At 63.5% G+C, this 57,671-nt stretch carries 46 protein-coding genes and 1 riboswitch (1 of these 47 running past the window's edge); of the genes, 30 read left to right on the top strand and 16 right to left on the bottom strand.

Annotated elements, in window-relative coordinates:
- From RR51_RS12045 to RR51_RS12035, 3 genes are all read left to right on the top strand, one after another.
- A protein-coding gene (locus RR51_RS12045) for a glycosyltransferase family 2 protein (protein ID WP_039613630.1) crosses the window boundary here: on the top strand, positions 1-712 show its 3' portion. The gene continues 476 nt to the left of window position 1, outside the view; only the last 712 of its 1,188 coding nucleotides appear in the window; its start codon lies off the left edge, out of view; the stop codon is at positions 710-712.
- Positions 712-1,488 carry a WecB/TagA/CpsF family glycosyltransferase gene (locus tag RR51_RS12040; RefSeq protein ID WP_039613629.1) on the top strand — a complete coding sequence of 259 codons (777 nt, stop codon included), beginning with the start codon at positions 712-714 and terminating at the stop codon, positions 1,486-1,488. The genes RR51_RS12045 and RR51_RS12040 overlap by 1 nt, the downstream gene beginning before the upstream one ends.
- Positions 1,489-1,637: 149 nt before the next feature.
- The gene (locus RR51_RS12035; RefSeq protein ID WP_039613628.1) at positions 1,638-3,059 is read left to right on the top strand and encodes an undecaprenyl-phosphate glucose phosphotransferase; all 1,422 of its coding nucleotides are present in this window, start codon (positions 1,638-1,640) and stop codon (positions 3,057-3,059) included.
- 170 nt (positions 3,060-3,229) lie between these two features.
- Here the strand turns inward: RR51_RS12035 and RR51_RS12030 are convergent, their stop codons facing one another.
- Positions 3,230-4,171 (bottom strand): LysR substrate-binding domain-containing protein, encoded by a 942-nt coding sequence (locus RR51_RS12030; RefSeq protein ID WP_013972698.1) that lies wholly within the window; start codon positions 4,169-4,171, stop codon positions 3,230-3,232.
- A 146-nt stretch (positions 4,172-4,317) separates the two neighbouring features.
- Here RR51_RS12030 and RR51_RS12025 point away from each other — a divergent pair, with 146 nt between their 5' ends.
- Positions 4,318-5,694: an L-serine ammonia-lyase gene (locus tag RR51_RS12025; RefSeq protein ID WP_039613627.1), complete on the top strand. Its 1,377-nt coding sequence runs from the start codon at positions 4,318-4,320 to the stop codon at positions 5,692-5,694.
- Between the two features lie 140 nt (positions 5,695-5,834).
- Here RR51_RS12025 and RR51_RS12020 read toward each other — a convergent pair whose 3' ends face one another.
- From RR51_RS12020 to RR51_RS12005, 4 genes are all read right to left on the bottom strand, one after another.
- Positions 5,835-6,512: a DUF3313 domain-containing protein gene (locus RR51_RS12020; RefSeq protein WP_039613626.1), complete on the bottom strand. Its 678-nt coding sequence runs from the start codon at positions 6,510-6,512 to the stop codon at positions 5,835-5,837.
- A gap of 204 nt (positions 6,513-6,716) precedes the next feature.
- The gene (locus RR51_RS12015; RefSeq protein WP_039613625.1) at positions 6,717-8,012 is read right to left on the bottom strand and encodes an NAD(P)/FAD-dependent oxidoreductase; all 1,296 of its coding nucleotides are present in this window, start codon (positions 8,010-8,012) and stop codon (positions 6,717-6,719) included.
- A 13-nt stretch (positions 8,013-8,025) separates the two neighbouring features.
- Positions 8,026-9,114 (bottom strand): polyamine ABC transporter substrate-binding protein, encoded by a 1,089-nt coding sequence (locus tag RR51_RS12010; protein ID WP_039613624.1) that lies wholly within the window; start codon positions 9,112-9,114, stop codon positions 8,026-8,028.
- A gap of 139 nt (positions 9,115-9,253) precedes the next feature.
- Positions 9,254-10,612, bottom strand: coding sequence for a glutamine synthetase family protein (locus RR51_RS12005; RefSeq protein WP_013972693.1), 1,359 nt, complete (start codon positions 10,610-10,612; stop codon positions 9,254-9,256).
- Positions 10,613-10,795: 183 nt separating this feature from the next.
- Here RR51_RS12005 and RR51_RS12000 point away from each other — a divergent pair, with 183 nt between their 5' ends.
- On the top strand, positions 10,796-11,695 hold the full coding sequence (locus RR51_RS12000) for a helix-turn-helix domain-containing protein (protein ID WP_013972692.1): 900 nt from the start codon (positions 10,796-10,798) through the stop codon (positions 11,693-11,695).
- 175 nt (positions 11,696-11,870) lie between these two features.
- Positions 11,871-13,781: an AAA family ATPase gene (locus RR51_RS11995; protein ID WP_039613623.1), complete on the top strand. Its 1,911-nt coding sequence runs from the start codon at positions 11,871-11,873 to the stop codon at positions 13,779-13,781.
- Between the two features lie 344 nt (positions 13,782-14,125).
- On the opposite strand, the gene RR51_RS11990 is transcribed toward RR51_RS11995, so the two are convergent.
- Positions 14,126-15,511: an aldehyde dehydrogenase family protein gene (locus RR51_RS11990; protein WP_039613622.1), complete on the bottom strand. Its 1,386-nt coding sequence runs from the start codon at positions 15,509-15,511 to the stop codon at positions 14,126-14,128.
- 107 nt (positions 15,512-15,618) lie between these two features.
- Here RR51_RS11990 and ptrR point away from each other — a divergent pair, with 107 nt between their 5' ends.
- From ptrR to RR51_RS11970, 4 genes are all read left to right on the top strand, one after another.
- The gene (ptrR, locus tag RR51_RS11985) at positions 15,619-16,485 is read left to right on the top strand and encodes a putrescine utilization regulator PtrR (protein ID WP_013972688.1); all 867 of its coding nucleotides are present in this window, start codon (positions 15,619-15,621) and stop codon (positions 16,483-16,485) included.
- A gap of 125 nt (positions 16,486-16,610) precedes the next feature.
- Positions 16,611-17,054: a hypothetical protein gene (locus tag RR51_RS11980; RefSeq protein ID WP_039613621.1), complete on the top strand. Its 444-nt coding sequence runs from the start codon at positions 16,611-16,613 to the stop codon at positions 17,052-17,054.
- Between the two features lie 54 nt (positions 17,055-17,108).
- Entirely contained in the window at positions 17,109-17,855 is a 747-nt protein-coding gene (locus RR51_RS11975) for a phytanoyl-CoA dioxygenase family protein (RefSeq protein WP_039613620.1), read from the top strand.
- A 279-nt stretch (positions 17,856-18,134) separates the two neighbouring features.
- Positions 18,135-18,656 (top strand): acyloxyacyl hydrolase, encoded by a 522-nt coding sequence (locus RR51_RS11970; protein WP_015270391.1) that lies wholly within the window; start codon positions 18,135-18,137, stop codon positions 18,654-18,656.
- 118 nt (positions 18,657-18,774) lie between these two features.
- Here the strand turns inward: RR51_RS11970 and RR51_RS11965 are convergent, their stop codons facing one another.
- Together RR51_RS11965 and RR51_RS11960 are read right to left on the bottom strand one after the other, a co-directional pair.
- Positions 18,775-20,910: a TonB-dependent siderophore receptor gene (locus RR51_RS11965; RefSeq protein WP_039613619.1), complete on the bottom strand. Its 2,136-nt coding sequence runs from the start codon at positions 20,908-20,910 to the stop codon at positions 18,775-18,777.
- Between the two features lie 242 nt (positions 20,911-21,152).
- Entirely contained in the window at positions 21,153-22,043 is an 891-nt protein-coding gene (locus RR51_RS11960; protein ID WP_013972683.1) for a universal stress protein, read from the bottom strand.
- A gap of 147 nt (positions 22,044-22,190) precedes the next feature.
- On the opposite strand from RR51_RS11960, the gene hisN reads away from it, so the two are divergent.
- Positions 22,191-22,982, top strand: a complete 792-nt coding sequence (gene hisN / locus RR51_RS11955; protein WP_039613618.1) for a histidinol-phosphatase — start codon at positions 22,191-22,193, stop codon at positions 22,980-22,982.
- 71 nt (positions 22,983-23,053) lie between these two features.
- On the opposite strand, the gene RR51_RS28515 is transcribed toward hisN, so the two are convergent.
- Positions 23,054-24,688 (bottom strand): S8 family serine peptidase, encoded by a 1,635-nt coding sequence (locus RR51_RS28515; protein ID WP_052261056.1) that lies wholly within the window; start codon positions 24,686-24,688, stop codon positions 23,054-23,056.
- A gap of 372 nt (positions 24,689-25,060) precedes the next feature.
- Between RR51_RS28515 and RR51_RS11945 the strand changes: the two genes are divergently transcribed.
- The 14 genes from RR51_RS11945 (at position 25,061) to RR51_RS11880 (ending at position 40,077) form a co-directional block, all read left to right on the top strand.
- Positions 25,061-25,792, top strand: a complete 732-nt coding sequence (locus RR51_RS11945; RefSeq protein ID WP_039613707.1) for a hypothetical protein — start codon at positions 25,061-25,063, stop codon at positions 25,790-25,792.
- Between the two features lie 258 nt (positions 25,793-26,050).
- Positions 26,051-27,055, top strand: coding sequence for a benABC operon transcriptional activator BenR (gene benR, locus RR51_RS11940; protein WP_052261055.1), 1,005 nt, complete (start codon positions 26,051-26,053; stop codon positions 27,053-27,055).
- A gap of 83 nt (positions 27,056-27,138) precedes the next feature.
- On the top strand, positions 27,139-28,497 hold the full coding sequence (gene benA, locus RR51_RS11935; RefSeq protein ID WP_039613617.1) for a benzoate 1,2-dioxygenase large subunit: 1,359 nt from the start codon (positions 27,139-27,141) through the stop codon (positions 28,495-28,497).
- Positions 28,494-28,979 carry a benzoate 1,2-dioxygenase small subunit gene (benB, locus tag RR51_RS11930; protein WP_013972678.1) on the top strand — a complete coding sequence of 162 codons (486 nt, stop codon included), beginning with the start codon at positions 28,494-28,496 and terminating at the stop codon, positions 28,977-28,979. The genes benA and benB overlap by 4 nt, the downstream gene beginning before the upstream one ends.
- Positions 28,980-29,051: 72 nt before the next feature.
- Positions 29,052-30,062 (top strand): benzoate 1,2-dioxygenase electron transfer component BenC, encoded by a 1,011-nt coding sequence (gene benC, locus RR51_RS11925; RefSeq protein WP_039613616.1) that lies wholly within the window; start codon positions 29,052-29,054, stop codon positions 30,060-30,062.
- Between the two features lie 144 nt (positions 30,063-30,206).
- Positions 30,207-30,968 (top strand): 1,6-dihydroxycyclohexa-2,4-diene-1-carboxylate dehydrogenase, encoded by a 762-nt coding sequence (locus RR51_RS11920; protein WP_013972676.1) that lies wholly within the window; start codon positions 30,207-30,209, stop codon positions 30,966-30,968.
- Between the two features lie 57 nt (positions 30,969-31,025).
- Positions 31,026-32,354: an MFS transporter gene (locus RR51_RS11915; RefSeq protein WP_039613615.1), complete on the top strand. Its 1,329-nt coding sequence runs from the start codon at positions 31,026-31,028 to the stop codon at positions 32,352-32,354.
- 30 nt (positions 32,355-32,384) lie between these two features.
- Positions 32,385-33,299, top strand: coding sequence for a catechol 1,2-dioxygenase (catA, locus tag RR51_RS11910; protein WP_039613614.1), 915 nt, complete (start codon positions 32,385-32,387; stop codon positions 33,297-33,299).
- Between the two features lie 161 nt (positions 33,300-33,460).
- Positions 33,461-34,660, top strand: a complete 1,200-nt coding sequence (locus RR51_RS11905; RefSeq protein ID WP_039613613.1) for a benzoate/H(+) symporter BenE family transporter — start codon at positions 33,461-33,463, stop codon at positions 34,658-34,660.
- A gap of 54 nt (positions 34,661-34,714) precedes the next feature.
- Complete coding sequence (locus tag RR51_RS11900; protein ID WP_039613612.1) at positions 34,715-35,965, top strand: OprD family porin; 1,251 nt, start codon at positions 34,715-34,717, stop codon at positions 35,963-35,965.
- Positions 35,966-36,234: 269 nt separating this feature from the next.
- The gene (locus tag RR51_RS11895; RefSeq protein WP_039613611.1) at positions 36,235-37,311 is read left to right on the top strand and encodes a metal-dependent hydrolase; all 1,077 of its coding nucleotides are present in this window, start codon (positions 36,235-36,237) and stop codon (positions 37,309-37,311) included.
- 3 nt (positions 37,312-37,314) lie between these two features.
- Positions 37,315-38,007 carry a TraX family protein gene (locus RR51_RS11890; RefSeq protein ID WP_039613610.1) on the top strand — a complete coding sequence of 231 codons (693 nt, stop codon included), beginning with the start codon at positions 37,315-37,317 and terminating at the stop codon, positions 38,005-38,007.
- Positions 38,008-38,084: 77 nt separating this feature from the next.
- On the top strand, positions 38,085-38,996 hold the full coding sequence (locus tag RR51_RS11885) for a LysR family transcriptional regulator (RefSeq protein WP_039613609.1): 912 nt from the start codon (positions 38,085-38,087) through the stop codon (positions 38,994-38,996).
- A gap of 100 nt (positions 38,997-39,096) precedes the next feature.
- The gene (locus tag RR51_RS11880; RefSeq protein ID WP_039613608.1) at positions 39,097-40,077 is read left to right on the top strand and encodes an LLM class flavin-dependent oxidoreductase; all 981 of its coding nucleotides are present in this window, start codon (positions 39,097-39,099) and stop codon (positions 40,075-40,077) included.
- Between the two features lie 116 nt (positions 40,078-40,193).
- Here RR51_RS11880 and RR51_RS11875 read toward each other — a convergent pair whose 3' ends face one another.
- The 3 genes from RR51_RS11875 to RR51_RS11865 form a co-directional block, all read right to left on the bottom strand.
- The gene (locus RR51_RS11875) at positions 40,194-41,204 is read right to left on the bottom strand and encodes an aldo/keto reductase (protein WP_039613607.1); all 1,011 of its coding nucleotides are present in this window, start codon (positions 41,202-41,204) and stop codon (positions 40,194-40,196) included.
- 71 nt (positions 41,205-41,275) lie between these two features.
- Positions 41,276-42,796, bottom strand: a complete 1,521-nt coding sequence (locus RR51_RS11870; protein ID WP_039613606.1) for an FAD-dependent oxidoreductase — start codon at positions 42,794-42,796, stop codon at positions 41,276-41,278.
- 197 nt (positions 42,797-42,993) lie between these two features.
- Positions 42,994-44,322, bottom strand: a complete 1,329-nt coding sequence (locus RR51_RS11865; RefSeq protein ID WP_039613605.1) for an MFS transporter — start codon at positions 44,320-44,322, stop codon at positions 42,994-42,996.
- A 163-nt stretch (positions 44,323-44,485) separates the two neighbouring features.
- Here RR51_RS11865 and RR51_RS11860 point away from each other — a divergent pair, with 163 nt between their 5' ends.
- The 3 genes from RR51_RS11860 to RR51_RS11850 all read left to right on the top strand — a co-directional run bounded on the left by RR51_RS11860 (position 44,486) and on the right by RR51_RS11850 (position 47,926).
- Entirely contained in the window at positions 44,486-45,583 is a 1,098-nt protein-coding gene (locus RR51_RS11860; protein ID WP_039613604.1) for a sugar diacid recognition domain-containing protein, read from the top strand.
- Between the two features lie 120 nt (positions 45,584-45,703).
- On the top strand, positions 45,704-46,843 hold the full coding sequence (locus tag RR51_RS11855; RefSeq protein ID WP_039613603.1) for a glycerate kinase: 1,140 nt from the start codon (positions 45,704-45,706) through the stop codon (positions 46,841-46,843).
- A 165-nt stretch (positions 46,844-47,008) separates the two neighbouring features.
- Positions 47,009-47,926, top strand: a complete 918-nt coding sequence (locus RR51_RS11850; RefSeq protein WP_232109093.1) for an SMP-30/gluconolactonase/LRE family protein — start codon at positions 47,009-47,011, stop codon at positions 47,924-47,926.
- Here the strand turns inward: RR51_RS11850 and RR51_RS11845 are convergent.
- From RR51_RS11845 to RR51_RS11830, 4 genes are all read right to left on the bottom strand, one after another.
- On the bottom strand, positions 47,916-48,866 hold the full coding sequence (locus RR51_RS11845) for a site-specific integrase (RefSeq protein WP_003259950.1): 951 nt from the start codon (positions 48,864-48,866) through the stop codon (positions 47,916-47,918). The two genes, RR51_RS11850 and RR51_RS11845, sit on opposite strands and share 11 nt — an antisense overlap.
- 65 nt (positions 48,867-48,931) lie before the next feature.
- Positions 48,932-51,253, bottom strand: coding sequence for a putative bifunctional diguanylate cyclase/phosphodiesterase (locus tag RR51_RS11840; RefSeq protein WP_039613601.1), 2,322 nt, complete (start codon positions 51,251-51,253; stop codon positions 48,932-48,934).
- A gap of 81 nt (positions 51,254-51,334) precedes the next feature.
- A complete protein-coding gene (locus RR51_RS11835) occupies positions 51,335-52,318 on the bottom strand; it encodes an SCO family protein (RefSeq protein ID WP_039613600.1) in 984 nt (327 codons plus the stop codon).
- A 182-nt stretch (positions 52,319-52,500) separates the two neighbouring features.
- Positions 52,501-55,893 carry an Ig-like domain-containing protein gene (locus RR51_RS11830; protein ID WP_039613599.1) on the bottom strand — a complete coding sequence of 1,131 codons (3,393 nt, stop codon included), beginning with the start codon at positions 55,891-55,893 and terminating at the stop codon, positions 52,501-52,503.
- Positions 55,894-56,118: 225 nt separating this feature from the next.
- Positions 56,119-56,233: riboswitch (TPP riboswitch) on the top strand.
- A 79-nt stretch (positions 56,234-56,312) separates the two neighbouring features.
- On the opposite strand from RR51_RS11830, the gene RR51_RS11825 reads away from it, so the two are divergent.
- Both RR51_RS11825 and tenA read left to right on the top strand, forming a co-directional pair.
- Positions 56,313-56,960 (top strand): TenA family protein, encoded by a 648-nt coding sequence (locus RR51_RS11825; protein WP_039613705.1) that lies wholly within the window; start codon positions 56,313-56,315, stop codon positions 56,958-56,960.
- The gene (tenA, locus tag RR51_RS11820) at positions 56,957-57,619 is read left to right on the top strand and encodes a thiaminase II (protein WP_039613598.1); all 663 of its coding nucleotides are present in this window, start codon (positions 56,957-56,959) and stop codon (positions 57,617-57,619) included. The genes RR51_RS11825 and tenA overlap by 4 nt, the downstream gene beginning before the upstream one ends.
- Positions 57,620-57,671 lie beyond the last annotated feature (52 nt).

The following is a 57,671-nucleotide window of genomic DNA, read 5'->3' as shown; positions in this document are numbered from 1 at the left end:
GCTGTACCTGATGTACGCACCGGCAGGGGCTGGGTTGACAGTGCAGGTTGCCGAGTTCGCCTGGCGGGTCAAGAACCTGGTGCGCCCGCGTGGTTGGGCGCGGCTGGGCCTGCCATGCCAGCTGATGGGCGCCGGCATGGCATTCGGCTGGCGTGACCTGGCCTTGATCGACCTGGCCAACGGGCACCTGGTGGAGGATGTGAAGCTGGGCCTGGACCTGTGCCAGCAGGGCAAGCCGCCAGTGTTCTGCCCCGAGGCCGTGGTCAGCAGCCGTTTCCCTGCCAGCCAGCAAGGCCTGGGCAGCCAGCGCACCCGCTGGGAACATGGGCACCTGAGCCTGATGCTGGCCGATGCGCCCAAGCGTGCGCTGGCGGCAATCACCCAGCGTAACGGCAGCTTGCTGGCCATGACCCTGGACCTGCTGGTGCCGCCGCTGGCGTTGCTGGTGCTGGCTTTGCTCGGCCTAAACCTGGTGGCCTGGCTGGCGTACCTGCTGTTCGGCCTGGCGGCACCTGCGTGGATCGCCCTTTGCGCGCTGGCCTTGCTCGGCCTTGCCGTCGCAGTGGCCTGGGCGCGTTTCTGTCGCGAACTGATCCCGTTCTCCGTGCTGCTGTACGCGCCGTTCTACGCTGCAAGGAAGCTCCCCTTGTATTTGCGGTTCCTGATCAAGCGACAGGTTGAATGGGTACGTTCGAAACGGGATGAAGACTGATGGCTCATTGGCAAGAACGCTGGAACACCCTTGTCGGCAAGCTCGAAGTGGTGCCGGATGCCACTGCCGCGCAGCGCCTGCTGGACAGGCTCAGCGCCCCGGAAGCCACGACCGTGCTGGGTTTCGTCAATGCCCATGCAATGAACCTGGTGGTTCGTGATGGCGCCTGCTACCAGGCATTGTCGGCGGCCGGCGTGCTGCTGCGCGACGGTTCCGGCCTCGCGATCCTGTATCGTCGGCTGGGGCTTGAGCCAGGGCTCAACATGAATGGCACCGACTTCATTCCTCGGCTTCTGGCTGCCTACCGCGGGCGGCGGGTTGCGTTCTGGGGCACCCGACCGCCTTACCTGGACCAGGCCGTGCAGCGCAGCACAGCCACGTTCGGGGTGGTGCCGGTGTCGGTCCACGATGGCTTTGCCAGCGTCGATACCTACCTGCAACTGGCCAGGGAGTCGCAACCTGAGCTGATCGTGCTGGGCATGGGAATGCCCAGGCAGGAGGTTGTGGCGGCAAGGCTGGCGGCCGCTGGGGGGCCGTGCCTGATCGTGTGCGGTGGCGCGATCCTGGATTTTCTCGGCGGCAAGGTCAGCCGGGCGCCCGAGTGGTTGCGGCGGTTGGGTGGGGAGTGGCTGTATCGGCTGTTGCGCGAGCCGAAGCGTTTGTTCATTCGCTATGTCGTGGGCAACCCGTTGTTCCTCGTGCGTACCCTGCTGTTCCGCCGCGACGGCGGACGGCCAGGCACACCGTATGAGCGCCAGAATCCGCACGAACGGTGATTCCGGGCACGCTGATGGCGGATGGCTGCTACAGTTTGATCAATGGCTTGCGGCTGCAGGATTTTGCTCCACGGGCTTTGCATGAGCCGTTGTCAAGGCTTGCTTGTTGGTGGAAGGCATTTGCTGCGCGCAGATTGATGAGGTCTGAAATGGTCTTAGAGCCCAGAAGCAGTCGTTCCTTACTGCAGAGAAGAAGCAGCGTAAGTAACGCCATTCAGGCCGGCCTCGATGGAATTGCAGTCACCGGTATTGCGTGGTACCTGATCTACGACCAGTTCGGCTACATCACTTCCGATTACGTGATCATGCTGCTGTTGCTGGTTGGCGCACTGGCAGTCATCTACGATCACTATGCGATCTACCGTACCAACGTCGGGCTTTCCATCAAGGCTTTCCGGCTGTTCAAGGCCTGGTCGGCAACCTTTTGCTTCCTGGTGGTCATGGCCTTCCTGGCCAAACAGAGCGAAACCTATTCGCGACTGCTGGTCGTGCAGTTGTTCATCATTGGCTACATCGCCCAGTTGTTCCTGCACTTTGCCGTGCGCGAATTGCAAAAGCGCTTTACCGCCCATGCACGCCTGGACAACGCCCTGATCATTGGCGCCGGTGACTTGGCCAACTTCCTGTATCAGAAAATCAGCAACAACCCCTGGTTCGGCGAACGCGTGCTGGGTTGCGTGCTGATCGACAATGCCGATGAGCCGGGGCGCGAAAGTGCCGAAGGAAAGCAGCGCATGCCGGTGCTCGGGCTTATTGCCGACCTCGACGATATCGTGGCCCGCCATGGCATTCGCACGGTGTACCTGGTGACCCCGCTGGGCGGTTCCGAGGTCATCAACGATGTGTATCTCAAGTTGCTCGACAAATGCATTGCGGTGAACTGGGTACCGGATATCTTCTCGTTGCGCCTGATCAATCACAGCGTGCGGGAAATTGCCGGCATACCTGTGCTGACCTTGTCGGAAACACCGTTGACGGGCATGAGCCTGTTCTTGAAGAACCTCGAGGACAGGGTGTTGGCGGCGCTGATCCTGTTGCTGGCATCGCCGGTGTTGCTGGCCGTTGCGCTGGCCATCAAGCTCGATAGCCGAGGCCCGGTTTTCTTCCGTCAGGAGCGCACCGGCTGGACGGGGGAGGCGTTCCGTATCTGGAAGTTCAGGAGCATGCATGTCCACCAGCCGGAAGATGGCGTGGTGAAGCAGGCGCAGAGGGATGACCCACGGCTGACCCGGGTCGGCGCCTTTATCCGCCGCACCAGCCTCGATGAACTGCCGCAGTTGTTCAATGTGCTGACCGGGGAGATGTCGCTGGTAGGGCCGCGGCCGCATGCGTTGCAGCATGACACGCTGTATTCGCAGGACATCGTCGACTACTTCGCTCGCCACAATATCAAGCCTGGCATGACCGGCCTGGCGCAGGTGCGTGGGTTCAGGGGCGAAACCAGGGATATCGAACAGATGATCCAGCGGGTGGACTCGGACATCGAGTACATCAATAACTGGTCGCTGTGGCTGGATTTCGTCATCCTGGTGCGCACGTTGAATGCGTTTACCGGCAAGCAGGCCTACTGAAGCACAAATCTCGCAAGCGCTCTGCGCACCCTGTGGGAGCGGGTTTACCCGCGAAGAATCCAACGCGGTGCATGGCGCCGGCTGCGCCGGTGTTCGCGGCTAAAGCCGCTCCCACAGGGTCCTTGCCAATTCAATGAGTCATTTGCAGCGTGCAAGCGCAATTGGCTGGCCTAGTCTTTGTTCAGCGGGTGCAACTCCCTGAACCCCCGCGCTTCCTCCACCAGCCAGTCATGCACCGCCCGCGCCCCCGGCTGGTTAAGCCCGCCCGGTGGGTAATGCACTACATAGCGCTTGTGATTGGCGATAGGCACCCCGAACGGCACGATCAGTGCGCCGCGCTCCAGTTCGTCGTTGAGCAGCGTGCGCCGGGCAATCGCCACGCCAATGCCGGCAATCGCCGCCTCGATGGTCAGGTGGTTGCGGTTGAAGGTATGCCCGCGCCGCACATCCAGGCCGGCGGCGCCGATGCCCTCCAGGTAGAACTCCCATTCGGCATATTCCGAACTGCCGCGCCAGGCCGTTATGTCGTGCAGCAGCGGGTAGTGCACAAGGTCCGCCGGCCCGTGCAGCGGCGGGCGCCCGCGCAGCAAGGTGGGGGAGCACACGGGGAAGATCTGCTCGTCCAGCAGTGGTGTCGAGAGCATGCCGGGGTAGCTGCCATCGTTCAGGTCGATGGCCAGGTCGAAATCGCCCGGGGTCAACGCCTGGGCACTGTCTTCGGCCACCAGACGCAGCTCGATGTCCGGGTAGCGTTGTTGAAAGCGCGGAAGGCGAGGCGTGAGCCATTTGGCCAGGAACGACGGGATCGAGCGCAGGCGCAAGGTGCCGCGGATTTCACCCGCGTCCAGGCGCAGCAGTTCGGCTTCGATGCTGCCGTAGGCTTCGGTCACCGTCTGTGCCAGGCGTTGCCCTTCGGCGCTCAGTTCCACACCACGTGCCCGACGCAGGAACAGCTGGTAGCCCAGGCGTTCCTCCAGCTGGCGCATCTGTTGGCTGACGGCACCCGGGGTAATGTGCAGCTCTTCGGCACAGCGGGTGAAGGACAAGTGCCGGGCCGCACAGGCGAACACGTGTAGCCAGACGAACGTCTGGCCATTGAGTTGTCGTCGCATCGTTTAGTACCACTAAAGCCTTGCTTAGGAAGTTTCGTTGGTCATCCGTGAGCCAGCGCGGCAGTATCGCGCAAAATCGCAATATCGCTCAATTTCTCCAGATAACCGTCCTGCGGTTTCATACCCGGGCACGGTCAGGCATTAGCATGGCTATCAGTGTTTTCGACCTTTTCAAAATCGGCATCGGGCCGTCCAGTTCCCACACCGTCGGCCCGATGCGGGCGGCGGCTACCTTTGCCCAGGCCCTGCGCGAACAGGGGCTGCTGGCCCGGGCAAGCCGTGTCGAGGTGCGGTTGTACGGGTCGCTGTCGGCCACCGGGGTTGGCCATGCCACCGATCGCGCCTGCCTGCTCGGCCTGATGGGCCAGTGGCCGGACCGCATCGACCCGGCCACCATCGAGTCGCGCATTGGCCAGGTGATGCAGGAGCACTGCCTGATGCTCGATGGCAGCCACCCGCTGGCGTTCGAGTACAGCCGCGACATGCTGCTGCTCGACGAGAACCTGCCGTACCACCCCAATGCCATGAGCCTGGAAGCCATGGACGGGCAGGGCAGCCTGTTGCGCCAGACCTACTATTCGGTGGGCGGTGGCTTTATCGTCGAGCAAGCCGAGATCGATGCGCCAGCGGTCGAAGCGAACGCGGTGGTGCTGCCGTACGAGTTCGACAGCGCTGCGCAATTGCTGGCCTTGTGCAAGGGCCATGGCTTGAGTGTGGCGCAGCTGATGATGGCCAACGAATGCGCCTGGCGCCCGGAGGCCGAGGTACGCGAGGGCCTGCTGCGGATCTGGGGTGCCATGTGTGAATGCGTCGACAATGGCCTGCGCAATGAAGGCATCCTGCCGGGCGGGTTGCACGTCAAGCGCCGTGCGGCGCGGCTGCATCGCAGCCTGCAGGAGCTGGGCAAGCCCAACGTGATCGGTTCCACCCTCAGCGCCATGGAATGGGTCAACCTGTTCGCCCTTGCGGTGAATGAAGAGAATGCCGCCGGCGGGCGCATGGTCACAGCGCCTACCAATGGTGCGGCCGGCATCATTCCGGCGGTGCTGCATTACTACACGAAGTTCAACCCGGGGGCGTGCGACGCGGACGTGGTGGACTTCCTGCTGGCGGCAGCGGCGGTCGGTATCCTGTGCAAGAAGAATGCGTCGATTTCCGGGGCCGAGGTTGGTTGCCAGGGCGAGGTAGGTTCGGCCTGTTCGATGGCCGCTGCCGGCCTTGCCCAGGTGCTGGGCGCTACGCCGCCGCAGCTGGAAAATGCCGCCGAGATTGCCCTGGAGCATAACCTTGGGCTGACCTGCGACCCTGTCGGCGGCCTGGTGCAGGTGCCGTGCATCGAGCGCAACGCGATTGCTGCGGTGAAAGCGATCAACGCCGTGCAGATGGCGTTGCGGGGGGATGGCGAGCACTTCATCTCGCTCGACCGGGTGATCCGCACCATGCGTGATACCGGGGCGGACATGCATGCAAACTACAAGGAGACTTCGCGCGGCGGCCTGGCCGTTGCCTTCGTCGAATGCTGACGCGGTCAACTGTAGGAGCGGCCTTGTGTCGCGAAAGGGCTGCGAAGCAGCCCCAGCGATTTCAGCTTGAATACGTGGATCTGGGGCCGCTCCGCGCCCCATCGCGACACAAGGCCGCTCCTACATGGACCAGTGAGGCTTTAGCGGGCTTTCTGCTTCGCTTCCAGGAAACTCGCGCGCATGTCCTTGGCCCAGCCATCCAGCACCGGCTTGACGTCATTCAGGGTCAGTTGCGTGGTCTTGTTCTCCAGATCCTGCCCCGTGCCCTTGCGCACGACCTGGGCCAGCACTTTCTGACTGGCACCATCGAGGAACGCAGCTTCCACGCCGACATCCACCTCCTGGTCACGGCCGCCCATGGCGGTGTTCACACCGGCTGAAATCAGCGCGATAGGGATGACCTCATAAGGCTTGAGACCCTCGTTGCTGGTGGACACCGCAGTGATGGCCGGGCGCACCACGATCACGCCCGGGCCGGGGCCCTTGGCCAGCGGTACCACGCTGCCCATTTCACGGCGCAGCGCTTCGTTGAAGTAGCGGGTGATTTCCTGCAGCGTCTGCGCCGAGATGACCGGCGTCGGCTGCGGCTTGGGGTAGAACTGGCTGGGCTCGATGAACACCTGGCTGTACTGGTTGACGTTGACCTTGGGGTCGATCCAGCGCATCACCGGGTCACCCGACGGGCTCTTGGTTTCCTGCAGCCGGCTGTAATCCTTGAGGAAGCCGGAGTAGTCCTTTGGGTCCACGCGATTGCTGGAGCAGGCGGCCATGGTAAGCAGTGCGGCGCACAACAGGGTAATGCGGGGCAATGATTTCATGATGAAGATGCATCCATGATAGGTCGGCCAGAACAACGCTAGCAGGTGCGGGGCAGTTGGCCAGTGGGTAGGTTCAATCGATTGTGAAATGGTAGAAAGTTGGAGGGGTTGGAAGGGTTTGTCTTGAGTTTTTCTGCGCCTGTGAGACCGAGCGCCGCCCGCGCGGCGCTCGGTCTCACAGGCGCCGCAAAGCTCGTGGCGAACTCAACCCAGCACCTCCCGCAATCGATACCACAACATCCCCAGCGCCAGCAGCGGCGAGCGTAGTGCCTTGCCGCCGGGGAAGGTCAGGTGTGGCACGGCGCTGAACACGTCCAGCCCCTGGCTGTGGCCGAGCGCGATGCTTTCGGCCAGCAGTTTCGCTGTCCAGTGCGTCACGTTCAGCCCATGCCCGGAATAGCCCTGGGCGTAGTAAACATTGGGGTGCTGGCTGAGGCGCCCGACTTGGGGGAAGCGGTTGGCGGTGATGCCGATCATGCCTCCCCACTGGTATTCGATACGCACGTTGGCCAGTTGCGGAAACACCTTCAGCACCTTGGGCCGCATGTAGGCGGCGATGTCCTTGGGGTCGCGACCGGAATAGTGGCAGGCGCCGCCGAACAGCAAGCGCCGGTCTGCCGTGAGGCGGTAGTAGTCCAGGCCGACTTTCTGGTCGCACAGCGCCATGTTCTGCGGGATCAGGCTGCTGGCCAGTGACTCGGGCAATGGCTCGGTAGCCACCACGTAGCTGCCGGCCGGCAGCACCTTGCCGCTCAGGCGTGGCTCCAGTTCATCGAGGTGTGCGTTGCAGCCCAACACCAGGCTGCCTGCCCGCACCCTGCCACGAGCCGTGTGCAGGGTCACGCGGGGGCCATGCTCGATGCGCAACACCGGGCTTTGCTCGAAGATGCGTACGCCCAGGCCATGGGCGGCGCGGGCTTCGCCCTGGACCAGATCAAGCGGGTGTAGGTGGCCCGAGCCCATGTCTACCAGGCCGCCGGCGTATTGGTCGCTGGCAACGATTTCATGCAGCCGGTCGGCACTGACCAGGCGGGTTTCAGGGCGATAGCCGAGTGCGACGAGATCGTCCTGTTCGCCCTTGAAGGCGGCGAACTGCGCAGGGGTGTTGGCCAGTTCGCAGAAGCCCCAGCGCAGGTCGCAGGCAATGCCGTACCGGGCGATGCGGCTGGCCACCAGCGCTACCGAATCGATGCCGGCCTGTTTCAGGTATTGCACGCCGTCCTGGCCGACATGCCGGGCAAAGCCGCTGACGTCATGGCCGATGCCGCGAATCAGCTGGCCGCCATTGCGGCCGCTGGCACCCCAGCCGATGCGTCGGCCCTCCAGCAGCACCACCGAGAGGCCGCGCTCGGCCAGTTCCAGGGCGGTATTGACCCCGGTCAGCCCGCCGCCGACCACGCACACATCGGCGCTCAGCTCGCCGTCCAGGCTGGGGTAGGGCGCCGCATCGCGTGCCGTGGCGGCATAGTACGAAGCGGTGTGTTGGGTAGTGAAAGACATGGGCGTTCTCGGCTCAGCGGTTGGACTTGATCTTGCTCCAGGAGCGAGTCATGACACGCATGATCTTCGGGCTCGGCGTGCTGGAGATGTACAGCTTGTCCAGCACGTCCTGGGGTGGGTAGATCTCAGGGTTGTTTACCAGCGATGCGTCCATGTAGGCCTGGGCATCGGGGTTTGCATTGGCATATCCGACCGTGGCGCTGACCTTGGCGATCACCTTGGGGTCGAGCAGGTAGTTGATGAACGCCAGGGCCTGTTCGGGGTTGTTGGCGTCCTTGGGGATGGCCAGCAGGTCGAACCACAGGTTGCTGCCTTCCTTGGGAATGCTGTAGGCGATCTTTACCCCGCTCTTCGCTTCCACGGCGCGGTTGGCGGCCTGGAACACGTCGCCGGAGTAGCCGAAGGCCACGCAGACATCGCCATTGGCCAGGTCGGAAACGTACTTGGAGGAGTGGAAGTAGGTGATATAGGGGCGCAGTTCGAGCAGGCGGGCTTCCGCCTTGGCGTAGTCGGCCGGTTTTTCGCTGCGCGGGTTCATGCCCAGGTAGTTGAGCACGGCCGGGAACAGTTCGTCGGGCGAGTCCATGAACGCCACGCCGCATTGCTTGAGCTTTTTCAGGTTCTCGGGCTCGAACAGCACCGCCCATGAATCGATATGGTCGACGCCCAGGGCCGCCTTGACCTTGTCGATGTTGTAGCCGATGCCGTTGGTACCCCACAGGTAGGGTACGGCGTACTGGTTGCCCGGGTCGTTCTGTTCAAGTTGCTTGAGCAGCTTGGGGTCCAGATGCTGCCAGTTCGGCAGCTTGCTGCGGTCCAGCGGCAGGAAGGCACCCGCCTGTGCCTGGCGTGCGAGGAAGTGGTTGGATGGCACCACTACGTCATAGCCGGTGCGCCCGGCCAGCAGCTTGCCTTCCAGTGTTTCGTTGGAGTCGAACACGTCATAGACCACCTTGATCCCGCTGCTGGCCTGGAAGTCGGCCACGGTGGTGTCACCGATGTAGTCGGTCCAGTTGTACACGCTGACCGAGGGAGTGGCCTGGGTAGTGGTGGCGAACAGCAGGGTGAATGCGGCGGGGATCAGGGCTTGCAGATGACGCATGGGGACACCTCGTTGGTATTGTTCTTCGAGTTCGGTGCAGGGGCTCGTGCCCTGTGGGAGCGGGTTTACCCGCGAATACGTCGTTGAATGCACCACAGCATTCGCGGGTAAACCCGCTCCCACAGGTACCGCGAAAAGGTCAGACGCTCAGCATCAGGAATTCACGCTCCCACGAACTGATAACCCGCTTGTAGTTCTCGTGCTCGGCACGCTTGACCGCCACGTAACCCTGGACGAATTGCTTGCCCAGGTACTGCTGCACGGTCTCGCAGTCTTCCATGTGCTGCAGCGCGTCCTCGATGGTGATCGGCAGGCGCAGGTTGCGCCGCTCGTAGGCACGGCCCTGCACAGGTGCGCTGGGCTCGATGCGCTCGACCATGCCCAGGTAGCCGCACAGAAGGCTGGCGGCGATTGCCAGGTACGGGTTGGCGTCGGCGCCCGGCAGGCGGTTTTCCACGCGCATTGCCTCGGGGCTTGACGTGGGTACGCGCAGCCCGGCGGTACGGTTTTCCTCACCCCACTCGACGTTCACCGGTGCCGAGGTGTCCGGCAGGAAGCGGCGGAACGAGTTGACGTTGGGCGCGAACATCGGCAGCAGCTTGGGGATGTACTTCTGCAAACCGCCGATGTGGTACAGGAACAGCTGGCTCATGCTGCCGTCTTCATTGGCGAAGATCGGCTTGCCGGTGGCGATGTCGACCACGCTCTGGTGCAGGTGCATGGCACTGCCGGGCTCATCGGTGATCGGCTTGGCCATGAAGGTGGCGGCCACGTTGTGCTTGAGCGCGGCTTCACGCATGGTGCGCTTGAACACGGTGATCTGGTCGGCCAGGTCCAGGGCGTCGCCATGGCGGAAGTTGATCTCCATCTGCGCCGGGCCGTCTTCATGGATCAGTGTGTCCAGGTCCAGGCCCTGGATCTCGCACCAGTCGTAGACGTCTTCGAACAGCGGATCGAACTCGTTGGCGGCATCGATCGAGAACGACTGGCGGCCGCTTTCGGCACGGCCGGAACGCCCCAGCGGCACTTGCAGCGGCAAGTCCGGGTCTTCGCAGCGCTGGGTCAGGTAGAACTCCATCTCCGGTGCCACGATTGGCTGCCAGCCTTTGTCTGCATAAAGCTTGAGCACTTTCTTCAGCACGTTGCGCGGTGACAGTTCGATGGGGTTGCCTTGCTTGTCGAAGGTGTCGTGGATAACGATCGCGGTCGGCTCGATCGCCCACGGGATCTGGTACACGGCGCTCGGGTCTGGGCGGCAGACCATGTCGATGTCGGCGGCATCGAGCAGGTTGTAGTAGATGTCATCGTCGACATAGTCGCCGGTGACCGTTTGCAGCAGCACGCTCTCGGGCAGGCGCATGCCACGCTCGTGGAGAAACTTGGCGGTGGGTGCGATCTTGCCGCGGGCGATGCCGGTCAGGTCGCTGATCACGCATTCGACTTCGGTGATCCGGTGTTCTTTCAGCCAGGCGGACAGCTGATCGAAGGGGGCGTTCATACAGACCTCTTGGTTGGGTTTTGGTGTGGGAGCAAGCGTGCCAGCGTAAACCGTTCCAGGGTTTCGAAGGCGTCCCGCTTCCCAGGTGACGCGCTGGAGACTATCTTGGTCGCAGCCCGCAAGGCTGATCTATCCACTTTCTCCGGCAATGAATGCACCAAAAGAGTGCAACTAGGACCGAGCGTGACAACCGCCAATGCCCTGCAAGTCCAGGCTTACCACACCACCGACGTAACCGAACAAGTACGTGCCACCCCTGGCTGGCAGCAGCAGTACCGGCAGATGTCGCCCGGGCATTTCAGCGGTGAGCTGCGTTGCCTGGGGCTGGACGGGGTGGAGGTGTACGAGGAGCGGCTGAACACCCGGGTGGAGCAGTTTTTCCGCGCGCCGAGCGGTTCGCTGGCGTTCTGCTTCGACCGCAGCGAGAACAGCCTGTACCTGCTGAACGAACAGAGCCGGAACATCTGGATCACGCCAGAAAACTACCAGGAAGTGGCGGTCGTGTTCGACCAGGCCTTCCTGGCCCGCCATGGGCTTGACCCGCAGCGCCTGGAAGGGTTGTTCATGGTGCCGCTGGGCAGCGGGCAGAATGCGCTGTTCGGCAGTTGGCTGAGTGCGACACTGACCCGCCTGGGCCAGGCGGATTGCCCGCTGCAGGGGCAGGCCCTGGCGGAGCAGCTGCTGGAGGACTGCCTGTTCATCCTCGACAACGCCTGCCAGCGCCTGCAGGGCGTGGCATTGGGCCGGCGTGACGAGGAGCGTGCAATCATGCGCCGGGTAAGCGAATGGGCGGCCGACTGCCCGGAGGAGACGCTGAACCTGGTGGAGCTGGCGGATGCTGCCGGGGTTTCTTTGCGTCAGTTGCAACAGGCCTTCAAAGCGTTTACCGGAATGCCGCCGGCGCACTGGTTGCGCCTGCGCCGGCTGAACGGTGCGCGGCGCGATCTGTTGCGTGGCGATGGCGTGACCGTGGCCGAGGTGGCGATGCGTTGGTCGTTCTGGCATTTGGGAAGGTTTTCAGAGAGTTACCGGCAGTTGTTCAAGGAGTTTCCCAGCGAGACCTTGAAGCGGGGCAGGGGCTGAATTTGGTGGTGTAGCTTGGTGGTATAGCTGCTCTTACAGGATTACCTCAGTGCCAGGCATGTGAGGTCCCTGTGGGAGCGGGTTCACCCGCGAAGAGGCCGGCCCAGGCATACACAACCCAGCATTCCACAGCAAAAATTGCTATCGTGCCGCCCTGATTCCACCCGAGGTGCCGATGTTCTACCTGCCTTTGCCCAGCGACCAGGCCGACCGCCTCGCCAGCGAGCCCACCACCGACTTCTTCAGCACCGCCAGCGTGCTCGCCGCCGCCGCCGTGCTGTTCGTGCAGAACCTGCCGCGCCAGCCCGCCACCGCCTCGGCGGATGCGCAGGAACGCCGCTTTGCCGAAATCGTGCGCATTGCCAACGAGGTCGAAAGCGCCGCACCGGGGCGCTTTCAGGGGCAGGTAGCGCAGCACTTCGATCGCGAAGCCTTCGCCATGGGCCTGGGCATGCTAGGCGAAAACGGGATCGCACTGCTGTCGACCGAGGTGGAGTACCAGGCCGACGAGCTGCTGGACGCCGAGGGCCAGTGGAACTTCCAGTTTGCCGACAGCTACCGCCAGCGGGCAACCCCGCTGCACCCGGTGTACCTGCCTTCCCTGGCCAGCGACCTGATGCTCAGCGACCAACAGAACCGCCTGCTGCGCGAATTCCTCAGTGGTATCGATGAGTCGGTGGCGGTGCAGGGCTTTGCCGGCACCGGCAAGACCTTCCTGATTCACCAGTTCGCCCGCCTGCTCGAGCCCCAGCGCACGCTGTTGCTGGCCTTGACCGAAGGCCAGTTGCGCGCCCTGCAGGCGCGGGTCAAGGATGCCGCCGCCTACACCGCACTGACCTTCGGCCAGTTGGCCGACGAACTGCTCAACCGCGACCTCACCAGCAATGGCTGGCGCCTGCGCGACCCGTATCGCACCAAGCTGTCGTGGCGCCCGCAGGATGCGCAGGTTGTACGTTGGCTGGCCATCCCCGACATCGGCCCGCTCGCCGCGCGCGATGTGGTTGCCTTGTGCATCCGCGCGGTACGCACGTTCTGCCATAGCGCCGATACCCAGCTGCAGTTGCACCACCTGCCCTGGGCCGGGCCGGGGACCACGCCACTGGATCAGGAAGTGTTGCTGGAAAAGGCACGGCTGTACTGGCAGGAGCTGATTCGCCCGTCGGCACGGGAAATCCAGTTGCCGGTGCGCGACTACCACCGGGTCAAATTGCTGTCGCTGACCGGTCATGTGATCGACAGCCGCTACACCCATGTCATCGTCGACGAGGCCCACGAGCTGTCGGCACCGATGCTTGCCGTGCTCGACCGCAGCCCGCAGTCGATCATTGCCCTGGGTGACGAGCTGCAGAACCTCAACGGCCTCAGCGCGCACCATGGCGGCTTTATCCGCCAGCGTTACATCGACCACTCGCTGCGGGCCGGGCCGGCGATGGACAACGTGCTCAACCCGCTGATCAATGCCCACCCGGCGGCGATCCAGGCGGCCTTCAGTGGCAGCGCCGAGCACTACACCCGGGTCAGCTTTTTCGATGCGGTAACGGTGCCGGAACAGCCCACGGCGCTAATCGTCGACGATGAATGGGGCCTGTTTGGCTGGTTCCAGCGCCTGACCCACCAGGGCGTGCCGTTCGTGCTGCTGAAAAGCGCGCGCAAGGACTTCGAGCTGTTCGTTGAAGACTGTATCGAGCTATACCGCCATGGCACCCGGCCGCGGCACCCGATGCTGTTCCGCTATGCCAGCTGGCAGGCGCTGGAGCAGGACAAGGGTGATGACAAGGCGTTCGTCGCCGTGGCCAACATGCTGCGCAAGGGCTACACACCAGAGCACTTTGCCAGGGCCAAGAGCCGTTACCGCTGGGACAAGGCGCCCAAGTTATTCCTGGGGCGGGTGCGGGATGTGAAAAACATGGAGTTCGCCCGGGTGATGGTGTCGCCGGAGCTGATGGTAGCGCCGCAGGTAGCGGGGAACCGCAATGAACGGGCGCGGATGCTGGCGGGGTTGTATACCGCCTGTTCGCGGGCGCGGCATGAACTGATCGTGCCGGGGGGGATGCTGGACTGGGTCAAGGACCAGATTCGGGATTGAGGCCCCTCGGGCTGCTTTTTCAGCCCTTCAAAGTCCCTGTGGGAGATTGCCCAGCCCTTTGGGCCGCGCTGTCGCACAGATAACTGAATTCGCAAGCGATCCTCGTACCCTGTGTGAACGGCTTTAGCCGCGAAGAATCCAGCGCGGTGCATGGCACCGGCTGCGCCGGTGTTCGCGGCTAAAGCCGCTCCCACAGGGTCCCTGCTAATTCAATGAGTTATGTGCAGTTCTATGAGAGCGGGTTCATCCGCGAACACCGGCGCAGCCGGTGTCGGGCACCGTGTCGCCTGATTCGCGGATAAACCCGCTCCCACAGGGCCGCAATGCGGCCCCTAAGCATCGAATCAGTTACGGTCCAGCCACACAGTCTGGGCATTGGTGAACTCACGCACACCAAAGTGCGACAGTTCACGCCCGAAGCCGCTCTTCTTCACCCCGCCAAACGCCACGCGGGGGTCGGAAGCGCAATAGCCGTTGATGAACACGCCGCCGGTATCCAGCGCCGCGGTCATGCGCTCGGCCAGCGCGTAGTCGGCGGTGTAGATGGTCGAGGCCAGGCCGAACTCGCTGTCGTTGGCCAGCTCCACCGCATGCTCCGCATCACGTGCGCTGATGATCGCCGCCACCGGCCCGAACAGCTCCTGCTTGAACGCAGTCATCTGTGGGGTGACGTTGGCGAACACGGTCGGCGCGTAGAAGTTGGCCACGCCATCGACCTTGTGGCCGCCCAGCAGCAGGGTGGCGCCTTCGGCGATGGTCGCCTGGACCTGGCCATCCAGCTCGTCGCGCAGGTCGTAACGGGCCATAGGGCCGATGTAGGTACCTTCTTCCAGCGGGTTGCCGACCTTCAGCTCGCGAGTAGCCTCGACGAACTTGCGGGTGAATTCGTCAACGATGCTTTCCTCGACGATCAGGCGCTTGGCCGCAGCGCAGACCTGGCCAGTGTTCTGGTAACGGCCAATCACGGCAGCTTTCACGGCGGCATCCAGGTCGGCGTCGGCCAGCACGATGAACGGGTCGGAACCGCCCAGCTCCAGCACGCACTTCTTCAGCGCCGCGCCGGCTTGCGCACCAATCGCCATGCCGGCACGCACGCTGCCGGTCAGGGTCACGGCGGCGATGCGCGGATCATTGATGGCGCGGGTGACGCCGTCCGGGGTCACGTTCAGCACTTCGAACACGCCTTCCGGCAAGCCGGCATCCTTGAACAGCTCGCCCAGCAGGTAGGCGCTGCCCATCACGTTCGGCGCGTGCTTGAGTACGTAGGTGTTGCCGGCCAGGATCGCCGGCACGGCGCCGCGCAATACCTGCCAGACCGGGAAGTTCCAAGGCATCACGGCCAGGATAGGGCCCAGCGGGCGGTATTCGATGCGGGCTTTCTCGACCTGGGTCGGCTCAGCGGCGAGCATGGCCGGGCCATGTTCGGCGTACCAGCGGCACAGGCCGACGCACTTGCTGACTTCACCACGGGCCTGGGCGACAGGCTTGCCGATTTCGCGGCTGATCATTTGCGCGAAAGCTTCGGCCTTGGTTTCGAGGGTGCTGGCCAAGGCAAGCAGGTACTCGCTGCGCTGACCCAGCGACACCTGGCGCCACTGGCGGTAGCCAACCTTGGCGCGTTGCAGCGCCGCTTCCAGTGCGGCGTCGGTGTCGAACGGGTAGGCGCCGATCTGCTCGCCGCTATACGGGTCGAGGGAGATGGCGTGGGTCAGGCTGCTGATCGCACTCATGGCGGGACACTCTCGTTGTAATTGATCCGTGACGCCAGACTAGTGGGCTATGGCTTTAATGAAAACTGAATAATAATGAGCGAAACATTCACGTTTGGAGAATGGCTGTGGACCTGGTGCAACTCGAGATCTTCAAGGCCGTGGCAGAGCAGGGCAGCATCAGTGCCGCTGCGCAGCATATCCACCGGGTGCCGTCGAACCTGACCACGCGTATCAAGCAACTGGAGGAGGACCTGGGCGTGGAGCTTTTCATACGTGAAAAGAGCCGCCTGCGCCTTTCCCCCGCAGGCTGGAACTTCCTCGAGTACACCCGGCGCATCCTTGACCTGGTGCATGAGGCGCGGCTGACAGTGGCCGGTGAGGACCCGCAGGGCACTTTCGCCCTGGGGTCGCTGGAAAGCACGGCGGCGGTGCGCATTCCGGCCTTGCTGGCGGCCTATAACCAGCGTTACCCCAAGGTCGACCTGGACCTGTCCACCGGGCCTTCCGGGACCATGCTCGAAGGCGTGCTGTCGGGGCGCCTGGTAGCGGCGTTCGTCGACGGCCCGGTGCTGCACCCGACGCTGGAGGGCATGCCGGTGTTCGAGGAAGAAATGATGGTCATCGCGCCGCTCAACCATGCCCCGGTAACCCGCGCCCAGGACGTCAACGGCGAAAGCATCTACGCCTTCCGCGCCAACTGTTCATACCGGCATCACTTCGAGAACTGGTTCGTGCAGGACCAGGCGGTACCGGGCAAGATCCACGAAATGGAGTCGTACCACGGCATGCTGGCCTGCGTCAGCGCCGGCGCCGGCCTGGCCATGATGCCGCGCAGCATGCTCGACAACATGCCCGGTTGCAGCACCGTCAGTGCCTGGCCGATGTCGGAGGACTTCCGTTACCTGAAAACCTGGCTGGTGTGGCGCCGGGGCACCGTGTCGCGCAGTTTGAGCATGTTCGTGAAACTGCTTGAGGAAGGCCGTGCAACATGATGTTTCTGCGCAATGTCCACCCCGATGAAGCGAATTTCATCCACACGACCACGCATCAGCACGAACGCCGTTACGCCCGAAGGATCAGATAATAGGTAAGCCATCCTCGAAAGGAGGGTCGTACCATGCGTAACCATCACTATACCCTCGGCGCGGCGCTGCTGATCGCCCTGGCGCTGCCATGGACCCTGGCGGCCGCCTCCGACCACAATGCCCCCATCGACATGCAGGCCGTGCAACTGCAACAGCAGGAGCAGAACGGCGTCCGCTACCTGCAAGGCGGCATCGGCCAGGATGAAGCCAACGCCCTGCGCAAGACCCCGGGCTATGACCTGCACGTAGAACTCTCCACCGGCCCGGAAGGCAAGTTCCAGAGCGGTGCTACCGTCGACATCCAGAATGCACAGGGCCAGCCCGTGCTCAGTCTTACGGATGCCGGGCCGCTGCTATACGTGCAGTTGCCTCCCGGCAAATACAAAGTGACTGGCAACGCCCAGGGTGAGACGGTGCAGCAATTGGTGACCGTGAATGGCAAGACCCCCACCACCGTGAACCTGAACTGGCGTTGATGGAAAAACGGGCAGGAGTACAGATGTGCTCCTGCCTGAAAGGAGCACATCGCCATGAGCCTGGATCTTCAGCTGGAGATGTTGGACGAGCGGGGCTATGTGTTGCTCCCCGGTGTGCTCGAACCCTTGCGTATCGCCTTGCTGCGCTGCGCCATCGATGACCTGCAGCCCATCCACTGGGATTACCAGGGGCTGCTGGAACACTACAAGTGCGTGTTCAACCGCAACCCGCTGTGGTTACCCTTTCTCGACTTGCCGCCGCTGATTGCCCTGGCCGAAGCGGCATTGGGCACCGACTGCCATGTGATCGGCCAGACCGCCTGGCGCAGCCACCCGGGCTACCCCGGCATGGCCCTGCACCTGGACCATTTGCCCATGCAGTTGCCCGACTGGCTCAGCGAGCGCGGCGACTTCACCCAGCCCCCGCAGATCCTGACTGCGCAACTGTACCTCAGCGATATCGACCATCAAATCGGGCCGACCTGGATTGTGCCTGGCAGCCACCGCGCGGCACGGCCACCGCAGGCTGGCGAGCAACACTGGCAGGGCCGTGAGGCCCAGCCGGTTCTGTGCAAGGCAGGGGACGCGCTGGTGTTTCGCAGCGATGTCTGGCATAGCGGCGGGGCCAACTGCACCCAATCACGCCAGCGCGACATGCTTCAAGTGCACTATGGCCGGCGCATGGTCGCGCAGAAGTTTTCGCCATACCTGAACTGGCGTTTCAACCCGCAGGTACTGGAGGAGGCCACACCCAGGCAAAGGCGCCTGTTGGGCGAGCACGAAGAAGCGGAATACGACTGAGTGCTGCTGCTCGGCATGGCAGATGCTGGCGCAGGGTATTAGCCAATGGTGGCAATTCACTTTCAACTTTCTGTTTATCTGGACGATAATCAGAAAAGTATTACTTCCTGTGACCGGATGCATCCACACCGGTCACAGGAAGTAATACTTTTCTGTTTATCTGGACGATAATCAGAAAAGTATTACTTCCTGTGACCGGTGTGGATGCATCCGGTCACCGCATAAGATCGAGGGGCTCAAGCCCCCGCTTGCCGTATAGACCATCAGGAGAAGTCATTGATGAAAACCCGTCTAGCAGCTTCGCTGGCTGCTGCAGTGCTGGCCTTTGCCGGGGCGAATCTGGCCCAGGCAGCGCAGGTGAGCGGCGCCGTTGGCGCCACTGGCCAAGGTGACATGACCTACCGTATTGGCCTGTCGTTCGACTGGGACAAGAAATGGCTGGAAAGCAGCACCGGTCATCTGACCGGATACTGGGATGCGGCCTACACCTATTGGGAAGGCGGTGAGGCCAGTGGTGCACACTCGCTGTCGTTCAGCCCGGTGTTCACCTACGAGTTCAGCGGTTTTACCTACACCCCGTACATCGAGGCCGGCATTGGTTTGGCGGCGTTTTCCAAGACCGACGTGGGCGACCAGCGCCTGGGCTCGTCGGTCAACTTCGAAGACCGCATCGGCTTCGGCCTGAAACTGCCGGGGGAGCAGAAGGTGGGGATCCGCGCGATGCATTACTCCAACGCGGGGCTCAAGCAGCCTAACGACGGCATCGAGTCGTACTCGCTGTTCTACAGCAAAGGGTTCTGACCCCCCGGGGGCCGCTTTGCGGCCCATCGCGACACAAGGCCGCTCCTACAGGAGATCGCGGTTTCCTTGTAGGAGCGGCCTTGTGTCGCGATGGGCTGCAAAGCAGCCCCAGGAACGGTCAGAAGGTATACGAAACGCCAGCCTGCACCGTCCGCGGCGCACCCGGGTAGACGTAGTTGTTGAACGCGCCCTCGTCATAGCCCTTGTTGAACACGTTCTTCACGTCCAGGTTAAGCCGCACGTGTTCGTTGACCTTGTAGAAGCTCAGCAGGTCCACCACGCTGTAGCGCTCCATGGTGTAGGTCGTGGCTGCCGTCTGGCCGGCGCGATCATCCACGTACTTCACCCCAACCCCCAACCCCAGCCCCTTGGCCAGGCCATCCTGGAACTCGTAGGTGTTCAGCAGGCTGAAACTGTTGCGCGGGATGTTGGCCAGGCGCGTGCCCTTGGGCAGGGTCGTATCCTGGGTGACTTCGGCGTCCACGTAGGCATAGCCACCGATCACGCGCCACTCTGGCGTCAGGTTGCCGGCGATGTTGATGTCCAGGCCACGGCTGCGCACTTCACCGGCCGCAATACTGTAGGTACCGGTTGAGTCGTTCGGGTCGCGCGCCAGGACGTTCTCTTTGACGATGTGATAGATCGCCGCGTCGATGCTCAGCTGGCGGTCGAGTGCCTCCCATTTCACACCCAGTTCGTAGGACTTGCCTTTCTCCGGGTCGAAGCCTCCACCTCCGCTTGGCGTGCCGGTGTTGGGCTTGAACGAGCGCGCGGTGTTGGCATAGACCGCAACCGTATCGGTCAGGTCGTAGATCAGGCCGAAGCGTGGGGTGACGCCGTTTTCGCCCTTGCTGAAGTCGCGGTTGGTCGGCAGCTTGTCGTCGTAATCGTGCTCGAAGCGCTCGAAGCGCACACCCGCCAGCGCCTTCAGTCGCTCGGTCAGGGCCACTTGGTCCTGGATGAATGCCGCCCAGGTCTTCAGGTTTTCCTTGTCATGGGTGGTGGTGCGGGTCAGGGCAGGGCGTGGCTGGCCCAGTACCGGGTCGAAGATGTCAATCGGGTACTTATCGGCACCGCTGGCCGAGCGCTGGATGATCGAGTTGTAGTCGTAGTCTTCGTACTCGATGCCCGTCAGCAGTGTATGAGCGTAGCCGCCGGTGTCGAAGTGGCCGGTGAGGTTGAGCTGGTAGTCGCGGTCGGTCCACTCCAGTTTGCGGTAGTTGAAGTTGCGCCCCAGCGTGCGACCGTCAGCCTGCAATGCGTTGGCCTCCACGGCGTTGCCCTTGAGCGAACCGTCGAGCCACTGCATGCCACCGCCCAGCGTCCAGTTGTCGTTGAGCAGGTGCTCGAAGCGCACCTGGGCCATGTTGTTGTCATTGTGCAGCAGGTTGTCGCTGCCCTTTTCCCAGATGTTGGTGTCGCGCGAAGCTGTGCCGAGCTGGCCGGGCAGGCGGGTCAGGCCACGGTCCAACGGATGGTTGTTGCGCATGAAGTCGCCCTCGAAGACGATCTTCGTGCTGTCGTTGACCTGCCAGCTGACTACAGGCGCCAGGTCATAGCGCTCGCTTTCCACATCGTCACGGAAGCTTTCGCCGCCTTCACCCAGCAGGTTCAGGCGGTAGGCCAGCGAGCCGTCCTGATTCAGCGGCCCGGTAGCGTCCAGGGTAGCGCGGTGCATGCCCTGGTCATCGAACTGGCTGCCCAGGGTGACTTTCGACTCTTGCAGCGGCTGCTTGCTGACCACGTTGAAGGTGCCGCCTGGGTCGCCACGGCCGTACAGGCTGCTGGCCGGGCCACGGATCACTTCCAGGCGTTCGACGGTGTTGGCGTCGGGGGCGTTGGGGTAGCCGCGGTTGATCGGGAAACCGTTGCGGTAGAACTCGCCGGTGGTGAAGCCACGCACGGTGAAGGTGGTCAGGCCCTGGCCGCCGAAGTTGTTGGCGCGGCCAACGCCGCCGGCGTAGTCCAGGCCGTCCTGCAGACGCGTGGCGCCGGTGTCTTCCAGTACATCCTTGGGCACCACGCTGACCGATTGCGGGGTTTCGTGCAGGGCAGTGTCGGTGCGAGTGGCGCTGGCCGAGCGGGTAGCCTTGTAACCCTCGACCGGGCCATCGGCACGTTCGCTATCGGCGCTGCTGGTGATGTTCAGGGCCTGGAGTTCGATCTGGGTGGGTTCGCTGAGCGGTTCAGGCTCGGCAAAGGCCAGCGGAGAGACAGCATGAAGCACACAAAGCGAAACGAACGTGCGACGCATCGACGGTACGATCCTGGAGTAGGGCGCTGAGGGTAGGGTGGGCAAGCGCCGAGAAACTACTACGAATCATTATCAAATGCATTCTTTTTATGTGGCACTGGTGTACCAGATACCACGTGGAATTTGTGCTGGATTCTTCGCGGGCACGCCCGCTCCCACAGGTTCGTCACAGGCTCAGGCTTTTTGCATGACCTGTGGGAGCGGGCGTGCCCGCGAAGGGGCCAGTTCAGGCGCAGCAGCTCTCACCGAACCGCCTTGATCGCCAACACATTGCACAGCGGATGTTCCAGCACATGCGCCGTGGTCCCGCCCAGGAACGTCTGCATGGCATCATGCCGGTGGCTGCCCATCACGATCACATCCGCCCGGCTGTGGCCGACGAACTGGGCAATCGCCTTGATCGCGGCCCCTTCCAGGAAGTGCCTGCGCTCCAGCGGGATCTGGTGGTGGTCGCCCAGCCGGTTGAACGCCGCCCGCTGCGCGGTGCGCACGCTGACATCGAAGCCGGGCATGGTCACCGTGCCAGCGCCGAAGTCGGCAATGTGTGTCTTGGCCGCGTCGCACACATGCAGCAGGTGCAACTCGGCATTGCACTGCAGGGCCAAGGCATGGGCGCAGCGGATCACCTGCTCATCCAGATGCTCGCCTGCGCCATGGCTGTTCAGGTCCACCGCGGCGGCAATCTGCCGGGGCAGGGGCAGGCGGATATCGCTGACCAGGTGCACGGCGACCGGGCTGTCCTTCAGCAACTGCCAGTCCAGTGGCGTTACTAGCAAGCGCTTGAGCACCGGTTCGTGCTGCACATCCTTGATCAGCAGGTCGCAGCCCAGGCGCTCGACCCGTTCCAGCACACTGCTCAGCGGGTCGCGGGTCAGCAGCAGTTCGGTAGATACATCCAGGCCGGCGTTGGCCAGTTGCTCGGCTTCGTCCGCCAGCCATTGGCGGTTGTCACTGAGCAGCCGTTCCCGCTCGCGGCTATCGCTCATCAAACCGAAGGTGTCGACATCGTCGACGAACACGTTGATATCCAGCAACGCACCGCTGGATTCCGCAAGCGCCGCAGCGCGTTGCAGCGCTGGCGTGTGGCGCATCTGCGGGCCGAGCATGACGAACAGACGCTTGAACTGGCTCATCTCACACCTCCACGTGTGGCAGCCCCCCGGTGATCTGGTCTTGTTCAGTCTAGACCGCGCAGGGCGCATGAGCTGCCTGGCGGAGGCTGGCGCGGCACGGCGTGTCGGGTATGATGCGGGCCCCATCATTTTCACGAGGCCCGCCCCATGTCCCTGAGTGCTGAACAGATCGGCGAATTCCGCGCTTTTGCCGAGCAGCTGGCCGATGCCGCTGCCGTGGCGATCAAGCCATACTTTCGCGCCAGCCTGGACGTCGAGGACAAGGGTGGGCGCCTGTACGACCCGGTGACCGTGGCCGACAAGGCAGCCGAGGACGCCATGCGCGAGCTGATCCAGGCCCGCTATCCCGACCATGGCATCCTCGGTGAAGAAGCCGGCGTGGCAGTCGGTAGCAGCCCGCTGACCTGGGTGCTCGACCCGATCGACGGCACCCGCGCCTTCATCACCGGCCTGCCGCTGTGGGGCACGCTGATTGCCCTGAACGACGGCACCCGCCCGGTGGTCGGGGTGATGAACCAGCCGTTCACCGGCGAACGCTTTGTCGGAACGCCGGAAGGCGCCTGGCGCAGCGGTGCGCCGTTGAAGGCCCGTGCCTGTGCCGACCTGGCCTCCGCCACGTTGATGTGCACCACGCCGGACATGTTCGATACCGCCGCGCGCAAGGCCGCGTTCGAGGCCGTTGCCGGCAAGGCGCGCCTGATGCGTTACGGTGGCGATTGCTATGCCTATTGCATGCTGGCTTCCGGGTTCGTCGACGTGATTGTCGAGGCGAGCCTGCAGCCATATGACGTGCAGGCGCTGATGCCGATCATCGAAGGGGCGGGCGGGGTGATCACGGCGTGGGATGGCAGCAGCGCACAGAATGGCGGGTGCGTGGTGGCCTGTGGCGACCCGGCGCTGCATGCGCAGGTGGTGGAGATGTTGCGTCACGCCATGTAACTTGTGCAGCAACGGTGCCGTGCTGTTCGTGGGGCGCTCCACGATCAGCACGGCAGGTGCTGCAAGCTAAATCAATTTATTGCTGATGATGCTGAAACGAGTTCATGCAGGTAGGCAAAAGCAGCCTCGGCGTTCGGCCTGTGGCCAATTTTGTCTTGGCTGCCTTCTGTGTATCCGGTCTTTGCAAGAATAGCGACCAACTCCTTGGCTGTTAGGCAGAGGTTGAATTGTTCGATGCTGTAGGACTGCAGCAGCGCAGCGACGCCGACTACCAGAGGCAGCGCGCTCGAGGTCCCGGCGAACCGTGCTGTGTAATCCCTGGTATGGCTGCTGTCTGGGCTGAAGAGGTCACCATAACCAGTGGTGACCACCCTGGGGCTGCCCCAGGAGTTAACCAGTAGTCCATAATGGTTGTAATTGGAATAGCCCTGAATGCGGCCATCTGAATCTTGACATGCCGCCACCAGGAAAGCGCCACTGTCGCCAAAATCTTCCATCAGGTTCTTTTCAATCAGCCAGGCCAAATCGGAAAGGCCGTTACCCGCCGCCATGAACACGATGCCACCGCGTTCAACCACCGCTTTTATTTTGCTCCACCAACTCCAATAAGCGATGATGGGGTAGGCGTCTGCGGTCTGGATATCCAGGCTGACAATATCGCCAGGCAATACATCATCCAGAATGGGCTCCATGGTTGTACCTTTATCGTAATAGATGAAGTTACAGTCGTGTGCAACGCCTTTGATGCCAACACCATTGTCCATGGCTGCAATTACGCCTGTGGAGGCTGTGCCATGCTCCTTGTTGCTCTTGCCATTGGTTGCAATCGTAATGTGCCCTTTCAGGTCTTCATGGTCCTCATATACACCAAAGTCTAGATGCCTTACGGTGGCGTGTGAACCAACCGATTGCCGCCAGGCTTCTCTCACGTTCATGCCCAATTGACCGGTGGCTGATATTGCATCAAGGTAGCCCTGCCTGTCTGTGAAGTCCGGAGTCTGGTCGCTGTTGAGTTCGGTGACTGGCAGCTTCTCAGTCGTGTTATCGAAGTCCGGCGATTTGGCGTTCAGCGAATGAGGCGTTGGTGTCAGGGCTGCATACCTCACGTAGTCCAGCTTGCTCAAAATTTGGGTGATCGACAGCATGTCCGCTATTTCAATTGTTTGCGTGATGCTGTACAGATCCTGACGACGAACCGGATTTTTTGTCAACTCAAGGTGGCCAACCTTGTCTTGGATGGCGCGCAGCGGGTCGTCTTTGCGGAAGCGTTCCAAACCGTCCGTTTCGAATTGAATTTCAATATAATAGCTGCAATCGGGCGAAGGCCTGAAGTTCTCTTTCGTGGAAAAGTATTTTACGCGTGCAGAGGGGTTGGAGGAGGTGCTGATCGACGGTATTTCTATATCGGTAATCGAAATTTTTTTGGAGACGTGCTCTTCGGTTGTACCATCCTGGTAGGAGATGACTACCTTGCCATGGTATTGATTCTTGGGCTCGTGTTTCACTTGGGTGAACGAGCACCCTGTAGTGAATATTCGTTCTTGCACCTCGCTCCCTGAGGGGATGTCATTTGAATACAGAGTGTATTCTATCGATTTGATGTGTTTGGTTGACCCCCAGGAAACGAGACCCAAATAGCCCAGCAACCTCAAATGGATAGTGTTGTCAAACTTCGCGTGCCTGGAGATTGCAAGTTCTTTTTTCATGTGTATACCGATGCATTGAAGGGCAAGCAGGCGTCTGCTGCCATGATATAGATAGCTATTCCATAGAATTCTCTACAGGAAAATTATTAGCCCCTCGAAACAAAGGGTAAACTAGCAAGACTGCGAGGTTGATCTGTTGGAGCTTTGAGTGAATGCCTGATGGATTACCGTATGGGCATGACCGGCGCGGCATTTTGCGCAGTCAATCTGCCATCGTACGGCGTCATCCTGACGTATGGCGTATCCACGTGATGTCAGTTCATCGAGCTCCTCATAATTGGCGCACATAGCACTTTTTCCAATTTCCGGGCTCTATGCTTGGCCAGGCCACACTGATCCACGGTGCGGCCGCCGAATATCGACCCGGTGCCGATGGTTGCAAGCAAGCCAAAATTCTTCCCCCGCGTGCTAATGGCAGGCGCCCTCACATGCCTGTGCGCCTGCACCCAGCAGCAGGGCCGCGACGTGCTCGACCAGTTCGGCAACGGCAAGCCAAGCGAGCTGTTCCAGACCAGCGTCGACCGCCTGGCCACGCTATCCATGCGCGACAACCTGCAGAGCTTGTACCTGCTGATGAACAAGCTGTACCTGCGCAACCCCAACCAGTGGAAGCTGTCCGGCTACGTGGACGCTGCCACTGCCGAGCGGCAGATCCGTATCGCCATCGAACAACGCCAGCCCTTGCCGCAATTGGGCAACCGTCGCGACCTGGCAGCCTTGAGCTATGCCCTGAGCCCCGAGTTTCGCGGTGACAGGGTCGGTGCGTTCATCTACGCCATCGGCAGCATGCTGATTACCGCGCACGGCGGCCGTACCGACTTCTACATGACCGATACCATCGACCCGCTGTTCGTCAACAACGCGGCCCGCAATATCGAGAAGGCCACTTGGATGTTGAGCCAACGGCAGGATGCCAATGGTGTGCTGCTGTTGTTCTCCAACGAGATCTCGGAAGAGGGCAGCAACCTGAGTTTTGCCGTGGAGTTCGGCAAGATCGTGGCACGGCTGGACTTGCTGGCGGAGTTGCTGGATGAGCGTTATCGACGAATTGGGTTGAATTATGCGCAAAGCTTGCTGTTGATGAACTTCCTGCCGGTGCAGTGAAGTGAGCGGTGCCGGGTTGCCTGAGCCGTTCGATAAACGAACACTGACCTGTCCTTACTGTTCGCTATCCGCCCATCCATTCCCAAGGTCGCATTGCCCAACCCCCGCCTTTTTGCTTAAGTGTGCCCATCCACCGGTTGTCGCCTGCCCCCGCGACCCGCAACCGGCTCGGTAGAATGACCGTGACGACCGCAACCACAGCCCGCCGGGCCGTAGGATGCGGCAACCAGAACAATAACGATCCGGGTAACCTTGCCTATGGAAAGCCGCCTGCTGAGCGAGCGCAGTAGCGTGTTTCATCACGCCGACCCTTATGCTGTGTCCGATTATGTCAACCAGCACGTAGGCCAGCATTGCATCGGTTTGTCTCGCACCACTCATCCGCAAGCCAGCCTCAGCCACCGCAAGTTCGCTGAGCTGGACCTTTGCCGCATCAGCTACGGCGGCAGCGTGCGCGTTACCTCGCCGGCACTGGAAACCATCTACCACCTGCAGGTGCTGCTCAACGGCAACTGCCTGTGGCGCGGGCACAAGCGCGAGCATCACCTGGTGCCGGGCGAGCTATTGTTGATCAACCCTGACGACCCGGTTGACCTGACTTACTCGGAAGACTGCGAGAAATTCATCCTCAAGGTGCCGACCCGGCTACTGGACTCGATCTGCGACGAACAGCGCTGGCACCGCCCTGATGGCGGGGTGCGGTTCTTGCGCAACCATTACCGGCTGGACGAGCTGGACGGGTTCGTCAACCTGCTGGCCATGGTCTGCCAGGAAGCAGAGGTGAGCGATTCGCTGCCCAGGGTGCAGGGCCACTACAGCCAGATCGTCGCCAGCAAGCTGCTGACCCTGATGAGTACCAATATCCGTCGCGAATGCCTGAGCGGGCCGCAAGCGGGGCTTGAGCGCATTCTTGACTACATCGAGCGCAACCTGAAGCTGGAGTTGTCGGCTGAGGTACTGGCAGAGCAGGCCTGCATGAGCTTGCGCTCGTTGTATGCGTTGTTTGACCAGCACTTGGGCATCACGCCAAAGCATTACGTGCGCCAGCGTAAGCTGGAGCGGGTGCATGCGTGCCTGAGCGACCCGACTTGTGGCGTACGTAGTGTGACCGAGCTGGCCCTGGATTACGGATTCCTGCATCTGGGGCGGTTCTCGGAGGTGTACCGGCAGCAGTTTGGTGAGCTGCCTTCGCAGACGTTCAAGCGGCGCGGGCTGTGCAATGGCTTGCATGAGTGCGCCCACCCGCATGAGCATTTTGGATAACACTCTGCACAATCCGGATAGTCCCCCGCCAGCCGTCTCCCTAACCTGACCAGGTCTAAACAATAACAAGGGAGACCCTGGCCATGTCCCTGGGATTCGACTACCTCAATGCCTTGCTCGAGGACGACCGTGAAAAGGGCATCTACCGCTGCAAGCGCGAGATGTTCACCGACCCACGCCTGTTCGACCTGGAGATGAAACACATCTTCGAGGGCAACTGGATCTACCTGGCCCATGAAAGCCAGATACCCGAGAAAAACGACTTCCTCACCCTGACCATGGGGCGCCAGCCGATTTTCATCGCGCGCAACAAGGACGGTGAACTCAATGCCTTCCTCAACGCCTGCAGCCACCGCGGCGCCATGCTCTGCCGGCACAAGCGCGGCAACCGCTCCAGCTACACCTGCCCGTTCCACGGCTGGACCTTCAACAACAGCGGCAAGCTGCTCAAGGTCAAAGACCCAAGCAACGCTGGCTACCCCGACAGCTTCAACTGCGACGGCTCCCACGACCTGACCAAGGTGGCACGCTTCGAGTCGTACCGTGGCTTCCTGTTCGGCAGCCTGAAGGCCGACGTCAAGCCGTTGGTCGAGCACCTGGGCGAGTCGGCCAAGATCATCGACATGATCGTCGACCAGTCGCCGGAAGGCCTGGAAGTGCTGCGCGGCGCCAGTTCGTACATCTACGAAGGCAACTGGAAGCTAACCGCCGAGAACGGCGCCGACGGCTACCACGTCAGCTCCGTGCACTGGAACTATGCCGCCACCCAGAACCAGCGCAAGCAGCGCGAGGCGGGTGACGAGATCAAGACCATGAGCGCTGGCGCCTGGGCCAAGCAGGGCGGGGGCTTCTACTCCTTCGACCACGGCCACCTGCTGCTGTGGACCCGCTGGGCCAACCCCGAGGACCGCCCGGCCTACGAGCGCCGCGACCAGCTGGCCGCCGACTTCGGCCAGGCCCGTGCCGACTGGATGATCGAGAACTCGCGCAACCTGTGCCTGTACCCGAACGTGTACCTGATGGACCAGTTCAGCTCGCAGATCCGCATCGCACGGCCGATTTCGGTGAACAAGACCGAAATCACCATCTACTGCATCGCACCGAAAGGCGAGAGCGCCGATGCCCGCGCCAAGCGCATTCGCCAGTACGAAGACTTCTTCAACGTCAGCGGCATGGCCACCCCCGACGACCTGGAAGAGTTCCGCTCGTGCCAGACCGGCTACGGCGGCGGTACCGGCTGGAACGACATGTCCCGCGGCGCTGAACACTGGGTGGAAGGCGCCGACGAGGCGGCCCGGGAAATCGAACTCAAGCCGCTGCTGTCGGGCGTACGCACCGAGGACGAAGGCCTGTTCGTGCTGCAGCACAAGTACTGGCAGGAAACCATGATCCAGGCCTTGAAGGATGAACAGCAACTGATCCCCGTGGAGGCCGTGCAATGAGCCTGTATGCAACCGTGCGCGACTTCCTTTTCCGCGAAGCGCGTTACCTGGATGACGCCCAGTGGGATCAGTGGCTGGAAATGTACGCCAGCGATTGCACCTTCTGGATGCCGAGCTGGGACGATGACGACACCCTCACCGAAGACCCACAAAGCGAAATCTCGCTGATCTGGTACGGCAACCGTGGCGGCCTGGAAGACCGGGTGTTCCGCATCAAGACCGAGCGCTCCAGTGCGACCGTGCCCGACACCCGCACCTCGCACAACATCAGCAACATCGAGATCGTCGAGCAGGGCGAGGGCAGCTGCCAGGTGCGCTTCAACTGGCACACCCTGAGCTTCCGCTACAAGACCACCGACAGTTACTTCGGCACCAGCTTCTACACCCTCGACCTGCGCGGCGAGCAGCCGCTGATCAAGGCCAAGAAGGTGGTGCTGAAGAACGACTACGTTCGCCAGGTCATCGACATCTACCACATCTGATCCAGGGTTTTGCGAGCGCTGCCCGGTGCGTCCTGCGACGTGCCGTGGCCCGGCTCGCCCGCGAGGTGCAACATGAGCTACCAGATCGCACTGAATTTCGAAGACGGGGTTACCCGCTTCATCGAGGCCACCGGCCATGAAACCGTGGCCGACGCCGCCTACCGCCAGGGCATCAACATCCCGCTGGACTGCCGCGACGGCGCCTGCGGTACCTGCAAGTGCAAGGCCGAGTCCGGCCGCTACGACCTGGGCGACAACTTCATCGAAGATGCCCTGAGCGAAGATGAAATCGCCGAAGGTTACGTACTGACCTGCCAGATGCGCGCCGAGAGCGACTGCGTCATCCGCATCCCGGCCTCGTCGCAGCTGTGCAAGACCGAACAGGCCAGTTTCGAGGCCGCCATCAGTGATGTCCGCCAACTGTCGGCCAGCACCATTGCCCTGTCGATCAAGGGTGAATCCCTTAGCCGCCTGGCCTTCCTGCCGGGGCAATATGTCAACCTCAAGGTGCCGGGCAGCGAGCAGAGCCGAGCCTATTCGTTCAGCTCGCTGCAGAAGGACGGCGAGGTCAGCTTCCTGATCCGCAACGTGCCGGGTGGGTTGATGAGCAGTTTCCTGACCAACCTGGCCAAGGCCGGCGACAGCATGTCCCTGGCCGGGCCGCTGGGCAGCTTCTACCTGCGGCCGATCCAGCGTCCGCTGTTGCTGCTGGCCGGTGGCACCGGCCTGGCGCCGTTCACGGCGATGCTGGAGAAGATCGCCGAGCAGGGCAGCGAGCACCCGCTGCACCTGATCTACGGCGTGACCAACGACTTCGACCTGGTCGAACTCGACCGCCTGCAGGCGCTGGCGGCGCGCATCCCCAACTTCACCTTCAGTGCCTGCGTGGCCAACCCCGACAGCCAGTACCCGCAGAAGGGCTACGTGACCCAGCACATCGAACCGCGCCACCTCAACGATGGCGATGTGGATGTGTACCTGTGCGGCCCGCCACCGATGGTCGAGGCGGTCAGCCAGTACGTGCGCGAGCAGGGCATTACACCGGCGAACTTCTACTACGAGAAGTTCGCGGCGGCGGCCTGATTTCCTTCATCCGAACATAACACTACTTCTGTGGGAGCGGGTTCACCCGCGAAGAGGCCGGCAGGTACAGCGGTTTTGTCTTGTCGGACGCATTCGCGGGTAAACCCGCTCCCACAGGGATCGCGGGCTAGCGGAGATTTGCATATGAACAACCGATTCCAAGGCAAGGTCGCCCTGGTCACCGGTGCCGCCCAAGGCATCGGCCGTGGCGTGTGCTGGCGGCTCAAGGCCGAAGGCGCGCAAGTGATAGCGGTAGACCGCTCCGAACTGGTTCACGAACTGGCCAGCGAGGGCATGCTCACCCTCACCGCCGACCTGGAACAATATGGTGACTGCGCCAGGGTCATGGCCAACGCGGTTGAAGCGTTCGGCCGCCTCGACATCCTGGTCAACAACGTTGGCGGCACCATCTGGGCCAAGCCCTTCGAACACTACGAAGTGGACCAGATCGAAGCCGAAGTACGCCGTTCGCTGTTCCCCACCCTGTGGTGCTGCCATGCCGCACTGCCATACATGCTCGAACGTGGCAGCGGCGCCATCGTCAACGTCTCGTCCATCGCCACCCGTGGCGTCAACCGCGTGCCCTACGGCGCAGCCAAGGGTGGCGTCAACGCGCTGACTGCGTGCCTGGCCTTTGAAACCGCCGGCCGTGGCATCCGAGTCAACGCCACTGCTCCCGGCGGCACCGAAGCGCCACCCCGGCGCGTACCGCGCAACAGTGCCGAGCAGACCGAACAGGAAAAACACTGGTACCAGCAGATCGTCGACCAGACCCTCGACAGCAGCCTGATGCACCGCTACGGCAGCATCGACGAGCAGGTGGGCGCAATCCTGTTCCTGGCTTCCGACGAAGCCTCGTACATCACCGGCGTGACCTTGCCGGTAGGGGGCGGCGACCTCGGCTGAGCGACACCCCAAGGCAAAAAGCTTTCTTTCACAACAAAAACAAGAGCGACAGATGCCATGCGAACCCTTGACGTACACCCGATCATCGATAACGCGCGCTTTACCCCGTTCCACTGGATGGTCATGGCCTGGTGCGGCCTGCTGCTGATCTTCGACGGCTATGACCTGTTCATCTACGGCGTGGTACTGCCGGTCATCATGAAAGAGTGGGGCCTGACCCCGTTGCAGGCCGGTGCACTGGGCAGCTATGCGCTGTTCGGCATGATGTTCGGCGCCCTGGCGTTCGGCAGCCTGGCCGACCGCATCGGGCGCAAGAAAGGCATCGCCATCTGTTTCGCCTTGTTCTCCGGGGCAACCATCCTCAACGGGTTTGCCAGCAGCCCGAGCGAGTTCGGCATCTACCGTTTCATTGCCGGCCTGGGCTGTGGCGGCCTGATGCCCAACGCCGTGGCCCTGATGAACGAGTACGCGCCCAAGCGACTGCGCAGCACGCTGGTAGCGATCATGTTCAGTGGCTACTCGCTGGGCGGCATGCTCTCGGCGGGTGTCGGCATCTTCATGCTGCCGCGTTTCGGCTGGGAATCGATGTTCTTCGCCGCAGCGGTGCCACTGCTGTTGTTGCCGGTAATCCTGTACTACCTCCCTGAATCGATCGGTTTCCTGGTACGCCAGGGCCGTACCGACGAGGCCCGCAAGTTGCTCAAGCGGCTGGACCCGAATTGCGACGTGCAGGCGGACGATGTGCTGCAGGCGGCCGACCGCAAAGGCGGCGGGGCGTCGGTGCTGGAGCTGTTCCGCAACGGCCTGGCCATTCGCACCCTGGCGCTGTGGCTGGCGTTCTTCTGCTGCCTGCTGATGGTCTACGCGCTCAGCTCCTGGCTGCCGAAGCTGATGGCCAACGCCGGCTACAGCCTGGGCTCGAGCCTGTCGTTCCTGCTGGCGCTGAACTTCGGTGGCATGGCCGGGGCGATTCTCGGTGGCTGGCTGGGCGACCGTTACAGCCTGGTCAAAGTCAAAGTGGCGTTCTTCATCGCCGCCGCGCTGTCGATCAGCCTGCTGGGCGTCAACAGCCCCATGCCGGTGCTGTACCTGCTGATCTTCATTGCCGGCGCCACCACCATCGGCACGCAGATCCTGCTGTATGCCGGCGCCGCTCAACTGTACGGGCTATCGGTGCGTTCCACCGGGCTGGGCTGGGCCTCGGGCATCGGCCGCAACGGCGCCATCGTCGGCCCGCTGCTGGGTGGTGCGCTGATGGGCATCAACTTGCCCCTGCAGCTCAATTTCATCGCATTCGCCATCCCTGGCGCAATTGCCGCGCTGGCCATGGCCGTGCACCTGGCCAGCGGCCGTCGGCACGCCCAGGCGGTTGCGGCACAGGCGTAACTCCAGAAAAACAACATGAGGTAAACCATCATGACCGTGAAAATTTCCCACACTGCCGAGGTACAGCAGTTCTTCGAAGAGGCCGCAGGCTTTGGCAACGATGCCGGCAGCCCGCGCCTGAAGCGCATCGTGCAACGCGTGCTGCAAGACACCGCGCGGCTGATCGAAGACCTGGAAATCAGCGAAGACGAGTTCTGGTATGCCGTTGACTACCTCAACCGCCTGGGTGGCCGCGGCGAGGCCGGGTTGCTGGTGGCTGGGTTGGGCATCGAGCACTTCCTCGACCTGCTGCAGGATGCCAAGGACCAGCAGGCAGGCCTTGTCGGCGGCACTCCACGCACCATCGAAGGCCCGCTGTACGTGGCCGGCGCGCCGATCGCCGAAGGTGAAGTACGCATGGATGACGGTAGCGAGGAGGGCGTGGCCACGCCGATGTACCTCGAGGGCCAGGTGCTCGACCCACAAGGGCGGCCGTTGCCTGGGGCCACGGTTGACCTGTGGCATGCCAATACCCGTGGCACCTATTCGTTCTTCGACCAGAGCCAGTCCGAGTACAACCTGCGCCGGCGCATCATCACCGATGGCGAAGGCCGCTACCGCGCACGCTCCATCGTGCCGTCCGGGTATGGCTGCGATCCACAGGGGCCGACCCAGGAGTGCCTGGACCTGCTCGGCCGTCACGGCCAGCGTCCGGCGCATGTGCACTTCTTCATCTCGGCACCGGGGTACCGACACCTGACCACGCAGATCAACCTGGCCGGAGACAAATACCTGTGGGATGACTTTGCCTATGCCACGCGGGATGGGCTGGTGGGCGAGGTGGTGTTCGTCGAGGGCGAGGCGGGGCGGCATGCCGAGCTGAAGTTCGACTTCCAGTTGCAGCGGGCCCAGGGCGGTGCGGATGAGCAGCGCAGTGGGCGGCCGCGGGCCTTGCAGGAGGCCTGATCCACCGGGTTGGCTTCTTCGCGGGTGAACCCGCTCCCACAGGTACGGCGCAAATGCTGGAACCTGTGTAGTCCCTGTGGGAGCGGGTTTACCCGCGAAGAAGGCAACACAAGAACAAGAGCCGGTCACCTAGCCCGGCCAGATGCCTTGCGAGAGGTGCCATGAAAACCCTGATCAAGGACTGCTCACTATCGGCCCTGGTCGCCGGCTGCATCGCCACGATGATCTCCTACGCAGGCCCCTTGGTGATCATCTTCCACGCCGCAGAAGCCGCCGGCCTGTCCCATCGGCAACTGTCCTCCTGGGTCTGGGCAGTGTCCATGGGCAGTGCCGTACTCGGCGCGCTGCTCAGCCTGCGCTACCGGGTGCCGGTGGTGATCGCCTGGTCGATCCCTGGCTCGGCGCTGCTGGTCACCGCCTTGCCGCAACTGGGCCTGGAACAGGCCGTTGGCGCCTACCTGGTAGCCAACCTGGTCCTGCTGGTGATCGGCATCAGCGGGGCCTTCGACCGTATCATCGCGCGCCTGCCGGGCTCCATCGCCGCCGGCATGCAGGCCGGCATCCTGTTCAGCTTCGGCATCGAGGTGTTCCGTGCCTTGCCGGTGCAACCGCTGCTGGTACTGGCGATGTTCGTCACCTACGTGCTGATGCGCCGGGTGCAGCCGCGCTACGCCGTGGCGGCGGTGCTGTGCGTGGGCACGCTGGTGACCGTGGCCAGCGGGGCGTTTCGCAGCGAGGCATTGGTGCTGGAGCTGGCGTCGCCGCAGTGGGTCACCCCGCAGTTCAGCCTGGCAGCGGTATTCAGCCTGGCACTGCCGCTGGTGCTGGTGGCCCTTACCGGGCAGTTCATGCCGGGCATGGCAGTACTGCGCAACGCCGCCTACCCCACGCCGGCCAGCCCGATCATCAGCGCTAGCGCCCTGGCCGGTGCCGCGCTGGCGCCGTTCGGTTGCCACGGGCTGAACCTGGCGGCGGTCACCGCCAGCCTGTGCACCGGTCATGAGGCCCATGAAAACCCACGGCGGCGCTATGTCGCGGCGGTGGCTGGCAGTGCGCTGTACCTGCTGCTGGGGATCGCCGGGGCCACGCTGATGTCGCTGTTCGCAGCATTCCCCGCCGCCCTGATCGCCGCCCTGGCCGGGCTGGCCCTGTATGGCGCCATCAGCGAAGCCCTGGCCCGCAGCCTGGCGGAACCAACCGAGCGCGATGCCGGGCTGTTCACCTTCCTGGTCACCGCTTCGGGGGTGGCCTTCCTGGGGCTGTCGGCAGCTTTCTGGGGCCTGCTGTTCGGCCTGCTGAGCCATGGGTTGCTCAGGCTGCGCCAGCCACGTGCTCGGGAGGTGCTGCGCCGTACCCCATGAACCGCCGTGCTTCCAACGCTTTACCCATAAAAACAAGATCAAGAGAGCTTCGGAATGAACCACACCCCTTGCGTCGCCCTGGGCCTGACTTTGCTCAGCCAACCGTTGCTGGCCGCCGAAGGCGGCTTCTTCGAAGATTCGAAGGCCACCCTGAGTGCCCGTAACTACTACTTCAGCCGCGACTTCTCCGACATCGTCGGGGCAAACCGGCAATCCAAGGCCGAGGAGTGGGCCCAGGGCTTCATCCTCGACTTCAAGTCGGGCTACACCCCGGGCACGGTCGGCTTTGGCATTGATGCCCTGGGCCTGCTGGGCATCAAGCTCGACAGCAGCCCAGACCGCACCAACACCGGGTTGCTGCCGGTGCACGGCGATGGCCGCGCCGCCGACGAATACAGCCGCATCGCGCCCACCTTCAAGGCCCGGCTGTCCAAAACCGAATTGCGCGTCGGCGAACTGCAACCCAACCTGCCGGTGCTGACCTTCAGCGACATCCGCCTGTTGCCACCGACCTACCAGGGCGCCAGTCTGAGCTCGGCGGAAATCGACGGCCTGACCGTGCAGGCTGGGCACCTGGCAAGCACCCACCTGCGCAACGAAGGCGGTGACGGCAAGATGAACGCCATGCTCGGCCATGTGCCGATCCGCCAGGTAGAAAGCGACGCCTTCAACTACCTGGGCGGGGACTATGCGTTCAATGCCAACCAGAGTAGCGTCAGCCTGTGGTATGGGCAGCTGGAGGACATCTACGAACAGGGCTTTGTCGGCCTCAAGCACAGCAAGCCCCTGGGCAACTGGGTGCTCAGTGCCAACCTGGGGTATTTCACCGCGCGCGAGGACGGCGATGCGTTGCTCGGCACCATCGACAACCAGGCGTTCTTTTCGATGTTCACTGCCCGGCATGGCGGGCACAGCTTCCATGCCGGCTACCAGGGCATTTATGGCGACAGCCCCTTCCCACGGGTGTTCGCCAACATCTCGCCGCTGGGTAACGAAGTACCGACCTATGAGTTCGCCTACACCGACGAACGCTCGTACCAGGTGCGCTACGACTACAACTTCGCGGCCATGGGCGTGCCGGGGCTGACCGCGACCGTGCGCTACATAACCGGTAACAATGTCGATACCGGGCTGGGTTACGAAGGGCGCGACCGCGAGCGCGACCTGGACATCGGTTATGCGGTGCAGGGCGGTGTGCTGAAGGGGTTGGGGATACGGGTGCGCAATGCCATGGCCCGGTCCAACTACCGCAGCGACATCGACGAGAACCGTTTGACGCTGGTGTACACCTGGCAGTTGTTCTGACGCATCCACAGGTTGCCAGCGGGACCTTTGTGGGAGCGGCTTTAGCCGCGAACACCGGCGCAGCCGGTGCCATGCACCGCGTTGGATTCTTCGCGGCTAAAGCCGCTCCCACAGGGTATGCGGAGTGCTTGCAATTTCAGTTATCTACGCGACAGCGCAGCCCAAAGGGCTGGGCCATCTCCCACAATGAAAGCCCATAACCAAGGGAATTGCGCATCAGGGCGGGATGAAGGTAGCTTCTGGAAACCACCTTTTCAGGAATGCCACCCTTGGACTCCATCACCCAAGCCGTACTCGGCGCGGCCTTGCAAGGTACCGTGCTCGGCCGCATCCAGGGCCGCCGCTCGCTGTTGTATGGTGCGGCGCTGGGCACGCTTCCCGACCTGGACGTGATCATCCGCTACGCCGACCCGGTGTCGCAGATGACCTACCACCGCGGCTTTTCTCATTCCTTGTTCGTGCTCACCGGCCTGGCCTTGCTGCTGGCCTGGCTGGTCAACAAATGCTGGCCAGGCAAAGGCTATACCTTGCCCAGGCTGTTCCTGGCGTTCTGGCTGGTGCTGGTCACCCACCCGTTGCTCGACGCCTTCACGGTCTACGGCACGCAGTTGTTCTGGCCCTTGCAGGCCACCCCGGAAAGCTGGGCGGCGGTGTTCATCATCGACCCGGTCTACACATTGCCGCTGCTGGCCGCGGTGATCTACGCAAGCATCAAGGGGCTGACAAGCAAGGCGGTGCAGCTAATGACCTTGGCCTTGCTCTTCAGCGCAGCCTACCTGGGGTTCGGCCTGGCCGGACGCATGGCGGCCGAGCAGCGGTTCCAGGCTGCCCTCGACCGCCAAGGCATCGCTGTCAGCCAGGTGCGTGCCGTGCCGATAGCGTTCAACAGCCTGGTCTGGCGGGTGCTGGCCAAGACCCCGGATGGCGATTACTACGAAGGCATCAGCAGCGGGTTCGACCAGCATCCGCCAGAAATGCAACGTTTGCCGCGTAATCTTCAACTGGCGCAAGCACTGGCCGGGCACCCGTTGCACCAGCGCTTGCGCTGGTTCACCGATGACTGGCTGCGCTACGACCAGGTCGGCGATGCGCTGGTGGTCAGCGACCTGCGCATGGGCATCCCGGGTAACTACACGTTCCGCTTCAACATGGCCCACCGAGACAGCCAGGGGCACTGGATTGCCGATGTGCCATCGCTGTGGGAGGGTGCCGGGCCAGGGGCGGCGTTCAATGGCGACGACCTGGTGCTGATCTGGCGACGGATCGTCGAGCAGCAGCCACCTTTGCCGCTGGCCGCCTGGACCGATCGCTACCTGGGGCCTGCCACAGTCGAGCGCGGGCGCTGAGGCGTGCGTTCAGCCGGGCTGGACCTGGTCAAGTGGACGGCGATGCTGACCATGGTCGCCGACCACCTGCGTTTTCTGTGGCCTGATGCCGATGGCTTGTTCGTGGTTGGCCGGTTGGCGTTTCCACTGTTTTGCCTGGCGATTGCGGTGAATGTGGCGCGCACCAGGTGCGGTGCGCTCTATACCCGCGGCAACCTGCGTTATCTGGGGCTGATGCTGGTGTTCGCGGTGCTGTCGGAACCTGCGTACCGTTGGCTGGACAGTGGTTCGTCAACGTTCAGCGTGATGCCGACCCTGGTGTTGGGGTTGCTGGTTGCCTGGGGTGTGCATCATCCGTTGATTTCGGCGCGCGTGCTTGGTTTTGCCGGTCTGCTTGCAGGGTGGCTGTTCAGCGAACAGCTGATGTACGGGCTGCCGGGGGTGATGCTGCCGGGCGCCTGGTTGATGGCCCGGCGCAAGGAAGGGGCGGCCTGGTTGTTGCCCGGCCTGTTGGCCATGGGTGGGAACCTGACCAACAGCTGGTTGCAGGAGCATCTGTTGGCGCCGTTTACCGTGCTGACGCTGATGGCCGCGGCCTTGGCGATTCCGCTCGGGTGGTCGTTGCTGCGTCAGGAGGGTTGGCGGGTGCCTGCGGTGGGGCGTTGGGGTTACCTGTTCTATCCGGTGCATTTACTGGTGATCAAGGTCTTCGCTTGATCGCTCTCGACAGCCCTGCTTGCATTTCACAAATCCATACCTATCTAAACCAGCCGCACCAGACTCAGGAACCACCCATGGAACCCAACCGCTTCGGCGACATCGCCGCCTTCGTCAGCGCCGCGAGGGCCGGCAGTTTTACCGCCGCCGCCGCCACCTTGGGCCTGACGCGCTCGGCGGTGGGCAAGAGCATCGCTCGCCTGGAGGCGCGCATGGCCGTACGCTTGCTCAACCGCACCACGCGCAAGCTGAGCCTGACCGACGAGGGCCTGGTGGCCTACGAGCGCTGGCGGCAGATTCTGGATGACCTGGACGAGGTGGAAAGCACCATGGCCCAGCGCCGTGGCAAGCCCACCGGCACCCTGCGCCTGACAGCACCCCTGTCGTTCGGCCAGCGCCATGTGCTGCCGATTCTCGACCGTTACCTGAAGCAGTGGCCCGAGCTGCGCGCGGATATACGCTTCACCGACCGTTTCGTCGACCTGGTCGAGGAGGGTATCGACGTTGCGGTGCGTATCGGTGTACCGAAGGAAGACTCGCAACTCTTGACCCGTACGGTGGCCTGGCAGCAGTTCGTCACCTGCGCCTCGCCCGCATACCTGGACGCACGCGGCGTACCACAGGTGCCCGGCGACCTCTACGGCCATGACAAGATCGCCTTCCTGGCCGGCGAAAAGGTCATGCCGTGGCGCTTTCATACCGAAGCGGGGCTGCACCTGTGCGAAGACCCCGGGCGGCTGAACATCGACAGCTCCGAGGCGATGCTCGCCGGCGCCCGGGCGGGTTTCGGGCTGATTCACCTGCCCACCTACATTACCGGCGACGACCTGCGCGCCGGCACCCTGGTGGAGGTGCTGCAAGCCTATCGGCCACCGGCGGACCCGATTCGCATCGTGTACCCAAGCAAGCGCCACCTGTCGCCACGGGTACGCGGCTTCATCGACCTGCTGGTAGCCAGCTGGGAACCGGGCGTGCCCTGGGAAGACTGATTGGGGAATGGCAGGCCCCTATGCCGGGCCTGAAGCCGGGTTTATCACTGGCTGCGCAGCAGGGAAACTGGCAGTCACTGATAATCCCTGTGGAGACCCCATGACTGCACTGTCCGTACTGGACCTGGTCATGATCGGCGAAGGCAAGACCTTCGCCGACGCGATCGAAGAGTCCCGCCAACTGGCGCGCCATGTCGAGCAACAGCACTACAGCCGCTACTGGATCGCCGAGCACCACGACATGCCGGGCATCGGCTCGGCCGCCACGTCACTGGTCATCAACGAAATCGCCAACGCCACCCGGCATATCCGCGTCGGCGCCGGTGGCATCATGCTGCCCAACCACGCGCCGCTGGTGGTGGCCGAGCAGTTCGGTACGCTCGACACCCTGCACCCTGGCCGCATCGACCTGGGCCTTGGCCGTGCGCCGGGCAGCTCCGGGCCTACCGTGCGCGCCTTGCGTGGTGCTGCGCCAGAGCGCGACTTCAGCCAGGACATCGCCGAACTGCGCGACTACCTGGCTGACAATGGCAAACGGCGGGTACGCGGCGTGCCTGGCAAGCATGACATACCGGTGTGGATTCTCGGCTCCAGCCTGTTCGGTGCCGACCTGGCAGCGAAACTGGGCCTGCCCTATGCCTTCGCCTCGCACTTTGCCCCGCGCTACCTGCTGCAGGCCATTGCCCATTACCGGGCCAACTTCCAGCCTTCGGCACAACTGGCCAAGCCGTATGTGATGGTGGGCATGAACCTGTTCGCCGCCGATAGCGATGCCGAGGCGGATTACCTGGCCAGCTCCCATCGCAAGTGGATGCTGGACTTGCACGTCGGGCGCTTCGGCCTGCTGCCCAAGCCGCAGGAGGGTTATGTCGAGAGCCTGCCGGGCCATGAACGCGCAGTACTTGAGCAGGTGATGGCCTGCACCGTGGCCGGCGGGCCGGACCGGGTAAGGGAAGGGTTGCGCACGCTGATCGAGCAGACCGGTGCGGATGAACTGATGATCGACTGCCGCATCCACGACCCGCTGGCGCGGCAGCGTTCGCATGCCTATGCCGCGCAGGCCCTGGCGCAGCTGGGTTAAAGGTTCCGGCCTCTTCGCGGGTGAACCCGCTCCCACAGCGGTTGCACAGGCCCTGGAGTCATGGGCAATCCTGTAGGAGCGGGCGTGCCCGCGAAGAGGCCAGGACAGGAGAACGATCAGCTACGGGCCAACCGCCCACTCACATAATGCGCCACATCATTGAACCCCGGCGTCGAGGCATGCCCCGGCGTGACCAGCGAATCAATGAACGCTTCATCCTCCGCGGTAATCTTCACCGCCAGCGCCCCGCCATAGGTATCCCACTGTTCTTCGGTCCGCGGCCCGACAATCGCCGAACTGACCAGCCGATTGTTCAGTACCCAGGCAATCGCGAACTCGACGATACCCACGCCCTTGGCTTCCACATAGGCCTGGATCTGCCGGGCAATGGCCAGCGACTCCTGGCGCCATTCCACCTCCATGATGCGCTTGTCCTGGCGCCCGGCACGGCTACCGGCATCCGGCACCGCCCCCGGCGCATATTTGCCGCTGAGCACGCCCCGCGCGAGCGGGCTGAATGGCACCACGCCCAGGCCATGGGCGGCCGCAGCGGTAAGCTGCTCCGGTTCGGCCTGGCGATTGACGATGTTGTACAGCGGCTGGCTCACCACCGGCCTGGGCACGCCCAGGCGCTCGGCAATGTGGCAGGCCTCGGCGATGCGCCAGCCGCGGAAGTTGGACACGCCCCAGTAGCGGATCTTGCCTTGGCGCAGCAGGTCGCCGATGGCCTGCACGGTTTCTTCCAGCGGCACCTTGTGGTCTTCGCGGTGCAGGTAGTAGATGTCCAGGTAGTCCATGTCCATGCGCGTCAGCGTGGCATCGAGGGCATTGAAGATGTGCTTGCGCGACAGGCCGCTGCGGTTGGGAAGGCCATCGGCCGGGCCAAAGCCGACCTTGCTGGCCACGATCCAGTCATGGCGATGGCGGGCCACCGCTTCGCCGACGATTTCCTCCGCGCGTCCGGCGTTGTACACATCTGCAGTGTCGATGAAGTTGATGCCCTGGTCCCAGGCCTTGTCGATGATGCGCAGGGCGTCCTCGGTGCTGGTCTGCTCGCCGAACATCATGCTGCCCAGGGTAAGGGCGGAAACCTGCAGGCCACTGTGGCCGAGGGGGCGGTAGATCATGCGCTTGGGTCCTTGTGCAGTCGGCTGATCTACCCGTTTTACACACAACCGGGGCGCAATGAAAGGCAGCTTCAGCCGATCAGCGCCAAGGCCTCCTGCAAGGTCAACGGGCGCTTCAGGCGTTGCGACAGCGTCGCCATGGCATCGGAATAGCCCTTGGCGACAACTGCCTCGACCCGCTCATCCACGCATTGCAAGGCAATGAAGTCGCCTTTTTCCGGCTCTCCGACGAACTCGATACGGTTCCAGTCCCGCGCGTGGCCCAGTACTTCGTAGGTGCGGCCGTGCTGGTAGGTCCAGAAGAACGGTACGTCGGCGTAACGGCGCTGCTCGCCGAGCATGTTGGCGGCGGCGATCACCCCATGTTGCTGGGCCAGCCGCCAGTGTTCGATACGCACCGGGCGCCCGCTGAGGGGGAAGGTGGCGATATCCCCCGCGGCCCACAGGCCATCTGCAGCGCGCATTTCGGCGTCCACTTGCACTGACTTGTCCTCGGTCAGCAGTACGCCCTGAATGAACGCGGTCGCAGGTCTTACCCCGGTGCCCAGCAGCACCAATGGCGTCTGTAGCCGCTCACCGTTGGCCAGCAGCACGGCCTCGACCTTGTCCTGGCCCTCGATCCGTTCGACCTCGGTAGGGCCGTGGAAGGTGACCCCCTTGCGTTCGTGCAACTCGCGGATGCTACGGCCAATGCGCTCGCCCAGTTGCCGCGCCAGGGGGACTTCATGGCGGGTGATCAGGTGCACCTGCACGCCGTACTTGCGCAAGGCCGACGCGGCTTCCAGGCCGATGAAGCCATCGCCGACGATCACTGCCGGCTGGCCGGGCTCGGCAGCATCCAGCAGGTGCGCGGCATCCTCCCGTGAACGCAGGGTAAATACCCCAGGCAGGTCGACGCCCGGGATATCGGGCCGCAGCGCCTTGCCGCCGGTGGCCAGCAGGCAGGCGTCGTAGTCGATCTGCTGGCCGTCGGTCAGGGTGACCTGGCGTTTCTGGGTGTTCAGGGTGCGCACCTTGCCATGCTTGCGCTCCAGCTGGCCCTTGCGCAGAGCATCGGGCTCGAGCAGGGCCGGTACTTCATCGGGCGGCATCTGCCCGGCGATCACGAATTTGCTCAGGGAAGTACGATCGTAGGCTGGTTGGCGCTCCTGATCGATCCAGACCAGGCGGCCGGCAAAGCCATGGGCCAGCAGGGTGGAAACTGCGGCACTGCCCGCGGCACCAGCGCCGACCACCACGAAACAGCGGGCGTCGCTGTGGCGGGGCGGCTCGGTTCTGGGCAGGGGTTGGTCGTCGACCCAGACTTCGTCGCCCTTGACCCAGGTTTTGTAGCGGCGCAGGTCGGCCAGGGCCGGAGGCTCGCAGACCGCGCCCTCGTCCACGGCGAACGCGGCCTTGTGCCAGGGGCACACCAGCAGGCCGCCGCATACCACGCCTTCATTGAGTGGCGCGCCTTCGTGGGGGCAGTTGCCCTGGTAGGCGTGCACCTGGTCGCCCTGGCGGATGAGGATGATCTCCTCGCTGCCGGCCTGGACGCGCAGGGGGCGGTGTTCGTCGAGTTGGGCCAGGCGAGCCACGGCGTGCTGGGTCATGGGGGTTCTCCAAAGGGACCTTTGGAACCATTTGACGCCTGGGCTGGGGAGGGGATGCGTTGAGCTGACGATCGGTGGAGGGTGTGGATTGTGTGTGGCCTGGGCGGGCCTCTTCGCGGGTGAACCCGCTCCCACATGGATCCCACAATCTTCAAGTTGGTGGTGATCCTGTGGGAGCGGGTTTACCCGCGAATGCCTCAACTGGCCCTTGCAGTACTCAGCGCACCAGCCCGGGTAACTCGCAAGGCCACCAGGCTACCAAACACGATCAACGCCGCCAGCGAATACAACGCAGCATCGGTCGAGCCGGTCTGGTCCTTGATGAAACCGACCAGGTACGGGCTGAGGAAACCGGCCATCTGGCCCACCGAGTTGATGATCGCAAGGCCCGCGACAGCCGCGCCGGCGCTGAGCAGCGCGGTGGGCATCGGCCAGAACATCGGCAGGCCGGTGAGCGCGCCCATGGTGGCGATCGACAGGCCGAGGATGGCAATGGTCGGGTTGCCGGCGAAGTTCACCGCGATCAGCAGGCCGATGGCGCCCATCAGCATCGGCACCACAAGATGCCAGCGGCGCTCATTGCGCAGGTCGGCAGAACGCCCGCAGAGGATCATGAACACGCCGGCCAGCAGGTACGGGATGGCGCTGAGCCAGCCGATCAGCAGCGGGTTGTCGAAGCCCATGTTCTTGATGATCGACGGCAGCCAGAAGTTGATCGCATACACACCGCTCTGGATGCAGAAGTAGACAAAGCCGAAGGTCCAGATCAGCGGGTTGGTCAGCACGGCGAGCACGCCGTCGCCGGTGGTACTCGGCTTGCTGGCGGCATCGGCGTCCAGGTCGGCGGCGATCAGCTGACGTTCGGACGGGCTCAGCCAGGCGGCTTTCTGGTAGCCGTCACTGAGCAGGAACACCGCCAGTACACCCAAGGCAACGGTCGGCAGGCCCTGGATCAGGAACATCCATTGCCAGCCGGCCAGGCCGTGCTGGCCCGCGGCGAAGTGTTGGAGGATCCAGCCGGAGAACGGCCCGCCGAGCAGGCCCGATACCGGGATCGCCGACATGAACAGCGCCATGATGCGGCCGCGGCGGGCCGCCGGGAACCAGCGCGAAAGGTACAGCACCACGCCCGGGAAGAAGCCGGCTTCGGCGGCGCCGGTCAACAGGCGCAAGGCATAGAACTCGGTGGGCGTGGTGACGAACAGCAGGCAGGTGGAGAGGCTGCCCCAGGCGATCATCATCAGCGCGATCCAGCGCCGCGGGCCGAAGCGGTTGAGCGCCAGGTTGCTCGGCAGGCCGCAGAGCACATAGCCGATGAAGAAGATGCCGGCGCCAAGGCCGTACACCGTTTCGCTGAACTTCAGGGCGTCGAGCATCTGCAGCTTGGCAAAGCCGACGTTGACGCGGTCCAGGTAGTTGAACAGGTAGCAGATGAAAATGAACGGAATCAGCCGCAGGGTGATGCGCCGGTACAGCGCGTTGCGGGTGGTGTCCGTGCCTTGGTCAGGGGCGGGGCTGTATGCCATGATCGGGTTCTCTGTTGTTATGGTTGTCGCCGCGTCGCCTGTTCCGGCGCTCGCCCTGACGAGTCTCGGGGACTGCGGCGTGCCTGTCTTTGTGCTTTTGCACAGCACTTGCACCGGGCTGCTGTGCCCGAGCCCAAATCCCTGACACCCAAAGGACCGCTCAATGTTCGAACTCGACCATGACCTGGCGCAGGATATCGTTGACCGCGCGATGGCCATTCTGCCATGCAACGTCAATGTCATGGACAGCCAGGGTTTGATCCTCGGCAGTGGCGAACCTGAGCGTATCAACACCCGCCACGAGGGTGCGCAACTGGTGCTGGCCAACGGCCGCATCGTCGAGCTGGATACGGACGCTGCCAAGTGCCTGAAGGGCGTGCAGCCCGGGGTGAACCTGCCGCTGATGCTGGATGGCCGATTGATGGGCGTACTCGGCTTGACCGGTGACCCGCAGCAAGTGCGCACCTATGGCGAGCTGGTGCGCATGACCGCCGAGATGCTGCTGGCCCAGCGCCATTTGCAGGCCGACCAGCAATGGCGACGCCAGCGCTGTGACGATTTGCTGGCCCTGTTGCTGGGCGGCAGCGGCGATTCTCCCCGGTTGCTCGACGAGGCCCGGCAACTGGGCCTCAAGCCCCAGCTGCCGCGGGTGCCGTGCCTTTTCGAGCTGGCCTCGGGGCCAGCCGCCGAAACCCTGGCGGCATGGTTGATGAGCCGCTACCCGGACAGTTGGTGCGTAAGCCCGGCCCGCCAGTCGTTGCTGTGGTGTCGCCCGGCAGGTGTGGCGCTGGACGAAACTCGCCTGCTGGAACGCCTGCAGCGCCATGGCTGGGACGTGGAGCGGCTGGCCCTGGGCAGTGTCGCGCAAAGCCTGGAGCAACTGCGCCGGGGTTATCGCCGGGTGCGCGACCTGTTGGCCTATGGGCGCGAGGTACTGCCCGGCGAGCGCTTGCTCAGCCTGCAGCGCTACCGGTTGCCGGCATTGCTATGGCGGCACCGCAACGACGATGCGCTGGATGAATTGCTGGAGCCGTTGCAACGTATTCGCAGCAAGGACAGCAGCGGGCAATTGCTCGCCACCCTGCGCGCCTGGTGTGCCCATGACGGCCAGAGCCAGGCCTGTGCCGATGCCTTGGGCATCCACCGCAACAGCTTGCGCTACCGCCTGGAGCGGATTGCCGAGCTGGGCGAGGTCGACCCGCTGCGCATGGAAGGGATGCTTAGCTTGTACCTGGGGTTGCAGCTGCTGCCTGCCGACTGAAGGGCCAGTGCAGGTGAAAGGCATCTGCCCAAACAACCCGTCCGGCGTTTTGTGCATTTGACCGAGGCCTCCTTGGCAGCCACCTGTCAGCATGCCGCTCATCAGGACAGGAGAAACCCCATGAAGATCGTCATTGCCCCCGACTCGTTCAAGGACAGCCTCGACGCTGCCGGTGTCGCCCGCGCCATCGCGGCGGGCATGGGCGAGGCCTGGCCGGAGGCCGAGCTGGTCGAGTGCCCGATGGCCGACGGTGGCGAAGGCACCATGGATGCGATTCTTGCCGCCAGCCACGGCGAGCTGCGTCGTCAGACGGTACGCGGGCCGTTGGGGCAAAGCGTGGAGGCGGGCTGGGGCTGGCTGCCGCAAAGCCGCACGGCGATCATCGAAATGGCCCAGGCCAGTGGCCTGCAACTGGTGCCGACTGGCCAGCGAGATGCCTGCCGCAGCAGCACCTGGGGTACCGGCGAGCTGATTGCCGCCGCCCTGGCCGCCGGCGCGCAAAGGGTAGTGCTGGCTATCGGTGGCAGCGCCACCAACGACGCGGGTAGCGGCATGTTGCGGGCGCTGGGCCTGCGCCTGCTGGACGCCCACGGGCAAGCGCTGGAACAGGGCGGCCTAGCCTTGGCCAAGCTGGCCCGCATCGATGCCAGCGACCTTGACCCGCGCCTGGCCGAGGTGCAGTTCGAAGTCGCGGCAGACGTCGACAACCCGCTGTGTGGCGCCAACGGCGCATCGGCGATCTTCGGCCCGCAGAAGGGCGCCAACCCACAGCAGGTGCAGGCGCTGGACCAGGCCCTGGGGCATTTTGCCGACCATTGTGCGCAACTGCTGGGTGAGGATGTGCGGGACTACCCAGGCTGTGGCGCTGCTGGCGGCATGGGGTTCGCAGCCCGGGCCTTCATGGGCGCGCAATTCCGCCCTGGGGTGGAAGTGGTGGCCGAACTGGCCGGCCTGGATGCCTTGGTGCAAGGTGCAGACCTGGTAGTGACCGGCGAAGGGCGCTTCGACGCCCAGACCTTGCGTGGCAAGACGCCGATGGGGGTGGCTCGGGTTGCCAAGCGCCATGGGGTGCCGGTGGTGGTGCTGGCCGGGACCTTGGGTGAAGGCTACCAGCAGCTGTATGCCCATGGCGTCGACGCTGCCTTTGCCTTGGCCAGCGGGCCGATGAGCCTGGAGCAGGCTTGTGCCAATGCTGCTGAGCTGCTGCGGGCGCGGGCTTGTGATATCGGGCGGCTGTGGCGCTGCGCAACGCGAACTTGATTGACCGCTGCAGTCTGCCGCACCCCGCGCTTGGTCATTGATTTTTTTGTTGTTATCGTAGAAAGGAGAATCGAAGGTAGCCAGCAAATGCCCGTCACAGAGCCTTTCCACGATAACGTTGCGGTGTTTACCGATGCCGCACAGGGCCTGGGACTGGCCTGTTCCATGACGCTGGCGGAGGTGGGCGAGTTGCGCAACCGCCTCAAGGCATGCCGCTACGTGCCAGTCAACGTCGCCAGCACCCGCGCCGACCTGGGCGAAAGCCTGGTCTGGGATGAAGGCAGCGGCGCGTTGTACTTTGTCGATATCTCTGGCGGGCGGATCAACCGCCTGACGCCTGATGGCCAGGCCGAGTGCCTGTACGAATCCGCGGCACGGATTGGTGCGCTGGCGCTGACCGACCAGGGCAACCTGATTTTCACCGAAGACGCCAGCGTGGCCATCTTCGACGTGTCGCTGCGCAAGGTGCGCCGGCATTCGGTGTCGGTTCACCCGCGGTCGACCTACCGTTTCAACGACGGCGCCTGCGACCCGCAGGGCCGATTCGTGACCGGGCTGATGGACGATGCCCTGAGCGGCAACACCGGGGCACTGTTCCGCTTTGACGGGCAGTTGAACGATCAGGTGATCCACGACGACATGGCGTTGCCCACCGGCCTGGCCTGGTCGCAGGACGGCCACACGGTGTACTTCGTGGACTCGGCGGCGCGCTCGATCTACCGCGCCAGTTACCTGGCCGAAGGCCGGCTTGGCGCGGTCACTCTGTTTGCCGAAACCCCTGCCGAACTGGGGCGGCCGGACGGCCTTGCGCTGGACCGTGACGGCGGCCTGTGGGTGTGCCAGTACCATGGCAGTTGCCTGTTACGCTATGACCGCCATGGCCACCTCACCGACCAGGTACTGATGCCAGTGCCGTGCCCTACCAGTTGCTGCTTCGGTGGGGAGGGGATGAATACCTTGTTCATCAGCACCGCGCGCTTGGGCATGAGTGCCGAAGACTTGCAGCATTACCCCGACGCTGGCGACCTGTATGCCATCAACCCGGAAATTGGGGGCATCGCCCGTCACACCTTCAAGGAATAAGCTTTTGCGCCTGGCTGGCCGGTAGCACGGCCAGTTCGCCAAAGCGCTGTGCCGCGTCGATGTAGCGCAACGCCGACTTCGCGTCTTTCCAGCCCACATAGCTCATCAGCGCCTTCAGCTCCCAACCGTTGGCCGTGGCCCAGGTGGCAAAACCTCGGCGCAGCGAGTGCCCGGTATACAGCGCCGCCGGTACCCCGGCGCGCTCCAGCATGCGCCGCAGCAGGCCGACCAGGCTGTTGCTGTTGAGCGCGGTGTCGCCGAGGTTGCCCCAGCGGTCGAGCTTGCGGAACACCGGCCCATGGGCGATGCCGGCGACTTCCAGCCATTGCAGGTAGGCCGTGACCGGGCACAAGGCCTTGAGGGCCGGGGTGCGATGCTGTACGCCCAGGGCTTCGCGGTCGCCCTTGCTGCGCGGCAGGAACAGGGTGATGCCGACGCCGGCCTCGGCCTGGATGTGCTCCACGCGCAGGCGTGCCAGTTCATCACCCCGAAAACCGCGCCAGAAGCCCAGCAACAGCAGCGCAGCGTCGCGACGCGCCCGGCGCAGGGTGGCCAGGTCATGCTGTTCCCGAGCCTGGCGGGCTTCTTCTTCGAAACATTCCACTGCACTTTGCAGGTGCTGCAGCAACAGCGGCGCCGCCTGCCGGGGCGGTGTCGGGTGCAAGGTGCGGATGCCGCGCAGCACCTGGCGCACCAGCGGCGCCTTGGTCGGGTCGGGGAAACCTTGGGCGATGTGCCATTGGCTGAGCGCCGCCAGGCGCTGGCGCAGGGTACTGACGGCATGCTGGTCGGCGTGGTCGGCCAGGTAGCGGGCGATGCTCTCGGCCGTGGCCGGGAGAAAACCGCCCCAGTGGGTTTCGAAATGCTCGATGGCGGCCTGGTAGCTGCGCCGGGTGTTGTCACGGGTGGCGGCGCGGAGGTAGCGCTCGATGTCGGTCATGGTGCGGGTGCAAGTGGATGATGGGCACACGATAAACCGAAATGGATTGCCTGTCCTGGCTTGCGTTACACGCAGGCCTTGTCCTCGACACCGTTGAAAAGCGGGTAGTCGCGCAACTGCGCCGGCGACAGCGGCCGGCTGAAGTGGTAGCCCTGGGCGATATCGCAGCCGGCAAGCTTCAGGCACACCACTTGTTCGCGGGTTTCCACGCCTTCGGCCACCACTTCCAGGCCCAGGCGTTTGGCAAGGATGATGGTGGACGATACGATCGGGCTGTCGTCGTGGCTGTTGGACAGAGGCGCAATCAGCGAGCGGTCGATCTTCAGCTTGCTCAGCGGCAGCGAATGCAGGTGGGCAAAACCGGCGTAGCCGCGGCCGAAATCGTCCAGGCTGATGCCCAGGCCGGCGTCGCGCAGGGTGTGCAGGTGCGCCACCGCCGTGCCTTCGGGGTCTAAGATGGTGGTTTCGGTGATTTCCAGCTCCAGCCGCTGCGGGGCGATGGCGTACTGCTGCAGTTCGCTCAGTAGCCGTGCAGCGAAGTCTGCCTGGCGTAGCTGCAGCGCAGATACATTGACCGCCAGCCGCGTCTTCCGGCCTTGGGCGTCCCAACCCGACAGGGCCTCGCAGGCCAGGCGTAACACTTCCCAGCCCAGCTCGACAATGAAGCCGCTGCGTTCGGCCAGGTCAATGAACCGGTCAGGGTACAGCAGGCCGAACTCGGGGTGGTCCCAACGCACCAGCGCTTCGTAGCCCAGCACCTGCTGGGTGTCGAGGCGGATCTGTGGCTGGTAGTGCAGCACGAACTGGCGCTCGGCCAAGGCGCTGCCGAAGGCCTGTTCGAGGGTGAAGGCGTGGATGTCGGCCAGGTTCAGCGACGGGTCGAAGAAACGGTACTGCGCGCGCCCGGCCTGCTTGGCCGAGTACATTGCGGCATCGGCACTGCGGATCAGGCTGTCGATGTCCTGGCCGTCGCGCGGGCAGATACTCACGCCCACGCTGGGGCTGGTGTTGACCTCCTGGCCGTCCAGCGCATAGGTGGCCGACAGCTTCTGCACCAGTACGCGGACCCAGGCATTGATCTGCTCCTCGCTGCGCTCGCCGGCCAGCAGCACCACGAACTCGTCGCCACCAAAGCGCGAAGCCTCGTCGCCGGGCTCCAGCAGGCGCTGGATACGCCCGGCAACGGCCTGCAGCAGCAGGTCGCCGATCTTGTGCCCGAGCGAGTCGTTGATCGACTTGAAGCGGTCCATGTCGATGAACAGGATCGCCATCAGCCGGCGCTTGCCGCGTTGCCGGGTCAGCACCTGGCCGGCCACCTCGACGAACTGGCGGCGGTTGTGCAGGCCGCTGAGGTGGTCGGTGGCCGCGGCATGGCTGCTGCGCCGGTGTTCGTCCTCGAGGCGGTCGATCAACTGCTGGTTGACCTGCTGCGCCTGTTCCAGCGCGCTGAAGGCCTCCTGGCGCTTGCGCAACAGGCGCAAGGTCCACAGCAGGCTGGCGAGGATCATCAGGGTCATGCTCAGGTTCAGCCAGAACTGCCGGGAATAGGCAAGCGTCGAAGGCGCGAGGATTTCGTCCTGGCGCTGGCTGACCACCACGCTGAACCCCCGCTCCGGCAGGCGCCGGTACAGGCTCTGGTAGGGGGCGCCGGCCGCGTACTGGGTCAGCATGCCTGCTTCACTGCCGCTGTCCGGCAGCCCGGGCAGCAGTGCGTCACCGGCCACCACGCCGCTGCTATCGATGCGCACCCGCTCCAGGCCGTCATCCTGCAGCAGGCGCACCAGCCCGCTGCCGCCCAGGTCGATGTGCTGCAGCAGCACCGCCAGGTAGCCGATGTCCAGCTGCACCACCAGGATATTGTCGATTTCGCGACCGGGCAGGTTGGTCAGCGGCAGCAGGAAGGGCAGGTGCCAGTTGGGCACGGTGGTCGCTTGCCCGGGGGGCTGCACACTGGGCAGGAACGGTTTGAAACCGTAGCGGGCAACGTGCCGCTGCAGCTGGCGCAGCCAGTCTTCGGGCAGCTCGGCGGCCTCGTCGGCATGGCTGGCCGACAACAGCCGGCCTTGCCGGTCGTACAGGCTCATGCGCTTGAATACCGGGTCTTCGGCAAGCATGCGCGCCAGGCTGACGCTGCCCTGGCTCAGCATCTTCATGTCGTCCTGAGCGACCCGGCCCACGGCCTGGGCGCGATCCACCAACTGGCGCAGGCTTTCGCCAACGATACTGGCCAGGTTCAGGTGCTCGGCGGCCTTGGCCGACAGCGCGTCCTGGCGGGCGGCAACCTTCTGCGAAACATGCAGCCCCCAGACAAAGGCCAGGGTGGCTGCACAGAGCATCAGGATCAGCAGCCGCAGAAGGCTGGCGGATGAAAGCGAACGGCGAATCACTGCTGATAGTTCCCGACCCTGGGTGATGGTCGAAAAATACGACAGTAAGATGACAGCCTAATGACTGGTGGCCAATTGCCTTTAAGGATTTCCCTTATCGGCCAGCGGCGTCTGCAGGCGTGCAGTTTCTTCCTCCATGTAACTCATCAGCGCGCTGACTTCGGTATCGCCCAGGCGCATGTTGGGCATGGCCACGCGGTTGTATTGTTCGTACAGCAGCATGGCCAGGGGGTCTTTCTGGGCCAGCATCTGGTCGGGCTCCTTCAGCCAGCGGGTCAGCCAGTTGGCATCACGCTGGCGGGTCACGCCGAGCAGGTCGGGGCCGATGCCGGGTTGTCCTGGCTCGGCATTGCCCAGGGTGTGGCAGGACGAGCAGCGGGTACGGAAGAGTTGCTCGCCACTGCTGGGTGCGCGCACCTCGGGAGCCTGGGCGTAGTCATTGGCCATGGCACTGGCCTGTTTCCAGTTGTGCAGGCTGTTGCCCAGGCGGTCGGCGAGAATGTACGGGTTTTCGAAGGGCGAGGCCTTCATCCAGCGGCCGGTGGCCTGGTTGCCGATGATCAGGCTCAGGTTGTGGTCCTTGGAGCGGCCGTTTTCCAGGCCATCGATGTACAGGCCCAGGCTGCGGCGCAATTGTTCGATATCGGCCGGCTCGCCGGTGAGCAGCGTCCAGCCGGGGCCGATGCCAAACTTTTCGGCGTAGCGCTTGAGGGTGGCGGGGGTGTCGTTGTAGGGGTCGATGCTGATGGAGTAGAGGAAGATGTCCTTGCCGACCCGGTCACCGAGGATTTTCTGCACCTGGCGCAGGCGCGCGGTTTCCACCGGGCAGGAGTCGGAGCAGCCGGTGAAGATGAAATTGATGGCGACCACCTTGTTCTTGATCAGGTCGTCGAAGAAATGCACCTTTTCACCGTCCTGGGTGAGCAGCGGGATGTTGGGGAAGTAGTCGGCACCCCACGGAGTTGCAGCTTCCTCGGCCACGGGTTGCTGCGGTTGCAGCGGCCAGAACGGGATGCTGGCGGCGAACAGCGAAAGCACCAGCAGGAAACGCCATGAGCCGGACATGATGCGGTCCTCGTCGATAACGGGATCGGGGCTGCCATGCAGCCCATCGCCGGCAAGCCGGCTCCCACAGGGGGCGAGATGGAAGCCAGCATCCACAAGGACTGCACATGCTTGAAGCCGATGCGGTCGAGGTGGGAGCTGGCTTGCCAGCGATGGGCCGCACAGCGGCCCCCGCTTTTCGGTTACCTGATGCTGACCGGCGCCGTCACGCTCTGCCCCAGCGCCGATTTCACGGTCACGGTCGCCGGTGTGGCCGGGCCGCTGCCGGTGGTTGTGGTCGACAAGCGCCAACGGGCGCCGATGGTAGTGGTACTCAGCGTGGCCGTACCCAGCAGCAGCGGGCCACTGGTGGTTGCCGCAGTCACGGTTATGCTGTTGCCGGTGGCCACCGTGGTGGTGCCCGAAATATCCCAGGTAAAGCGGTTGCCGCTGCGCACCTGCACCGTGGCACTGGTGACCTGGATCTGGTCGACCGCCGCTGCCGGGCTCACCGCAATGCTGACCGTGGCCGGGGCCACCGATTCGGCGCCCTTGGCGTCACGAGCCGTGTAGTTGAAGCTGGCGGTGAACGCTGTGGTTACCGTGGCCGGTGGGACGTAGGTGACCGTGCTGCCGTCGGTACTGGTAGTGCCCTGGCCGGAGTCCGGCTGACTGAGGCCGACTACGGTCAACGGCAGGTTGTTTTCCGGGTCGGTGTCGTTGGCCAGCACGTTCAAGGTGATCTGCTTGCCGGCCGTGGTAGCTGCGCTGTCGTTGGCCGCAACCGGCGGTTTGTTGGTCGGGTCGTCGTTATCATGGTCTTCGGTGCGGAAGGTCGGCAGCCCAACCGAAGCCACGTACTCCACGCCATCCCAACCCGGTAGTGGGGTCGGCATCACCTGGAACTGGCCTGGGTGTTCCAGGTCCCAGCGCAGCAGCATCGACGAGTCTTCATGCTGGGTATTGTGGCAATGTTCCATGTAGGTCCCGGCAAACTCGCGGAAGCGCAGGGCTACTTCCACCTCTTCCGAAGAATCGATATCCGGGCCGATGCGATACACGTCCTTGCGCGCCCATTTTTCCCATTCTGGCGGGGCCTTGCCGTCGCGACTGAGGATCACGCCTTCCTCGAAGTGCACATGCACCGGGTGGCTCCAGCCATTGCCGCCGTTGATGATCTTCCACACTTCCAATGTGCCGTCGCCGCTGAAACCGCCGTCGGTAGACTGCTGGGCCAACTGTGGCGCCGCGTTGATGCGACGTGGGTCCATGGAGTAGCCAAAGCCGCCATCGGTCTTGATGGTCCAGGGCTGGGTGTCGGTACCGTCCGAGCGCCCGAAGATGAACTCGCGATGGCGGGCATCCTTGAGCTTGGCCTGGTCGGTGGCCGAATTACGGTCTATCGGCAGCGGCAGCATTTTCAGGCCTTCGGCCTTGCCCGGTTTGGCCGGCTCATAGGCAACCGGGTCCATGCTCAGGTCCTGGCCGCTGTAGGGCTGAACCACGAACTGCATGAACTTGCCGATCGCCGGGTCGCCGTTGTCCCACTCAGGCCCATTGCTGGTCTGCTTGATCACCGCCTTGTATTTTTCCGACAGCACATCGGCCAGGGCAATGGCACCCTCCGGGCCCTTGCCGCTCTGATGTTCCTCCAGGTTGACCAGGTACAGCTTGTCGCCGACCTTGATGCCGTGTTTGGCGAAGTTGATGATAATGTCGTAGCGTTCGGCGATACCCTGCAGCGGCAGGACGCCGTTGTTGTCCTGCAGGTTGCCGTCACCGTTGAGGTCCATGGTGCCGTCGAACGGCACGGTGTGTTCCATGATGTTGCCGTCGTTGGCAATCATGTGGAACGGTACCCGCGCGTATGAAAGGTTGGAGCCGGTAGGGCCTTTGAACTCGCCGCTGTTGCCGGCGATCTCCCGCACGACGGCAAGCTTCAGGTATCGCGACACCGAGCCATTGAGGATACGGAAGCGGTAGCTGCGCGCGCGTACCTTGAGCGTTGGCCGGTACTGCCAGTTGACCAGGATCTGGTCGCCGAGGAAGCCATCGGTGTTGAACGGGTTGAACCACAGCTGGCCGTTGGCATCCCAGGCCTTGTCGGCGATCACCAGGTTGACGTCGTAGTCGCGGTTACCCCACGGCATGCCCGAGCCACTGGGGAAACGCAGGTTGACGCCATCCTGCAGGGCCTCGTTGCCGCGGTCCAGGGCGCTGTAGTAGTTCATCATCACGGCGTTGCCTTTGTAGACGTTCTGCGCCGTGAAATCCATCATGTGGTCGTGGAACCAGTGGGTGCTCATGGTTTCGCGCCAGTCACCACGAATCTTGATGCTGCCGTTCTGGCAGGTTTTCAGGCCGGGGTTGGCATCGTTGACGAACAAGGTTTCGCCCGCCGAGCAAGGGAACGCAGCGCGTGGGTCTTCGGCACGGGTGTTGATGGTGTCATACCCAGCCAGTTGCAGCGGCCAGCGGTAATCGTAGTACTGCCCCGGGAAGAAGTAGGCGTTTGCATAGCCATCGCTCTCGGCCGGGGAATGGCCGTTGTGCTCATGGGTCGAAAGGGTGTGCAGGCCAAACCCGGCGTTGGCCGAGGGGTCGATCGGCAACGCGTTGTAATGGCGCATCAGGATCGGTTGGCCATAGCGCACCATCAGCAGCTTGGGCGGAAAGGTGCCGTCGAAGGTCCATAGCGACTTGTGGTTTTGCAGCGGCATCTTCGGGTGGAAGCGGGTGTCGATGCCCTTGGTGGTGCCCAGTGTGTTCGGGATATCGGAAGTCTGGTAGTACAGGCCGCCCGGGGCGAACTCGCCAACTGCATAGTTGTGCAGCTGCTTGCGGTCACGCAGGCCGAGGTTGATGCGCGCACCGGCCTGGGCGGTCTTGAACCCCGCCTGCGGGTAGAACTCGTTCCAGCGCTGGTGCGACCAGCCTTTTCCTGGTGGCCGGCCTTCCGCAGGCGAACCGACCGGTTGGCGGTTGAGGAACATCTCGATCTGCGCCTTCCATGGGTTGCGGTCGAGCACGTTGGAATACTGGGTCGGGAAGGGGTACAGGCCCGGCTGTTTGAGGAAGGCTTCCAGGGCTGTACCGCTGGGGCCGCTGCGGGCCACCACGTTGGGGTCCTGAGCTGGTGCCGCGCCCAGGGTCGGCACCGGGAAGGTCAGAGTGGGCGGTGGCAGCGTGGGGTCGAGCCTTTCCGTGCCGAATTCCTCGAACAGCAGTAACTGCTGGGTAAACGGCAACGCGCCGAACAGCGGGCTTGGCTTGCCATTGGTGGGGTATTTTTCCCCGGTTTGCAGGGCCGGTGGCAACACGTTGTTTGCGCTTACCGTGTTCCGGTCACCGTAAACGCCATCGGTCAGTTCGAGTGAGCCTTGATTCGCCTCTGGCATGCTGTACAGGTCCAGCAACGCCTGGGTCGGGTCAGTCGGCTGGTCAGTGTAGGCCGACGGGTCGGTCGGCGGGGGCATGCTGTTGTCGTCCATGGGCGCCGCTGTTGCCGTGACCAGCCCAAGGCCGAGCATCAGCGTAGCGACGGTGGATAGCTGGAATGCATGCCTGGCAGGGTGGATCACGGCAGGTGTTTTCATTGCCTTGCGCCTCGTTTGCGACATCATGGCTTTTTGCCCGTTTCTGGGGCTGGAGCAACGGGTGTGCCAACCCAAATACGAGGAATATGTTTCTAAACAAATCCTTGTGGCGCCTGATGCGCGCTAAATACCATGGCGTCAAAAATGGGTGAGGGGTCCCCACTAGTGGGTCACCCATTCCCCCAGATTGGGTGGTGACAGCTGCGGCGCCCTGGGGTATACCTGAGCGCCACCAAGGGGAGCCCGGGAACGGGCTGAGAAACCGCTGGATGCTGCAGCGCGGTGACCCTTCGAACCTGATCCGGATCATGCCGGCGAAGGGATGGGACTTTGAAACCTGCCTTTTTGCCGGCCTCACTGCGAGGCCCGTCCATGCCAATCACCGCGGTCTCGCTGTCACCCCCATCAAGGACAGCAACATGACCGAACGCTTCAGCCAGTCCCTGCGCCGCAGCAGCGAGCCGACCTGGTCGGCGGCCGTTGGCCACCGCTTCGTCACCCAATTGTGCGACGGCAGCCTGCCGGACCCGATCATGGTCGACTACCTGGTGCAGGACCACCGCTTCCTCGACAGCTTCCTGACCTTGCTGGGCGCGGCCATCGCCACCGCCGACACCTTCGAGGCGCGCCTGCGCTTCGGGCGCTTTGCCGGGATGATCTCCAGTGACGAGAACACTTACTTCCTGCGCGCCTTCGAGGCCTTGGGGGTAAGCCCCGCACAACGCAGCGAACCAGCCGACACCGTCCCGACCGCAGGCTTCAAGGCGATCATGCGCGAAGCGGCGGCCACCCGGTCCTATGCGGCCGCGCTGGCGGTGCTCAACGTCGCCGAAGGCCTATACCTGGACTGGGCGTTGAAGGCGCCAAAGCCGATGCCGGACAACTTCGTCCACGCTGAATGGATCAGCCTGCACGACAACCCGGCATTCCAGGACTTCGTTGCCTTCCTGCAAGCCGAACTCGACCGCATCGGCCCGCAGGACGCCGTGCTGGCGGGTGACTTCTACCAGCGCACCGTGGCGCTGGAGCTGGCTTTCTTCGATGCTGTCTACCCGGAGGATAAATGAGCATGGATATCTTCGACCGCCTCAAGGCTGCCGCCACGCCGCAGTGGAACAGCTACGTCGACCACGAATTCGTGCGCCAGATGGGCGAGGGTACGTTGAGCGAAGCCGCCTTCCGCACCTACCTGGTACAGGATTACCTGTTCCTCATCCAGTTCGCCCGCGCCTGGGCACTGGCTGCCTACAAGAGCCGTCGACCGGCCGACATCCGCGCCGCGCAGGCCGGGCTGGCGGCGATTCTGGATGAAACCGAACTGCACTTGCGCCTGTGCGCGCGCTGGGGCCTGACCCAGGCTGATATCGAGGCCGCGCCCGAACACCAGGCCACGGTTGCCTATACCCGCTATGTGCTGGACTGCGGTGCCGCGGGTGACCTGCTGGAATTGCATGTGGCGCTGGCGCCTTGCGTGATCGGTTATGCCGAGATTGGCCGGGCGTTGTCCGAGCGCATTGGCGATCTGGGCAATCACCCGTACCGCGAGTGGATCGCCGAGTATGCCGGCGAGGGCTACCAGGGTGTCGCCACAGCGGCGCGCAAGCATCTGGACGAGCTGGCAGCGCGGAGCATGACCGAGCAACGGTTTGCCGAGCTGGTGGAGATCTTCGGCCAGGCGTCCAGCCTGGAGGCGGACTTTTGGCAGATGGGGTTGGCTAGCCAATAACGCACTGCATGGCCCTGCGCGGACTCTTGTAGGAGCGACCTTGTGTCGCGAA

It is taken from the genome of Pseudomonas sp. C5pp (genome assembly GCF_000814065.1).
Classification (GTDB): Bacteria; Pseudomonadota; Gammaproteobacteria; order Pseudomonadales; family Pseudomonadaceae; genus Aquipseudomonas; species Aquipseudomonas asiatica.
The sequence above is the reverse complement of the archived record's forward strand: the minus strand, read 5'-3'. Positions and strand labels throughout refer to the sequence as shown.

Bases quoted from the DNA above. Each gene is read 5' to 3' on its own strand.
- RR51_RS11865 (WP_039613605.1), bottom strand. From the start codon at position 44,322: ATGGCATACAGCCCCGCCCCTGACCAAGGCACGGACACCACCCGCAAC.
- RR51_RS11885 (WP_039613609.1), top strand. From the start codon at position 38,085: ATGGAACCCAACCGCTTCGGCGACATCGCCGCCTTCGTCAGCGCCGCG.
- RR51_RS11855 (WP_039613603.1), top strand. From the start codon at position 45,704: ATGAAGATCGTCATTGCCCCCGACTCGTTCAAGGACAGCCTCGACGCT.
- RR51_RS11980 (WP_039613621.1), top strand. From the start codon at position 16,611: ATGCGTAACCATCACTATACCCTCGGCGCGGCGCTGCTGATCGCCCTG.
- RR51_RS12015 (WP_039613625.1), bottom strand. From the start codon at position 8,012: ATGTCTTTCACTACCCAACACACCGCTTCGTACTATGCCGCCACGGCA.
- RR51_RS11915 (WP_039613615.1), top strand. From the start codon at position 31,026: ATGCGAACCCTTGACGTACACCCGATCATCGATAACGCGCGCTTTACC.
- benR (WP_052261055.1), top strand. From the start codon at position 26,051: ATGGAAAGCCGCCTGCTGAGCGAGCGCAGTAGCGTGTTTCATCACGCC.
- RR51_RS11850 (WP_232109093.1), top strand. From the start codon at position 47,009: ATGACGCTGGCGGAGGTGGGCGAGTTGCGCAACCGCCTCAAGGCATGC.
- RR51_RS11960 (WP_013972683.1), bottom strand. From the start codon at position 22,043: ATGAGCCAGTTCAAGCGTCTGTTCGTCATGCTCGGCCCGCAGATGCGC.
- benA (WP_039613617.1), top strand. From the start codon at position 27,139: ATGTCCCTGGGATTCGACTACCTCAATGCCTTGCTCGAGGACGACCGT.
- RR51_RS11830 (WP_039613599.1), bottom strand. From the start codon at position 55,893: ATGAAAACACCTGCCGTGATCCACCCTGCCAGGCATGCATTCCAGCTA.
- RR51_RS11825 (WP_039613705.1), top strand. From the start codon at position 56,313: ATGACCGAACGCTTCAGCCAGTCCCTGCGCCGCAGCAGCGAGCCGACC.
- tenA (WP_039613598.1), top strand. From the start codon at position 56,957: ATGAGCATGGATATCTTCGACCGCCTCAAGGCTGCCGCCACGCCGCAG.
- RR51_RS28515 (WP_052261056.1), bottom strand. From the start codon at position 24,688: ATGAAAAAAGAACTTGCAATCTCCAGGCACGCGAAGTTTGACAACACT.
- RR51_RS11845 (WP_003259950.1), bottom strand. From the start codon at position 48,866: ATGACCGACATCGAGCGCTACCTCCGCGCCGCCACCCGTGACAACACC.
- RR51_RS11995 (WP_039613623.1), top strand. From the start codon at position 11,871: ATGTTCTACCTGCCTTTGCCCAGCGACCAGGCCGACCGCCTCGCCAGC.
- RR51_RS11900 (WP_039613612.1), top strand. From the start codon at position 34,715: ATGAACCACACCCCTTGCGTCGCCCTGGGCCTGACTTTGCTCAGCCAA.
- catA (WP_039613614.1), top strand. From the start codon at position 32,385: ATGACCGTGAAAATTTCCCACACTGCCGAGGTACAGCAGTTCTTCGAA.
- RR51_RS11880 (WP_039613608.1), top strand. From the start codon at position 39,097: ATGACTGCACTGTCCGTACTGGACCTGGTCATGATCGGCGAAGGCAAG.
- RR51_RS11835 (WP_039613600.1), bottom strand. From the start codon at position 52,318: ATGTCCGGCTCATGGCGTTTCCTGCTGGTGCTTTCGCTGTTCGCCGCC.
- RR51_RS12025 (WP_039613627.1), top strand. From the start codon at position 4,318: ATGGCTATCAGTGTTTTCGACCTTTTCAAAATCGGCATCGGGCCGTCC.
- RR51_RS12010 (WP_039613624.1), bottom strand. From the start codon at position 9,114: ATGCGTCATCTGCAAGCCCTGATCCCCGCCGCATTCACCCTGCTGTTC.
- RR51_RS11975 (WP_039613620.1), top strand. From the start codon at position 17,109: ATGAGCCTGGATCTTCAGCTGGAGATGTTGGACGAGCGGGGCTATGTG.
- RR51_RS12035 (WP_039613628.1), top strand. From the start codon at position 1,638: ATGGTCTTAGAGCCCAGAAGCAGTCGTTCCTTACTGCAGAGAAGAAGC.
- RR51_RS11945 (WP_039613707.1), top strand. From the start codon at position 25,061: ATGGTTGCAAGCAAGCCAAAATTCTTCCCCCGCGTGCTAATGGCAGGC.
- benB (WP_013972678.1), top strand. From the start codon at position 28,494: ATGAGCCTGTATGCAACCGTGCGCGACTTCCTTTTCCGCGAAGCGCGT.
- RR51_RS12030 (WP_013972698.1), bottom strand. From the start codon at position 4,171: ATGCGACGACAACTCAATGGCCAGACGTTCGTCTGGCTACACGTGTTC.
- RR51_RS11875 (WP_039613607.1), bottom strand. From the start codon at position 41,204: ATGATCTACCGCCCCCTCGGCCACAGTGGCCTGCAGGTTTCCGCCCTT.
- RR51_RS12020 (WP_039613626.1), bottom strand. From the start codon at position 6,512: ATGAAATCATTGCCCCGCATTACCCTGTTGTGCGCCGCACTGCTTACC.
- RR51_RS11970 (WP_015270391.1), top strand. From the start codon at position 18,135: ATGAAAACCCGTCTAGCAGCTTCGCTGGCTGCTGCAGTGCTGGCCTTT.
- RR51_RS12005 (WP_013972693.1), bottom strand. From the start codon at position 10,612: ATGAACGCCCCCTTCGATCAGCTGTCCGCCTGGCTGAAAGAACACCGG.
- RR51_RS11860 (WP_039613604.1), top strand. From the start codon at position 44,486: ATGTTCGAACTCGACCATGACCTGGCGCAGGATATCGTTGACCGCGCG.
- RR51_RS12040 (WP_039613629.1), top strand. From the start codon at position 712: ATGGCTCATTGGCAAGAACGCTGGAACACCCTTGTCGGCAAGCTCGAA.
- RR51_RS11870 (WP_039613606.1), bottom strand. From the start codon at position 42,796: ATGACCCAGCACGCCGTGGCTCGCCTGGCCCAACTCGACGAACACCGC.
- RR51_RS11965 (WP_039613619.1), bottom strand. From the start codon at position 20,910: ATGCGTCGCACGTTCGTTTCGCTTTGTGTGCTTCATGCTGTCTCTCCG.
- RR51_RS11920 (WP_013972676.1), top strand. From the start codon at position 30,207: ATGAACAACCGATTCCAAGGCAAGGTCGCCCTGGTCACCGGTGCCGCC.
- RR51_RS11990 (WP_039613622.1), bottom strand. From the start codon at position 15,511: ATGAGTGCGATCAGCAGCCTGACCCACGCCATCTCCCTCGACCCGTAT.
- RR51_RS11905 (WP_039613613.1), top strand. From the start codon at position 33,461: ATGAAAACCCTGATCAAGGACTGCTCACTATCGGCCCTGGTCGCCGGC.
- hisN (WP_039613618.1), top strand. From the start codon at position 22,191: ATGTCCCTGAGTGCTGAACAGATCGGCGAATTCCGCGCTTTTGCCGAG.
- benC (WP_039613616.1), top strand. From the start codon at position 29,052: ATGAGCTACCAGATCGCACTGAATTTCGAAGACGGGGTTACCCGCTTC.